Source organism: Streptomyces sp. S.PNR 29 (assembly GCF_030386795.1).
GTDB lineage: Bacteria > Actinomycetota > Actinomycetes > Streptomycetales > Streptomycetaceae > Streptomyces.
The window spans coordinates 626320-683990 of sequence record NZ_JANUQM010000003.1 but is presented as its reverse complement, the minus strand read 5'-3'; the positions used below and the strand labels follow the sequence as shown (position 1 = coordinate 683990).

At 71.3% G+C, this 57671-nt stretch carries 53 protein-coding genes, 1 tRNA gene and 1 pseudogene (2 of these 55 only partly in view); 25 read left to right on the top strand and 30 right to left on the bottom strand.

Annotation, left to right across the window (positions count from 1 at the left end; all coding sequences use genetic code 11):
* The 15 genes from glyA to NW895_RS11895 all read right to left on the bottom strand — a co-directional run.
* Window positions 1-313 carry the beginning of a serine hydroxymethyltransferase gene (glyA, locus tag NW895_RS11965; RefSeq protein ID WP_289935403.1) on the bottom strand. 926 nt of this gene lie to the left of the window's left edge, so the window shows 313 of its 1239 coding nt (coding positions 1-313); the start codon lies at window positions 311-313; the stop codon falls past the left edge of the window.
* Window positions 314-714: 401 nt separating this feature from the next.
* Complete coding sequence (locus tag NW895_RS11960; RefSeq protein WP_289935402.1) at window positions 715-1395, bottom strand: protein-tyrosine-phosphatase; 681 nt, start codon at window positions 1393-1395, stop codon at window positions 715-717.
* Window positions 1392-2039 carry an L-threonylcarbamoyladenylate synthase gene (locus NW895_RS11955; protein ID WP_289935401.1) on the bottom strand — a complete coding sequence of 216 codons (648 nt, stop codon included), beginning with the start codon at window positions 2037-2039 and terminating at the stop codon, window positions 1392-1394. The genes NW895_RS11960 and NW895_RS11955 overlap by 4 nt, the downstream gene beginning before the upstream one ends.
* 79 nt (window positions 2040-2118) lie before the next feature.
* A complete protein-coding gene (prmC, locus tag NW895_RS11950) occupies window positions 2119-2964 on the bottom strand; it encodes a peptide chain release factor N(5)-glutamine methyltransferase (protein ID WP_289935400.1) in 846 nt (281 codons plus the stop codon).
* 37 nt (window positions 2965-3001) lie between these two features.
* The gene (gene prfA / locus NW895_RS11945) at window positions 3002-4081 is read right to left on the bottom strand and encodes a peptide chain release factor 1 (RefSeq protein WP_289935399.1); all 1080 of its coding nucleotides are present in this window, start codon (window positions 4079-4081) and stop codon (window positions 3002-3004) included.
* A 112-nt stretch (window positions 4082-4193) separates the two neighbouring features.
* Window positions 4194-4418, bottom strand: coding sequence for a 50S ribosomal protein L31 (gene rpmE, locus NW895_RS11940; protein ID WP_014675000.1), 225 nt, complete (start codon window positions 4416-4418; stop codon window positions 4194-4196).
* Window positions 4419-4600: 182 nt separating this feature from the next.
* Window positions 4601-5740, bottom strand: coding sequence for an LCP family protein (locus NW895_RS11935; RefSeq protein ID WP_289935398.1), 1140 nt, complete (start codon window positions 5738-5740; stop codon window positions 4601-4603).
* A 208-nt stretch (window positions 5741-5948) separates the two neighbouring features.
* Complete coding sequence (locus NW895_RS11930) at window positions 5949-7754, bottom strand: trypsin-like serine protease (RefSeq protein WP_289935525.1); 1806 nt, start codon at window positions 7752-7754, stop codon at window positions 5949-5951.
* Between the two features lie 158 nt (window positions 7755-7912).
* Window positions 7913-9913: a transcription termination factor Rho gene (gene rho / locus NW895_RS11925; protein ID WP_289935397.1), complete on the bottom strand. Its 2001-nt coding sequence runs from the start codon at window positions 9911-9913 to the stop codon at window positions 7913-7915.
* 408 nt (window positions 9914-10321) lie between these two features.
* Window positions 10322-11239, bottom strand: a complete 918-nt coding sequence (thrB, locus tag NW895_RS11920) for a homoserine kinase (protein ID WP_289935396.1) — start codon at window positions 11237-11239, stop codon at window positions 10322-10324.
* A 317-nt stretch (window positions 11240-11556) separates the two neighbouring features.
* A complete protein-coding gene (gene thrC, locus NW895_RS11915) occupies window positions 11557-12615 on the bottom strand; it encodes a threonine synthase (RefSeq protein WP_289935395.1) in 1059 nt (352 codons plus the stop codon).
* Between the two features lie 6 nt (window positions 12616-12621).
* Window positions 12622-13920 carry a homoserine dehydrogenase gene (locus NW895_RS11910; protein WP_289935524.1) on the bottom strand — a complete coding sequence of 433 codons (1299 nt, stop codon included), beginning with the start codon at window positions 13918-13920 and terminating at the stop codon, window positions 12622-12624.
* Window positions 13921-14079: 159 nt separating this feature from the next.
* Complete coding sequence (gene lysA / locus NW895_RS11905; RefSeq protein ID WP_289935394.1) at window positions 14080-15471, bottom strand: diaminopimelate decarboxylase; 1392 nt, start codon at window positions 15469-15471, stop codon at window positions 14080-14082.
* 30 nt (window positions 15472-15501) lie between these two features.
* Window positions 15502-16575: an ArgS-related anticodon-binding protein NrtL gene (nrtL, locus tag NW895_RS11900; RefSeq protein WP_289935393.1), complete on the bottom strand. Its 1074-nt coding sequence runs from the start codon at window positions 16573-16575 to the stop codon at window positions 15502-15504.
* A 141-nt stretch (window positions 16576-16716) separates the two neighbouring features.
* A complete protein-coding gene (locus NW895_RS11895; protein WP_289935392.1) occupies window positions 16717-17241 on the bottom strand; it encodes a response regulator in 525 nt (174 codons plus the stop codon).
* A gap of 148 nt (window positions 17242-17389) precedes the next feature.
* On the opposite strand from NW895_RS11895, the gene NW895_RS11890 reads away from it, so the two are divergent.
* The 3 genes from NW895_RS11890 (at window position 17390) to NW895_RS11880 (ending at window position 18421) form a co-directional block, all read left to right on the top strand.
* Window positions 17390-17461, top strand: a tRNA-Arg gene (locus tag NW895_RS11890).
* Window positions 17462-17747: 286 nt separating this feature from the next.
* Entirely contained in the window at window positions 17748-18011 is a 264-nt protein-coding gene (locus NW895_RS11885) for a CopG family transcriptional regulator (RefSeq protein WP_289935391.1), read from the top strand.
* Window positions 18008-18421, top strand: coding sequence for a PIN domain-containing protein (locus NW895_RS11880; protein WP_289935390.1), 414 nt, complete (start codon window positions 18008-18010; stop codon window positions 18419-18421). The genes NW895_RS11885 and NW895_RS11880 overlap by 4 nt, the downstream gene beginning before the upstream one ends.
* Window positions 18422-18647: 226 nt before the next feature.
* On the opposite strand, the gene NW895_RS11875 is transcribed toward NW895_RS11880, so the two are convergent.
* Window positions 18648-19061: a helix-turn-helix domain-containing protein gene (locus tag NW895_RS11875; RefSeq protein WP_289935389.1), complete on the bottom strand. Its 414-nt coding sequence runs from the start codon at window positions 19059-19061 to the stop codon at window positions 18648-18650.
* A 63-nt stretch (window positions 19062-19124) separates the two neighbouring features.
* Here NW895_RS11875 and NW895_RS11870 point away from each other — a divergent pair, with 63 nt between their 5' ends.
* Window positions 19125-19508, top strand: a complete 384-nt coding sequence (locus tag NW895_RS11870) for a DUF4440 domain-containing protein (protein ID WP_289935388.1) — start codon at window positions 19125-19127, stop codon at window positions 19506-19508.
* Between the two features lie 155 nt (window positions 19509-19663).
* Here the strand turns inward: NW895_RS11870 and NW895_RS11865 are convergent, their stop codons facing one another.
* On the bottom strand, window positions 19664-20032 hold the full coding sequence (locus NW895_RS11865) for an FMN-binding protein (RefSeq protein WP_289935387.1): 369 nt from the start codon (window positions 20030-20032) through the stop codon (window positions 19664-19666).
* Between NW895_RS11865 and NW895_RS11860 the strand changes: the two genes are divergently transcribed.
* The gene (locus NW895_RS11860; protein ID WP_354670085.1) at window positions 19961-20260 is read left to right on the top strand and encodes a HAMP domain-containing sensor histidine kinase; all 300 of its coding nucleotides are present in this window, start codon (window positions 19961-19963) and stop codon (window positions 20258-20260) included. The two genes, NW895_RS11865 and NW895_RS11860, sit on opposite strands and share 72 nt — an antisense overlap.
* Before the next feature lie 191 nt (window positions 20261-20451).
* Here NW895_RS11860 and NW895_RS11855 read toward each other — a convergent pair whose 3' ends face one another.
* Complete coding sequence (locus NW895_RS11855) at window positions 20452-22281, bottom strand: hypothetical protein (protein WP_289935385.1); 1830 nt, start codon at window positions 22279-22281, stop codon at window positions 20452-20454.
* Window positions 22282-22459: 178 nt separating this feature from the next.
* Window positions 22460-23524: a Ku protein gene (locus tag NW895_RS11850; RefSeq protein WP_289935384.1), complete on the bottom strand. Its 1065-nt coding sequence runs from the start codon at window positions 23522-23524 to the stop codon at window positions 22460-22462.
* 57 nt (window positions 23525-23581) lie between these two features.
* Here NW895_RS11850 and ligD point away from each other — a divergent pair, with 57 nt between their 5' ends.
* Window positions 23582-24463 (top strand): non-homologous end-joining DNA ligase, encoded by an 882-nt coding sequence (gene ligD, locus NW895_RS11845; protein ID WP_289935383.1) that lies wholly within the window; start codon window positions 23582-23584, stop codon window positions 24461-24463.
* A gap of 721 nt (window positions 24464-25184) precedes the next feature.
* Here ligD and NW895_RS11840 read toward each other — a convergent pair.
* Window positions 25185-25988, bottom strand: a complete 804-nt coding sequence (locus NW895_RS11840) for a nuclease-related domain-containing protein (protein WP_289935382.1) — start codon at window positions 25986-25988, stop codon at window positions 25185-25187.
* Window positions 25989-26088: 100 nt separating this feature from the next.
* Here NW895_RS11840 and NW895_RS11835 point away from each other — a divergent pair, with 100 nt between their 5' ends.
* From NW895_RS11835 to NW895_RS11805, 7 genes are all read left to right on the top strand, one after another.
* On the top strand, window positions 26089-26595 hold the full coding sequence (locus NW895_RS11835) for a dual specificity protein phosphatase family protein (RefSeq protein WP_289935381.1): 507 nt from the start codon (window positions 26089-26091) through the stop codon (window positions 26593-26595).
* A gap of 64 nt (window positions 26596-26659) precedes the next feature.
* Window positions 26660-27385, top strand: coding sequence for a hypothetical protein (locus NW895_RS11830; protein ID WP_289935380.1), 726 nt, complete (start codon window positions 26660-26662; stop codon window positions 27383-27385).
* A complete protein-coding gene (locus NW895_RS11825) occupies window positions 27382-28671 on the top strand; it encodes a HAMP domain-containing sensor histidine kinase (protein WP_289935379.1) in 1290 nt (429 codons plus the stop codon). Before NW895_RS11830 ends, NW895_RS11825 begins: the two co-directional genes overlap by 4 nt.
* A 76-nt stretch (window positions 28672-28747) precedes the next feature.
* Window positions 28748-29491: an SH3 domain-containing protein gene (locus tag NW895_RS11820; protein ID WP_289935378.1), complete on the top strand. Its 744-nt coding sequence runs from the start codon at window positions 28748-28750 to the stop codon at window positions 29489-29491.
* 47 nt (window positions 29492-29538) lie between these two features.
* A complete protein-coding gene (locus tag NW895_RS11815) occupies window positions 29539-30906 on the top strand; it encodes an FtsW/RodA/SpoVE family cell cycle protein (protein ID WP_289935377.1) in 1368 nt (455 codons plus the stop codon).
* The gene (locus NW895_RS11810; protein WP_289935376.1) at window positions 30903-32378 is read left to right on the top strand and encodes a penicillin-binding transpeptidase domain-containing protein; all 1476 of its coding nucleotides are present in this window, start codon (window positions 30903-30905) and stop codon (window positions 32376-32378) included. The genes NW895_RS11815 and NW895_RS11810 overlap by 4 nt, the downstream gene beginning before the upstream one ends.
* Window positions 32379-32444: 66 nt before the next feature.
* Window positions 32445-32975 (top strand): DUF3291 domain-containing protein, encoded by a 531-nt coding sequence (locus tag NW895_RS11805; protein ID WP_289935375.1) that lies wholly within the window; start codon window positions 32445-32447, stop codon window positions 32973-32975.
* Window positions 32976-32997: 22 nt separating this feature from the next.
* On the opposite strand, the gene NW895_RS11800 is transcribed toward NW895_RS11805, so the two are convergent.
* Window positions 32998-34101 (bottom strand): ferritin-like domain-containing protein, encoded by a 1104-nt coding sequence (locus NW895_RS11800; protein WP_289935374.1) that lies wholly within the window; start codon window positions 34099-34101, stop codon window positions 32998-33000.
* Window positions 34102-34193: 92 nt separating this feature from the next.
* On the opposite strand from NW895_RS11800, the gene NW895_RS11795 reads away from it, so the two are divergent.
* The 4 genes from NW895_RS11795 to NW895_RS11780 all read left to right on the top strand — a co-directional run bounded on the left by NW895_RS11795 (window position 34194) and on the right by NW895_RS11780 (window position 37572).
* On the top strand, window positions 34194-35132 hold the full coding sequence (locus NW895_RS11795) for a diiron oxygenase (RefSeq protein ID WP_289935373.1): 939 nt from the start codon (window positions 34194-34196) through the stop codon (window positions 35130-35132).
* Window positions 35133-35318: 186 nt separating this feature from the next.
* Window positions 35319-35972: a TetR/AcrR family transcriptional regulator gene (locus NW895_RS11790; protein WP_289935372.1), complete on the top strand. Its 654-nt coding sequence runs from the start codon at window positions 35319-35321 to the stop codon at window positions 35970-35972.
* A gap of 30 nt (window positions 35973-36002) precedes the next feature.
* Window positions 36003-36311, top strand: coding sequence for a hypothetical protein (locus NW895_RS11785; RefSeq protein WP_289935371.1), 309 nt, complete (start codon window positions 36003-36005; stop codon window positions 36309-36311).
* Window positions 36312-36423: 112 nt separating this feature from the next.
* Window positions 36424-37572 (top strand): NlpC/P60 family protein, encoded by a 1149-nt coding sequence (locus NW895_RS11780; RefSeq protein WP_289935370.1) that lies wholly within the window; start codon window positions 36424-36426, stop codon window positions 37570-37572.
* Here the strand turns inward: NW895_RS11780 and NW895_RS11775 are convergent.
* The 5 genes from NW895_RS11775 to NW895_RS11755 form a co-directional block, all read right to left on the bottom strand.
* Window positions 37536-38798 (bottom strand): styrene monooxygenase/indole monooxygenase family protein, encoded by a 1263-nt coding sequence (locus tag NW895_RS11775; protein WP_289935369.1) that lies wholly within the window; start codon window positions 38796-38798, stop codon window positions 37536-37538. The genes NW895_RS11780 and NW895_RS11775 overlap by 37 nt on opposite strands.
* An 82-nt stretch (window positions 38799-38880) precedes the next feature.
* Window positions 38881-39528 carry an ATP/GTP-binding protein gene (locus NW895_RS11770; RefSeq protein WP_289935368.1) on the bottom strand — a complete coding sequence of 216 codons (648 nt, stop codon included), beginning with the start codon at window positions 39526-39528 and terminating at the stop codon, window positions 38881-38883.
* Window positions 39509-39931, bottom strand: coding sequence for a DUF742 domain-containing protein (locus NW895_RS11765; protein WP_289935367.1), 423 nt, complete (start codon window positions 39929-39931; stop codon window positions 39509-39511). The genes NW895_RS11770 and NW895_RS11765 overlap by 20 nt, the downstream gene beginning before the upstream one ends.
* Window positions 39928-40431: a roadblock/LC7 domain-containing protein gene (locus tag NW895_RS11760; protein WP_289935366.1), complete on the bottom strand. Its 504-nt coding sequence runs from the start codon at window positions 40429-40431 to the stop codon at window positions 39928-39930. Before NW895_RS11760 ends, NW895_RS11765 begins: the two co-directional genes overlap by 4 nt.
* The gene (locus NW895_RS11755; protein ID WP_289935365.1) at window positions 40428-43268 is read right to left on the bottom strand and encodes a nitrate- and nitrite sensing domain-containing protein; all 2841 of its coding nucleotides are present in this window, start codon (window positions 43266-43268) and stop codon (window positions 40428-40430) included. The genes NW895_RS11760 and NW895_RS11755 overlap by 4 nt, the downstream gene beginning before the upstream one ends.
* A gap of 386 nt (window positions 43269-43654) precedes the next feature.
* Between NW895_RS11755 and NW895_RS11750 the strand changes: the two genes are divergently transcribed.
* Window positions 43655-44440 (top strand): protein phosphatase 2C domain-containing protein, encoded by a 786-nt coding sequence (locus NW895_RS11750; RefSeq protein ID WP_289935364.1) that lies wholly within the window; start codon window positions 43655-43657, stop codon window positions 44438-44440.
* Between the two features lie 104 nt (window positions 44441-44544).
* Here NW895_RS11750 and NW895_RS11745 read toward each other — a convergent pair whose 3' ends face one another.
* On the bottom strand, window positions 44545-45039 hold the full coding sequence (locus NW895_RS11745; RefSeq protein ID WP_289935363.1) for a MarR family transcriptional regulator: 495 nt from the start codon (window positions 45037-45039) through the stop codon (window positions 44545-44547).
* A gap of 209 nt (window positions 45040-45248) precedes the next feature.
* Window positions 45249-47663, bottom strand: coding sequence for an endopeptidase La (lon, locus tag NW895_RS11740; protein ID WP_289935362.1), 2415 nt, complete (start codon window positions 47661-47663; stop codon window positions 45249-45251).
* Window positions 47664-48175: 512 nt separating this feature from the next.
* Here lon and NW895_RS11735 point away from each other — a divergent pair.
* From NW895_RS11735 to NW895_RS11705, 7 genes and pseudogenes are all read left to right on the top strand, one after another.
* Window positions 48176-48292, top strand: a pseudogene (locus NW895_RS11735) (spermidine synthase); the annotation flags it as partial.
* Window positions 48293-48416: 124 nt separating this feature from the next.
* Window positions 48417-49157, top strand: a complete 741-nt coding sequence (locus NW895_RS11730; protein ID WP_289935361.1) for a response regulator transcription factor — start codon at window positions 48417-48419, stop codon at window positions 49155-49157.
* On the top strand, window positions 49154-50260 hold the full coding sequence (locus tag NW895_RS11725; RefSeq protein WP_289935360.1) for an ATP-binding protein: 1107 nt from the start codon (window positions 49154-49156) through the stop codon (window positions 50258-50260). The genes NW895_RS11730 and NW895_RS11725 overlap by 4 nt, the downstream gene beginning before the upstream one ends.
* 281 nt (window positions 50261-50541) lie before the next feature.
* Window positions 50542-54327, top strand: a complete 3786-nt coding sequence (locus tag NW895_RS11720; protein WP_289935359.1) for a multifunctional oxoglutarate decarboxylase/oxoglutarate dehydrogenase thiamine pyrophosphate-binding subunit/dihydrolipoyllysine-residue succinyltransferase subunit — start codon at window positions 50542-50544, stop codon at window positions 54325-54327.
* Between the two features lie 252 nt (window positions 54328-54579).
* Window positions 54580-54759, top strand: a complete 180-nt coding sequence (locus tag NW895_RS11715; protein WP_028420339.1) for a DUF6104 family protein — start codon at window positions 54580-54582, stop codon at window positions 54757-54759.
* 143 nt (window positions 54760-54902) lie between these two features.
* On the top strand, window positions 54903-55871 hold the full coding sequence (locus tag NW895_RS11710) for a DUF4097 family beta strand repeat-containing protein (RefSeq protein WP_289935358.1): 969 nt from the start codon (window positions 54903-54905) through the stop codon (window positions 55869-55871).
* A 1-nt stretch (window position 55872) separates the two neighbouring features.
* Window positions 55873-56925 carry a PadR family transcriptional regulator gene (locus NW895_RS11705; protein WP_289935357.1) on the top strand — a complete coding sequence of 351 codons (1053 nt, stop codon included), beginning with the start codon at window positions 55873-55875 and terminating at the stop codon, window positions 56923-56925.
* A gap of 98 nt (window positions 56926-57023) precedes the next feature.
* Here NW895_RS11705 and NW895_RS11700 read toward each other — a convergent pair whose 3' ends face one another.
* Both NW895_RS11700 and NW895_RS11695 read right to left on the bottom strand, forming a co-directional pair.
* Window positions 57024-57590: a Clp protease N-terminal domain-containing protein gene (locus tag NW895_RS11700; protein WP_289935356.1), complete on the bottom strand. Its 567-nt coding sequence runs from the start codon at window positions 57588-57590 to the stop codon at window positions 57024-57026.
* Window positions 57590-57671: the 3' end of a helix-turn-helix domain-containing protein gene (locus tag NW895_RS11695; protein WP_289935355.1), read on the bottom strand. It continues 128 nt past the right edge of the window; the window shows 82 of its 210 coding nt (coding positions 129-210); its start codon lies beyond the right edge, outside the window; its stop codon occupies window positions 57590-57592. Before NW895_RS11695 ends, NW895_RS11700 begins: the two co-directional genes overlap by 1 nt.

Below are 57671 nucleotides of genomic sequence, written 5' to 3'. Positions count from 1 at the left end.
CCGACGATCCCGAGTGCGGCTGCACATTGGCGTGTACGGCCCCGAACAGCGTCCTGGCCCGCTCCACGGCGATGCTCTCGGCGACGTCGACGAGCTCACAGCCACCGTGGTGCCGCGCCCCCGGGTAGCCCTCGGCGTACTTGTTGGCGAGGGGTGAGCCGAGCGCGGCCAGCACCGCCGGCGACGTGAAGTTCTCGGCGGCGATCAACTGCAGCGTCGTCGACTGCCGGTCGAGCTCCCCGAGCAGGATCTCGGCCAGCTCGGGGTCCTGCCGCCGCAGGACATCGGCCGTGGGGGCATGGGTGACCGACATGGTGCGCTCCGGGGCGTCGACGGTGACGTACGTCCAATGTAGGCCGGGGACGCCTGGGGTGCCCGGTGTTACCACCCATTCCTGCGACCGGCCCCGACCCCCGGGCACCGCTCCGGCACGCACACCCCGACAGGCACGAACCCCGCCGCACACCGCGCGGGCCTCCCCCAGCCCACCACCCCACGGCACACGACCACACGCCCCGAGCCCCCGGCCCGCACCAGGCCACCCATCGCCACACACCACCTCAGCCGCCCACCCACCACCGGCCACGGCGCTGCCGCCAGGCCGACCCGACCACACCGCACCACCCGACCGGCCCACGCCCCCCACAGGGCGCCCGAGCGACCACCCACCGTCCCGCGCAAACCCTCCGTACCGCGCCCCCTCCGCGATGCCGCCTACGTACGCGCGGGAACCCCCGTCAGCGCCGTGACCACCGGATCCAGCGCCTGGTGTATCTCCTCGCCGATGGACCGGAAGAACGTCAGCGGGGCCCCGTACGGGTCGTACACCTCGTCCGCCTCGGCCGTGGGCGCGAGCAGCCAGCCGCGGAGCGCGGCGGCGGCGCGGACCAGGGCGCGGGCGCGGGCGACCACGCCCTCCTCCAGGGGCGGCAGGGTGGCCGGGTCGATCGCCTTCACCAGGCGGGTGAACTCCTTCAGCGTGAAGGTGCGCAGGCCCGCCGAGTGACCCATGGAGATGACCTGGGCGCGGTGATCGCGGGTCGCCGTCAGCACCAGGTCGGCACGGATCACGTGCTCGTCCAGCAGCTCCCGGCCGACGAAGCCGGAGGCATCCGCGCCGAAGTCGGCCAGCACGGTCTCCGCGTGGGCCTCCATGGGCGCACCCTCGTGCCCCCAGGTGCCCGCGCTCTCCACGATCAGCCCGCCGCCCAGGATGCCGAGCCGCTCCTGGACGAAATGACGGGTCAGCCGCTCGGTGATGGGCGAGCGGCACACGTTGCCGGTGCTGACGTGGAGGATGCGGAAGCTGTCGCGGGGAAGCCCCACGAACGTCGTCGTGATCTCCGCCGCGCTTTCCCCGTTGCCTATGCCACGCCCCGCGTCAGGGGCCGTCAATTCGCCACCTCGAGGTCGGGTACGACCTTGCGCAGCTCGTCCGCCGACAACGCGCCCTCACGCAGCAGCAGCGGCACCTCACGGGTGACGTCGACGATCGAGGAGGGGACGTTGCCGGGCGTCGGGCCGCCGTCCAGGTAGACGGAGACGGAGTCGCCGAGCATCTCCTGCGCGGCGTCACAGTCCTCCGGCGCCGGGTGCCCGGTGAGATTGGCGGACGAGACGGCCATGGGGCCGACCTCCGTCAGCAGCTCGATGGCGACCGGGTGCAGCGGCATGCGCACGGCGACCGTGCCCCGGGTGTCCCCGAGGTCCCACTGCAGGGACGGCTGGTGCCGCGCCACGAGCGTCAGCGCGCCCGGCCAGAACGCGTCCACCAGCTCCCAGGCCAGCTCGGAGAAGTCGGTGACGAGACCGTGAAGCGTGTTCGGGGAGCCGATCAGGACGGGGGTGGGCATGTTGCGGCCCCGCCCCTTGGCCTCCAGCAGGTCCGCGACGGCCTCCGCGGAGAACGCGTCGGCGCCGATGCCGTACACCGTGTCCGTCGGCAGCACCACGAGCTCGCCACGGCGGACGGCGGACGCGGCCTCACGCAGACCGGTCGCGCGGTCGGTCGCGTCATTGGTGTCGTATCGCCGTGCCATCTTTAGCTGGCCTCCTCGTACACGTGCTGCTGGGGTGAAGTCTTCGAAGACTGCGGGGACTGCGAGGACTGCGGGGTGCTCACGGCAGCGCCTTGCGGGCCGTGGCGAAACGGGGACGGTTGTTGAGGTCGGGATGATCCGCGGCGTCGGTCCAGCCCCGGTCCTCGGCGAAGATCCACGGCACCTGGCCGCCCTGGGTGTCGGCGTGCTCGACGACGACGACCCCGCCGGGGCGCAGCAGCCGGTGCGCGGTGCGTTCCAGGCCGCGGATGAGGTCGAGGCCGTCCTCGCCGGAGAACAGGGCCAGCTGCGGGTCGTAGTCCCGTGCCTCGGGCGCGACGTACTCCCACTCGGTGAGCGGGATGTACGGCGGGTTGGAGATCACCAGGTCGACCTGGCCGTCGAGGTCCGGGAAGGCCGTCAGCGCGTCTCCCTGGCGCAGTTCGACCCTGGACCCCTCCACGTTCTTACGGGTCCACACCAGGGCGTCCTCGGACAGCTCCACGGCGTGCACGCGGGAGCGCGGGACCTCCTGGGCGAGGGCGAGCGCGATGGCGCCGGAGCCGGTGCACAGGTCCACGATGCACGGCTCGACGACGTCCATGGCCCGTACGGCGTCTATGGCCCACCCGACCACGGACTCGGTCTCGGGCCGCGGCACGAACACGCCGGGCCCGACCTGGAGTTCCAGGTACCGGAAGTAGGCCCGCCCGGTGATGTGCTGGAGCGGTTCGCGCGCCTCGCGGCGGGCGACGACCTCCCAGTACCGGGCGTCGAAGTCCGAGTCCTTCACGGAGTGCAGCTCGCCGCGCTTGACGCCGTGCACGAACGCGGCGAGCTCCTCCGCGTCGGTGCGCGGCGAGGGCACGCCGGCGTCGGCGAGCCGCTGGGTGGCCTGGGCCACCTCCGCGAGCAGCAGGTTCACGCAAGTCCTCCGTGTCGTACTCGTCCGTGCGTAGTCCTTACGCGGCTGCCAGCTTCGCCGCCGAGTCCGCGTCGACGCAGGCCTGGATCACCGCGTCGAGGTCGCCGTCCAGGACCTGGTCCAGGTTGTACGCCTTGAAGCCGACGCGGTGGTCCGAGATGCGGTTCTCCGGGAAGTTGTAGGTGCGGATCTTCTCGGAGCGGTCGACGGTACGGACCTGGCTGCGGCGGGCGTCGGCGGCCTCCCTCTCCGCCTCCTCCTGCGCCATGGCGAGCAGCCTGGAGCGCAGGATACGCAGTGCCTGCTCCTTGTTCTGCAACTGGCTCTTCTCGTTCTGGCAGGAGGCGACGACTCCGGTCGGGATGTGCGTGATGCGCACGGCGGAGTCGGTGGTGTTGACGGACTGTCCGCCGGGTCCGGAGGACCGGTAGACGTCGATGCGCAGGTCGTTGGGGTTGATCTCGACGTCGACCTCCTCGGCCTCCGGCGTGACCAGCACACCGGCCGCGGAGGTGTGGATACGGCCCTGGGACTCGGTCGCCGGCACGCGCTGCACGCGGTGCACCCCGCCCTCGTACTTCAGGCGGGCCCAGACGCCCTGCCCGGGCTCGATCTGACCACGGGCCTTCACCGCGACCTGGACGTCCTTGTAGCCGCCCAGTTCGGACTCGGTGGCGTCGATGATCTCGGTCTTCCAGCCGACCCGCTCGGCGTACCGCAGATACATGCGCAGCAGGTCGCCCGCGAACAGGGCGGACTCGTCGCCGCCCGCGCCCGCCTTGATCTCAAGGATGACGTCCTTGTCGTCACTGGGGTCGCGCGGGACGAGCAGGAGACGGAGCTTCTCCGTCAGTTCCTCGCGCTGCTGCTCCAGGTCCTTGACTTCGGAGGCGAACTCGGCAGCGTAGTCGGGGTCGTCGGCGGCCAGTTCGCGCGCGGTCTCGATGTCGTCGCCGGCCTGCTTCCAGGAGCGGTACGTGGCGACGATCGGGGTGAGCTCGGCGTAACGCTTGTTCAGCTTGCGCGCGTTGGCCTGGTCGGCGTGGACCGACGGGTCGGCGAGCTTCTTCTCCAGGTCGGCGTGCTCGGCGACGAGTTCCTCGACGGCCTCGAACATTCTTGGCTCCTGCTACTGCTTGGGAAGGGAAGGGCGGGCGACCAAAAACGCCGGCCCCGGCGCACGCCTGTAAGGGGGGCGCGCGGCCGTGGACCGGCGAAAGAGGGGCTCGCTACTTCTTGGAGCCGGCGGCAGCCTTGCCGAAGCGGGCCTCGAAGCGGGCCACACGGCCACCGGTGTCGAGGATCTTCTGCTTGCCCGTGTAGAACGGGTGGCACTCGGAGCAGACCTCGGCCCGGATGGTGCCGGACTCGATGGTGCTGCGGGTGGTGAACGACGCGCCGCAGGTGCAGCTGACCTGCGTCTCGACGTACGCGGGGTGGATGTCGCGCTTCAAGGTGTCTCCTAGGTTTCGGGAGGGCGCCGGGTCGCTGCCGCGGGGTGCGGAGCGTGAACCGGAGCCGACGTACCAGTCTGCCAGGACTGGCGCCATCTCCCAAAACCGGGGGTCGCCGTCGAGTATTCCCGGGGGTGAGGGGTGCACGCGGCGGAGCCGCACATCGACACCGTCCCGCGCCCCTACCCGGCGCTCACCACGCCCTTGGCCTCGCCGGTGGCCGTGCCCTTCGTCGCCGACTTCGGGATCGGCCGGTCGTTCTTCAGGGCCTCCCAGATCGACTTGGCCTTGGCCTTCTGCAGGAGGACGCGGTTGGGGTCGTCCGGGTCGTACTCGACCGGCATCGTGACCATGTGCATGTTCGACGGGCTGATGCCCTTCAGGCCGTTGGCGAAGGAGATCAGGGAGTTCACCGAGCCGAGGTCGGAGTCGGTCGTCACGGTCTTGGTGGCCGTGTCGGCGAGGTCGTAGAGCTTTGTCGGGTCGGTGAAGATGCCGACGTTCTTGACCTGGGTGACCAGGGCCTTGATGAAGGCCTGCTGGAGCTGGATGCGGCCGAGGTCGGAGCCGTCGCCGACGCCGTGGCGGGTGCGGACCAGGCCGAGGGCCTGCTCGCCGTCCAGCATGTGGGTGCCGGCCTTGAGGTTCAGGTGACTGTCGGGGTCGTCGATGTCCTTGGTGGTGGTGATCTCGACACCGCCGAGCTCGTCGATGAGCTTCTGGAAGCCGGAGAAGTCGACCTCCAGGTAGTGGTCCATACGGAGGTCGGTGATGGACTCGACGGTCTTCACGGTGCAGGCGGCGCCGCCGGTGGAGTAGGCGGAGTTGAACATCACTCCGTCCTCCGCGGGATGTTTCCTGCCGTCGGTGTCGGTGCACTCGGGGCGGTCGATGAGGGTGTCGCGCGGGATGGAGACCACGCTGGCCTTCTTGTGGCCCTTGTAGACGTGCACGATCATCGCCGTGTCGGAGCGGGCGCTGCCGTCGTCGGTGCCGCCGCCCAGCTTCTTGTTGCTGCCGGCGCGGGTGTCGGAGCCGAGGACGAGGATGTTCTCCGACCCGTTGTCGGCCGCCTCCGGGCGGTCGGTGCCGAGGGCCTGGTCGATGTCGACGCTGTCGATGTTGCCGTTGAGCTTGAAGTACAGGTACCCGGCGCCGGTACCGCCCAGGACGACGATTCCGGCGGCCGTCCATGCCATGACCAGCAGCGCTTTGTGGCGTTTGCCGCGGGGTTTGCGGCGTCGGCCCTTGGCGCGGCGGCGTGGCCCGGTGGTGCCGGGCTCTCCCGGTATCCCGGGCACTGGCGTGCTCTCGGCGGACATGGGCTCCTCAGCTCTCGTCGGTCGGTTACCCCCTGAGGTCAGTGCCAGGCCTGGTCTCTTGCCGAGACCCTGTACCGCACCTCGTCGCTCCGCCCTGCAAGACGGAGAATCTCGGCCAAGGGTTGCACAACGCTCTGTGCCCACCGCCTCGGACGGTGGGCACAGAGCGTGTTCGTTCAACCGGGGGGTACCTCGTTCACCTGCGAGTTCAGCCCCAGATGTCGTACTGCTGGAAGCCGGTGCCCTGCGAGATCCTTGTGGCGAAGATCTCGCTGGACGCCTTGCCTGTGCCGGGGTAAAGGTACAGCGTGCCGCCGGGCGTACGGGCCAGGAAGTCGGCCTTGCCGTCGCCGGTGATGTCGCCGACCGCGTCGAAGGCGTTGTAGCCGCTCCAGGTGCGGACCTTGATCCGGCTGGAGAACGCGGCGGAGCCGGACTTGCCGGTGCCCTTGTACAGGTACACGTAGCTGCCCGTCTTGCTGCGGGCGATCAGGTCGGTCTTGCCGTCGCCGGTGAAGTCGCCGTGGCCGCGCAGAGAGTTGTACTGGTTCCAGCCGGAGCCGACCTTCACGCGGGTGGCGAAGGTGCCGTCGCCCTTGCCCGGGTAGATCCACAGGACGCCGGAGGAGTCGACGGAGAGCACGTCGGGCAGGTAGTCGCCGGTGACGTCACCGGGGACGACGATGCGGGTGCGGGTCTTCCAGTTGTCGAAGATCTGCTTGGTCGCCCAGGAGCCGCTCGACTGGACGTAGTGCATCCAGTAGACGTCGCCCGTGGCGCTCTCGCGGACCACGAGGTCCTGGTAGCCGTCCCGGTCGAGGTCGGTCTGCAGGACGACGTTGACGCCGTCCCAGTTGCCCCAGGACTCGCGCGCGGCGAACGAGGTGCCCTTGGAGTCCTTGGAGTAGCCGGTCTTGGTGGAGGCGTTGCGGACCCACAGGTCGGCCTTGTGGTCGCCGCTGAGGTTGGTGTCGTCGACGCGCGGGTAGGCGGCGCCGACGTACGTGCTGACCTTCGAGAAGACGCTGTACGCGCCCTTGGCGACGCAGTCCTCCACGCCCCAGGACACGACCCCCACGATGCGGTTGTTGACGACCAGCGGGCCGCCGGAGTCGCCGTTGCAGGCGGAGGTGGTGCCGGTGTCGCTGCCGGTGGCGGGGTTGCCCGCGCAGACCATGTGGCCCTTGACGAAGTCGCTGCCGTAGGCGCCGGTGCAGGTGCTGTCCGACTGGATGGGCAGCGTGGCCGTCTTCAGCGTGTCGGAGATGTCGTCGCTGGTGGAGCTGGTGCGGCCCCAGCCGTAGACCTTGGCGCTGGTGCCGGCCTGGTACGAGGCGGTGTCGCCGGACGTCGTCATGCGGATCGGCGTGGCCTTGACGGGGTTGGCCAGCGTGATGACCGCGATGTCGTTGTCGATGGTCGTCGCGTTGTACGACGGGTGGTTCCACTGCCGCCACGGCAGGGTGACCGTGCCGCCGTGCAGGTCGGTGTTGCCGGAGCTGTCGGTGGTCGGCAGCTGGGCGGTGCCGGTGACGACGGCACCGTACGCCTTCCAGTTGTAGCCCTTGACGCAGTGCGCGGCCGTGAGGATCTTCGTCGGCGCGACGACGGCGCCGCCGCAGAAGAAGCCCAGGTCGTCGCTCTCGTCGGCGGTGCCCTGGTCGTCGTAGTACCAGAGCTGGGCCATCCAGGGCGCCGAGGTGATGGTGGTGGTCGAACCGCCGATGATCTTCGGGTCGACGGTGCCGGTGCTGGTGGTGGTGCTCGCGCTCAGGGAGGACTTCTTGGTCGTCTCCCCCGCGGTGTCGTCACCGGCGACCGCGCCCGCGACGCGCTTCTCCAGCTCGGCGAGCGACACCGAGCCGGTGGCCGGCTTGACCGTCGGCTGCGGCAGGGCGGTGGCGGCGCCGGCGGACGTGGTCAGCAGTGCGGCGGCGACGGCGGCGGCCACGCCGGCCGCGGCGACGGGCAGGCCGATGCGTATCCGGCGTCTGTGCCGGCCACCCCCGGACATGGATGTACCCACGGATGTCCCCCCTCAGGGTCAGAAGTTCGGGCATGGGCATGAAAAACGGCCCGAAGCAGCGTGATCGTACACCTGTCCTATGACGCGTAAAGGGCCGCCCCCGTCACAGGGGCGGCCCTTTACGAGACCTCTATGAAGGCGTGACCTCAGTCGCCGTTCCCCGGCGTCGGGGTCGTCTTCTGGATCTGCATCAGGAACTCGACGTTCGACTTGGTCTGCTTCATCTTGTCGAGGAGCAGCTCGATCGCCTGCTGCTGGTCGAGCGCGTGCAGCACCCTGCGCAGCTTCCAGACGATGTTGAGCTCCTCGGCGCCCAGCAGGATCTCTTCCTTGCGCGTACCGGACGCGTCGACGTCGACGGCCGGGAAGATGCGCTTGTCGGCGAGCTTCCGGTCGAGCTTGAGCTCCATGTTGCCGGTGCCCTTGAACTCCTCGAAGATCACCTCGTCCATGCGGGACCCGGTGTCCACCAGGGCGGTGGCGAGGATGGTCAGCGAGCCGCCGTCCTCGATGTTGCGGGCCGCACCGAAGAAGCGCTTCGGCGGGTACAGGGCGGTCGAGTCGACACCACCGGACAGGATGCGGCCGGAGGCCGGGGCGGCGAGGTTGTACGCACGGCCCAGACGCGTGATCGAGTCGAGCAGCACGACGACGTCGTGGCCCAGCTCCACCAGGCGCTTGGCGCGCTCGATGGCGAGCTCGGCGACCGTGGTGTGGTCCTCGGCCGGGCGGTCGAAGGTCGAGGAGATGACCTCGCCCTTGACCGACCGCTGCATGTCGGTGACCTCTTCAGGACGCTCGTCGACGAGGACGACCATCAGGTGGCACTCGGGGTTGTTGTGGGTGATCGCGTTGGCGATCGCCTGCATGATCATGGTCTTACCGGTCTTCGGCGGGGCCACGATCAGACCACGCTGGCCCTTGCCGATGGGCGAGACCAGGTCGATGATCCGGGTGGTCAGCACGCCCGGGTCCGTCTCCAGCCGGAGGCGGTCCTGCGGGTACAGCGGGGTGAGCTTGTTGAACTCCGGGCGGCCACGGCCGTGTTCGGGCGCCATGCCGTTGACGGAGTCCAGACGCACCAGCGCGTTGAACTTCTCGCGGCGCTCGCCTTCCTTCGGCTGGCGCACGGCACCGGTGATGTGGTCGCCCTTGCGCAGGCCGTTCTTGCGGACCTGGGCGAGGGAGACGTACACGTCGTTCGGACCGGGCAGGTAGCCGGACGTGCGGATGAAGGCGTAGTTGTCGAGGATGTCCAGGATGCCCGCGACCGGGATCAGGACGTCGTCCTCGGCGATCTGCGGCTCCTGCACGTCGTCGCGGCCACGACGGCCACGGCGGTCGCGGTAGCGCCCGCGACGGCCCCTGCGGCCGCCCTCGAAGTCGTCGTCGTCCTGCTGACGGTCCTGACGACCGCCGCCCTGCTGGCCCTGCTGCTGGCGCTGCTGACCGCCGCCGCCCTGGCCCTGCTGGTCGTCGCCCTTGCCCCGGCGGTCGCGGTCGCGGTCCCGGCCGCGCTCGCGGCGGTCGCGCCGGCGGCCCTCGCCGCCGTCTCCGGCGTCGGACTTGCCCTCGCCCTGCTGCGGCTGCTGCTGCGCGGGCGTCTCGGCCTTCGGCTCACTCTTCGCCTCGGCGGCGACCGTCTCGGGCGCCGCGGCCGGGGCGCCCGCCTCGGCGGTGGCCCGGCGGCGGCGGCGCTCGGTGGGAGCATCCTCACTGGCGGGCTGGCCGGGGATCTCGATCTGCTGCTGGGCCACGGCCTTCTCGGCGGGAGCCTCGGCGGGGGCCTCGGCGGCCTTCTTCGCGGCCTTCTCGGCGGCGGGGGCCTCGTCGCCCGTACGGGACCTGGAGGTGGCGCGACGCTTCGGCTTGGTCTCGGTGGCGGCCTCGGCCTTGGCGGCCGGGGCGGCCCCCCCGGCCTGCGCCTCCTTGATGACCTCGATCAGCTGGCTCTTGCGCATGCGCGCGGTGCCCCTGATGCCGAGGCCGGATGCGACCTGCTGCAGCTCGGCCAGCACCATGCCCTCAAGGCCGGTACCGCGGCGCCGCCGGGAGCCGGCACCAGTGGCAGGCGCGGAGGCGTCCGTGGCGGGCGCGGCAGCGGTCTCCTCGACACGTGCGCCCATCAGATCGGTGGTGTCGCTCACGAAGGGTCCTTCCCTGGAGCGGACGTCGGCCTGTCTGGCTCGGCGACCGGTTGTGCTGTCCGGCTTCGGTCCTTGCTGTGTGAACCGTGCCGGGGCGGTGGTCCGCCTAAGCGGCGGAGGAAATATCTGGTGATGGCGCTTCCTTGAGCCGTGGCACCCAGTGTCAGTGTCACGCGGCGCGGTCGCACCGGTTCCGGAGCGTGCCCTGCCGACCGCTCAGTGTCCGTGTACGGCGTACTGCCCACGTGCGACGTACGGAACACAGTGCGGCTTGGGGGGCTCCCGGAAGAATGTCTGTCCCGGACGGGGACACGAGGCACCTCGCCATGGTGGGGTCGGGTGCAGACTTGAGATTAACACTACCGGATCCAACAAACATTCCCCCTCTCCAAATCCGGCAACCGTGTGTCAGGTCGCGAGCGGCAGCACACTCGCGCCCTGCAGGTCGAGGCTCAGCCGGTTCGCGGCCCAGTCCGCGCCTGCCAGCGCTTCCACCTTGTCGGCCGTGCCCGCGTCGGCCAGCGCCATGACCGTGGGCCCGGCGCCGGAGATCACCGCGGGGATGCCGTCGTGTCGCAGCCGCTCCACCAGTGCCGCGCTCTCGGGCATGGCGGGGGCGCGGTACTCCTGGTGGAGGCGGTCCTCGGTGGCCGGCAGCAGCAGCTCCGGGCGCCTGCTCAGGGCCTCGACGAGCAGAGCGGCACGGCCGGCGTTGGCGGCTGCGTCGACGTGCGGCACGGTACGCGGGAGCAGACCGCGCGCGGTCTCGGTGAGTACCGGCTTTCCGGGCACGAAAACCACCGGAACGATGGAATCGGAGGGCTCCATCCTGATCGCCCGGGCGGCCCCGGCCTCCATCCAGGACAGGGTGAAGCCGCCCAGCAGACAGGCCGCCACGTTGTCGGGGTGACCCTCGATCTCGGTGGCCAGCTCAAGCAGCGCGGTGTCGTCGAGCTTGGCCTCGGCGCCTATGGTCACGGCGCGTGCGGCGACGATCCCGGCGCAGATGGCGGCGGAGGAGGAGCCCAGGCCCCGGCCGTGCGGAATGCGGTTCGCGCAGACGATCTCCAGGCCGCGGGGCTGTCCGCCCAGCAGATCGAAGGCGGTGCGCAGGGAGCGTACGAGAAGGTGGCTCTCATCGCGCGGGAGCGTCTCGCTGCCCTCACCCGCGATGTCGATGTGCAGCCCGGAGTCGGCCACCCGGACGACCACGTCGTCGTACAAGCCCAGCGCGAGACCGAGGGCGTCGAAGCCCGGGCCGAGGTTGGCGCTGGTGGCGGGGACGCGCACCCGGACGGCGGCGGCGCGGAACGCTGGACCGGCCATCGCTCGATGACTCTCCTTGAACTGCGTGGTGATCGAATGTCATTCGATGACGTACGAGGACCCCGGACCGCTGCCGGCCGCGAGGCCGGCCCGCGTGCCCGTCGCTGCGGACCGCGGAATCGGCGCGGCACCGTGCCCTGTGGAGGGGCATATGCGACGGGCGGGTTCAGTACAGCCTATCGAAGGAAGGTTCAGTGGCGACATAGGGCGCACAGGAGGCGCACGATGCGTGTCGCAAGCCCCCTGTGCACCCGCCGTAGGGAACATCCCCGGGCAAGCGTCCTCTTACGCCCGTATACGCCGGACTGAGGCGCGCGTTACACCAGGCCGAGGCGCTCGGCCGCCGTCGCGGCGTCGACGGGGACGGTGACCGGCTGCGGGGCGCCGGCGACGGCCCAGTCAGGGTCCTTCAGGCCGTTGCCGGTGACGGTGCAGACGATGCGCTGGCCCGGGTCGACCTTGCCCTGCTCGGCGGCCTTCAGCAGACCGGCCACGGACGCCGCGGACGCCGGCTCGACGAAGACGCCTTCCTGCGAGGCCAACAGGCGGTAGGCGCGCAGGATTTCACGGTCCGTCACCTCGTCGATGAGGCCGCCGGACTCGTCCCGCGCCGCAAGCGCGTACTGCCAGGACGCCGGGTTGCCGATGCGGATGGCGGTGGCGATGGTCGACGGGTCCTTGACCACCTCGCCGCGCACGATGGGGGCACTGCCGGAGGCCTGGAAGCCCCACATGCGGGGGGCCTTGGTGGCGACGCCGTCGGCGGCGTACTCCTTGTAGCCCTTCCAGTAGGCCGTGATGTTGCCCGCGTTGCCGACCGGCAGGACATGGATGTCGGGCGCGTCGCCGAGCATGTCGACGATCTCGAACGACGCCGTCTTCTGGCCCTCGATACGCACCGGATTGACCGAATTGACCAGCGCCACGGGGTAGTTGTCGCTCAGTCCGCGCGCGAGCGTGAGGCAGTCGTCGAAGTTGCCGTCGACCTGCAGGATCTTCGCGCCGTGCACGAGGGCCTGGCCCATCTTGCCGAGCGCGATCTTCCCCTGCGGGACGAGGACGGCCGACACCATCCCGGCGCGCACGGCATACGCGGCGGCGGAGGCGGACGTGTTGCCGGTGGAGGCGCAGATGACGGCCTTCGCCCCCTCCTCCTTGGCCTTGCTGATGGCCATGGTCATGCCGCGGTCCTTGAAGGACCCGGTCGGGTTGGCCCCCTCCACCTTGAGGTGGACCTCGCAGCCCGTGCGCTCGGAGAGCACCTGCGCGGGCACGAGGGGCGTGCCGCCCTCGCGGAGCGTCACGACCGGCGTGGTGTCGGACACCGGCAGACGGTCCCGGTACTCCTCGATGATTCCGCGCCATTGGTGGGTCATTGCTGGTTACTCTCCTTCAACCCGCATGATGCTGGCGACACCCCGCACGGTGTCGAGCTTGCGCAACGCCTCGACGGTCCCGCCGAGGGCCGCGTCGGACGCACGGTGAGTGACGACGACGAGGGAGGCCTCGCCGCCTCCGTCTTGTCGTCCTTGCTGTCGAACGGTATCGATCGACACGCCGTGCTCGGCGAACACGGTCGCCACCTGGGCGAGAACGCCCGGTTTGTCGGCGACGTCCAGGCTGATGTGATACCGCGTGACGACGTCGCCCATGCCCGACACGGGCAGGGCCGCGTACGCCGACTCGCCCGGCCCGGTCGCGCCGCTCAGCCGGTTGCGGCAGACGGCGACGAGGTCGCCGAGCACGGCGGAGGCGGTCGGGGAGCCACCGGCGCCGGGCCCGTAGAACATGAGCTGCCCGGCGGCGTCGGACTCGACGAAGACGGCGTTGTAGGCGCCGCGCACGGAGGCGAGCGGGTGGCTGAGCGGAATCATGGCGGGGTGCACGCGCGCGGTGACCGATCCGCCGTCCTCGGCCCGCTCGCAGATGGCGAGCAGTTTGATGGTGCAGCCCATCTCCTTGGCGGAGGCGAAGTCGGCGGCGGTGACCTCGGTCATGCCCTCGCGGTAGACGTCGTCGAGGCGCACGCGCGTGTGGAAGGCGATGCCGGCCAGGATGGCGGCCTTGGCGGCGGCGTCGAAGCCCTCGACGTCGGCGGTCGGGTCGGCCTCGGCGTACCCGAGGGCGGTGGCCTCGTCGAGCGCCTCCTGGTACCCGGCCCCCGTGGAGTCCATCTTGTCGAGGATGAAGTTGGTGGTCCCGTTGACGATCCCGAGCACCCGGTTCACCTTGTCACCGGCGAGGGACTCGCGCAGCGGCCGGATCAGCGGGATGGCACCGGCGACGGCGGCCTCGTAGTACAGGTCGACGTCGTACTGCTCGGCGGCGGCGTGCAGGGCGGCACCGTCCTGGGAGAGCAGCGCCTTGTTGGCGGAGACGACGGACGCGCCGTGCTCGAAGGCGGTGGTGATCAGCGTACGGGCGGGCTCGATGCCGCCGATGACCTCGACGACCACGTCGATGTCGCCGCGTTTGACGAGGGCGGTGGCGTCGGTGGTGATGAGGGCCGGGTCGATGCCCTCGCGGACCTTGGAGGGCCGCCGGACGGCGACCCCCGCCAGTTCCACGGGGGCCCCGATCCGGGCGGCGAGGTCGTCGGCGTGCGTCGTCATGATGCGCGTGACCTCAGAGCCGACCACTCCACAGCCCAGCAGCGCCACCTTCAGCGGACGCGTACGCATCATCCGACCTCGTTTCCTCATGCCTACGGTTGGACCAGTCTCACTCACCGGACGGGACTTTCTATGCCATGTCCGGATCGTGAGACGTTTATTTCATTTCGGCGGCCGGGGAAGACCGGAGATCTTCCGCCACCGGCGGCGTCCGGCCGCTGGGATCCGTCATCCGACGTCGAGACGCAGAAGGTCCTCCTCCGTCTCACGCCGGACGATCACCCGGGCCTCACCGTCCTTGACCGCGACCACCGGCGGACGCAGCACGTGGTTGTAGTTGCTGGCCATGGAACGGCAGTACGCGCCGGTGGCCGGGACCGCGATCAGGTCACCGGGTGCCAGGTCGGCCGGCAGGAACGCGTCCTTCACCACGATGTCGCCGCTCTCGCAGTGCTTGCCGACGACGCGCACCAGCATCGGCTCGGCGTCGGAGACACGGGAGACCAGGGCGACGCTGTACTCGGCGTCGTACAGCGCGGTCCGGATGTTGTCCGACATGCCGCCGTCGACGGAGACGTAGGTGCGCAGCCCGTCGAGGGGCTTGATGGTGCCGACCTCGTAGAGCGTGAAGGCGGTCGGCCCGACGATGGCCCGTCCCGGCTCCACGGAGATACGGGGGGTGCGCAGCTTGGCGGCCTCGCACTCCCGGGTGACGATCTCGGTCAGCGCCTTGGCGATCTCGTGCGGCTCGCGGGGATCGTCGTCACTCGTGTACGCGATCCCGAGCCCGCCACCGAGGTCGATCTCGGGCAGCTCCACGCCGTGCTCGTCGCGGACGTCCCTGAGCAGCCCGACGACCCGGTGGGCTGCGACCTCGAACCCCGACATGTCGAAGATCTGCGACCCGATGTGGCTGTGGATCCCGATGAGCTCGAGCCCGTCGAGCTGAAGCGCCCGCCGCACGGCTTCCGCGGCCTGCCCGCCGGCCAGCGGAATCCCGAACTTCTGGTCTTCGTGCGCGGTGGCGATGAACTCGTGCGTGTGGGCCTCGACGCCGACGGTGATACGGATCTGGACCCGCTGCCGCTTGCCCAGGGACGAGGCGATGTGCGCCACCCGCGCGATCTCCTGGAAGGAGTCGAGAACGATCCGCCCGACGCCGCTCTCCACGGCCTTGGTGATCTCCTCGGCGGACTTGTTGTTGCCGTGGAAGGCGATGCGGTCGGCGGGCATGCCGGCCGAGAGGGCGGTGGCGAGCTCCACGCCGGAGCAGACGTCGAGGTTCAGCCCCTCCTCGTGCAGCCACCGCACGACGGCCCGGGACAGGAACGCCTTGCCGGCGTAGAACACGTCCGCGTCGGCCCCGAAGGCGGTGCGCCACGCGCGGGCGCGGGCCCGGAAGTCGGCCTCGTCGAGGACGTAGGCGGGGGTGCCGAACTCCTCGGCGAGCCGCGTGACGGGGATGCCTCCGACGGTGACGACGCCGTCGGCGGCACGGTCGACGGTCTCGGCCCACACCTTCGGGTCGAGGGCGTTGAGGTCGGCGGGGGGCGCGGAGTAGTGCCCCTCGGGAAGGACATCGGCGTGACGGGGCCCGGCGGGGTGTGCGGAACGGCTCATGGTTCTTCCGGTGCTCTCTGTGTCTCTTCTTCAGAGGTGGTCGGGGGCGTCGATACCGAGCAGGGACAGGCCGCCGGCCAGCACCGTCCCGGCTGCTTCGGCAAGGGCGAGCCGGGCGCGGTGGGCGGCCGAGGGTTTCTCCTCCCCGCGCGGGAGGACGGCGGGCAGGAGCGGCAGGACGGCATCGGCGACGGTGACGAGGTGCCGGGCGAGACGGTCGGGCGTGCGGTGGGTGGCGGCGGCGCTGAGGACGCGGGGGTGGTCGGCGAGGGCGGTGAGCAGTGCCTCAGCTTCGCTCACGGGGCCGGGCTCCGGGTGGAACCCGAGGTCGGCGGCGTTGCGCAGGAGGGCCCGGGTACGGGCGTGGGCGTAACGGACGCGGAAGAGGGGGTTGGTCTCCCGCTGGACCAGGTGTTCGCCGGTGATCCGGGGCCGGTCGTGCGGGGCGGGATGGAGCAGCGCCCAGCGGGCGGCGTCACGGCCGAGGGGGAGCGGGTCGGCGGGTGCGGGGACGGGACGCACGTCGAGTCCGACATCGAACTCGACGTCGATGTCGGTGTCGATGTCGGTGTCGAGGGGGGCGTCGTGGGTGTCGACGCCCACGCCCAGGAGCTCGACCCACTCCGGCTCGGGAGGGGCCGTGCAGCTGGTGCGGACGAGGGCGCCCTGGGAGCGGAGGATGCGGGCGGTGGCGTTCATCACGACGAGGGCCCGGACCTCGTGGGGGCAGTGCAGCCGCACGGTCCGGCCGGTGGGGGCGTCGGCGTGTCCGTATCCCTCGCCTTGCCGGAGGATCTGCGCCACGAGGGCCGCGGGCGCCGTGTCGCGCAGGCTGATGTTGATGAACCCCGGCCCGGTGACGACGACATCGGCGATGCCGTCGAGGCCGACGAGGCGCGGCCGGAGGATCTCGGCGACCCGCTGGGGCGGCTGCCCGGCCGGGCGGGCGAGCTGCAGGGCGATGTTGGTGGCGTAGTCACCGCACCCCCCGGGCCCGGGAGGCGTGACCACCGCCCGTGCGGGAACGGCCACGCTCAGCTCCCCCTCGTCGACAGCGCGACGTACCGCGCGCAGCACGGTGCCGGAGAGTTCGACGGGGGTCACGGGACAAGCGTATGGGAGGAGGGGGTCGGGTAAGCGAACGGGTTTGGGTGGAAGTCCGGGATGTGGACGGCGGGTGGGCACCGTCCCCAGGCACTCCGCAGGCAGGTGACCTCGGCAACCGTGGGGCACCCGGGTGCGGACTCACCCCCCGGCCTGCCCGGCCCGCTCGATCTGCCCTGCCACCTCACCGCTCCCCTGCCTCTGCCCCTCCCCGCCCCGTCTCCGCTCGGCCAGCCGCCGTACGAGGCGTACGAGCTCGGCGGGCTCGAAGGGCTTGGCCAGGAAGGCGTCGACGCCGAGGTCCAGGCCGGTCTCGACCTCGTACTGCGTACAGGCGCTGACGATGGCGAGGGGAAGGTCACGGGTCCGCGGATCCGCACGCAGCCGGGCCGCGGCTCTGAGCCCGTCCAGCCTGGGCATGACGACATCCATGGTGACCACATCGGGCCGCACCTGATGAACGACATCCAGACACTCGGCACCATCGGCCGCGGTCACGACCTCGAAGCCCTCCAGCTCAAGGTTGACCCTGATCAACTGCCGGATGACCTTGTTGTCGTCCACAACAAGCACCCGACCCGACGCGCCTGGCACAACTCGAGAGTAGGTCGAGCCCGGCCACCGCGTCCGGGTTTTCCCCACTTCCACCCCCTGCGGGCGACCCATGCCCCCGCGCCCGACGCCGGACCACGCCCCATGACCAACCCGACCTGCAACGGCCCATGGCCAACCCGACCTGCTGGAAACCCGTTGATGACCATGCCGCAGAAGCTGGTAGTGTTCTACCCGTCGCCGCGAACACCGCGACCGACACGCCCCCGTAGCTCAGGGGATAGAGCAACGGCCTCCGGAGCCGTGTGCGCAGGTTCGAATCCTGCCGGGGGCACCTTGCATGAGGTGCCCAAAGACCCCGCCATCAGCGTTTTCGCTGAGACGGGGTCTTCGCGTATGTGCAGGCGTGTGCCGTTCGGAGCGGCTGTATGTCGAGGTCTGTGGACGAGGCGTGGACGGGATCTTGGGGCATTGCCGCAGGTGAGGTCCGGGAAAGGGCGCGGGCCCGCCTGGCGATGGCGAGCGACGCTGTACACCTGCTCGACCTCGGCTGTCAGCGCCCCGGAGAGCGGACAGTCGCCTCGCCGCACGGCGGTAGCATCCGCAGTAGCATAAAGGGCATGAGTGAGCCTACCCAGAAGTACTCGATCACGATGCCCCGGGACATCGCCGAAGCCGCCCGGGCTCGCAGCGGCCCCTCCGGCTTGTCCGCCTACGTCGCCGCCGCCGTCGCCCGCCAGATCGAGCGTGACAATCTCAACGATCTCATCCAGGTCGCCGAGGCAGAACACGGTCCCATCACCGAGGACGAGGTCCAGGCCCTGCGCGACCAGCTCCACGAGGCACGCGCACAGCAGACCGGCGATGAGGCGAGCGCGGCTTGACACGCTCCCCTGCCGCCCCGGGCGGCACGCTGGTACTCGACAGCGAGGGGCTGGCCAAGGCCGTGCTGCGCGACCGCGCAGTCACCGCTTGGCTCGCCCTGGCACGCGCCGATGACCTGCGTGTGATCACGTCGGCGGCCACTCTGGTGGAAGTCGTCCACCCGCGCATCAACCGCCCGGCCCTGGAGTGGACACTCTCCCGCCTCGTCGTGGAGCCGGTCACCGACGCAGTCGCGCGCCATGCCGCCGCCCTGCTCACCGATGCCGGCCTGCACGGGCACAAGTACGCCATCGACGCCATGCTCAGCGCGACCGCCCTCACCGCCCCGGGGCCCGTCACCGTGCTCACCTCGGACCCGGAAGACCTCGCGGCTCTATGCGGAACACGCGCCACTGTCATCAAGGTCTGACGCCCAAAGTTGGAATGAACGGCGCATTCCACCATCGCGGGACATACCCGGGATCGCACTCACGAAGCATCAGATGATGCTCTGACCTGCGAGAACGACGGGGAATGGTTCGGCCTCCGGAGCCGTGTGCGCAGGTTTGAATCCTGCCGGTGCACCTTGTATGAGGTGCCCAAGGACCCGTGTGCAGATGGCATCGCCGCAAAGTGAGATGGCCGGGCCCGACCGGTCAGCGAAGGGGGCTCGTCGCACGGCTGTTCTCAGCCCCGCTGTTCTGTGCCGAGGCCTCCGCCCCCCAGTCCCATAGGGCCTGGAGGACGGGGCCGAGGCGGTGTCCGCTCGGGGTGAGCGTGTAGCGAACTCGCGGTGGCCAGCCCGGTCGGCGGTCGCGGTCGACGACGCCGGCCTCGCCGAGCTGTGCCAACCGGTCGGACAGAACCTTGTCCGACACCATGGGCAGGGCCGTGCGCAGCTCGCTGTAGGAGCGGTCGCCGCGCAGCAGTTCGCGCATCACCAGCGTCGTCCAGCGGCCGTGCAGGGCGGCCAGCGTTATCTCCACGGGGCACTCCTGGGTGGGCTCGGTGACATTCGCGCGCGGGTCGTCGGGGAGCCCTGCCGGGTGACCAACCGTTCGGTGAGTCACGAGATCGTCTCCTAACGTGTCGGGCGATTCGATTCTCCCGGCGCGGAAGGACGTCTGTCGATCATGCGAGAACTGGCCGATCGGCCCGAAGAGGTGCCCGCGGTGTTCGCCGAGCGGTTCAACAGCGGCGACGCCGCCGCGCTGGCGCAGGTCTACGAGGACTCGGCGGTGCTGGTCCCGCAGCCGGGAACGCCGGCGACCGGCCCGGATCTGCACGCCGCCAACGGCCGCCTCCAGAAGCTCGGAGTCCCCATCTCGGTCCGTCCGCGGCACGTGTACCGCAACGGAGACCTGGCGCTGCTGATAGTCGACTGGGTCATCGAGGGGACCGACCGGGAAGGACAGGCGGTGCACGTCGAAGGCACTGCCACCGACGTCGCCCGGCGGGGTTCGGACGGCCGTTGGCGGTACGCCATCGACAACCCCTTCGGCACCGTTCTCCCCTGAGCAGCCCTCCAGGCCGCGGCGAGCCCGGCCGAGGGTGTGGCCGGCGCGCGCAGGGCCAGTCCGGCGTCGGTGTCGGCCTCCGTGCGGTCCCCCGCCGTCGTGCACGGGTACGCGCGGCCCCGACGACTCCGGCCGCACGGGCGACGCCGGTGTGTTCAGCCGCCCGACGCGTCCAGGGCGGACTGGAGTGACCGGCGGTAGCCCTCACTCGTACAGGTCGCGCCGGAGACCGTGTCGATGTCGGCGCTCTGCACCTGAAGGGCCTCGGCCCTCAGCCGGGGAACCGCGTAGCTGTCGATCTGCTGGTCCCGCGGGTTCTCCGTGGGGTGGACGACGGCGGTCACATCGGTGAGCTTGCCGTCCTCGACGGTGATCCGCACCTGGACGGGGCCCCAGCGGGTCTGGACCGAGTCGCCGGTGACGGTCCTCGTACCCGTGGTCGCCCCATCCTTGTGCACGGACTCGACGCGCAGCCGGTGCCGCAGGTTCAGCCGGACCGGGGTGAGGATGCGGAACCACAGCACCAGGGCCGAGCCCCCCCAGGTACATCCCGCGTCCCCGAGGGCATCCGGCCAGGCGTCTTCGAACCGTTCACCCGTGCCGACCGCCACACGAAGGACGTGGGAGGTGGCGCGGGCCTCGGCCTGTCGATCGTCGCCGCGGTGGCCCAGGCACACGGTGGGAGCGTGAGCCTGCGGAGCGCGCCGGGGTCGACGACGTTCGCGGTGCGGCTTCCGCGGGCCGTCGAGTAAGCGACCGGGGCCGAGCAGCGGCGTCTCTCAGCGTCGGACGACCATCGACGCCGTGCTCAGCGCCACCGCCCTCGTCGCGCCCGGCCGCGTCACGATCCTCACATCGCCCCGGAGGACCTCACCGTGCTGTGCGGCGGACGCGCGCAAGGGTGGTGCGGCCGGAGCCACACCACCCGTGTCCCGCAGGTCCGTCAGTCGTGCGACCGGAAGGCCGACCGCAGCCTCGGGGCGAACCGGATCGCTCCGATTCCCAGCGCGGCCATGGCGGCGGCCGCCGCCAGCAGGGCGCCGAGGCTGCCGCCCACGCCGGTGGCGGCCAGGGCTCCGCCGTTCGTGGAGGTGCCGGAGTCGTCGCTGGTGGCGCCGGTGCCCGAGCTCGGTGTCGCCGAAGGTGAGGGCGAGGGTGAGGTCTTGGCGGTGACGACCTCGACCGTGAAGGTGGCCTCGACGCCCGCGGAGGCCGCCACGACGGTGTACGTGCCCTTCGCCTGTCCGGCGACGAGCGTCGGTGCCGTGGCCTTGCCGTCGCCGTCGGTCGTCACGTGGACGATCCGGTCCTCGCCGTCGAAGCGGGGGGCGTCCTTGTCGTCGTCCTCGACGCGGAACTCCACCTCCGCGTCGGCGACCGGCTCACCCGACTCGGTCACCAGGACCTGGAGCGCGTCGGCGAAGGACTCGCCCTTCCGGGCCTGCTGCCCGTCGCCCTCGGCGGCGGTGACGTCGTACCCGAGCTTCTTCACCCGCGCGGTGAAGACCGTCGACGCGCCCTCTACGGTCGCCCGGACGGTGAACTCGCCCTCGGTGCCGGTGGCGAGGATGTACGGCGACTCGGCGCGGCCCCGGGCGTCGGTCGCGACGGCGACCTGCCGCTCGTGGCCGGGCTCGTCGAAGGTCACGCCGAGCTTGTCCGGGTCGTCGATCGTGAAGGTCACGCTGATGTCCTTCAGCGGGTTGCCGTCCTTGTCGCGGACCGCCACGGCGACCGGCTCGAACGCGCCGTGCGGCTCGACGGTCTGGTCGGCACCCGACACCTGGCTCAGGTCCGCGACCGCCGGAGTGCCCCACTGAAGCACGATGCGGCCGTTGCCGCCAGCGGCGTGGACACCGCCCTCGGCCACGCCGGAGGGGACCGTGGCGTCGGCTCCGGACCAGAACGGGTCGGTCCTCTCGGGCGCCAGGCGCCCGCTGCCGCCCACGAGACGGGCGTCGGTCACCCGGCCCGGGTGGGCGTAGCTGCTGCCGCCGGCGCCGCTGCCGGTGGCTCCCTTGGCGTCGGAGGCGTCCGCGCCGGTGCCCCCGCCGCCGCCCGCATAGCCGGCACCGCCGCCGCCACCGCCGTAGCGGCCGGTACCGCCGGCGCCGCCACCGCCGCCCTTGGAGTGGTCGGCGCCCGCCTTGCCGGTGCCGGTGCCGGCACCGCCGGTGCCACCGGTCGCGCCCTTGCCGCCGCGGCCCGTGTCGGAGGCGTCCTGGCCGTTCCGGGCGCCGCCGGCGCCCGCCTGGCTGGTGACGGACGTGTCACCGCCCACGCCGCCACCGCCGGCGGCGACGAGGAGCGCCTCGCCGGTGCTGGTGCGGATGCCGCTGCTGTTGCCGCCCGCCGTGGCGGCACCGCCGCCCGCGGCACCGCCGAGCGCGTCGCCGAAGCCCTGTCCGGCGACCGCCAGGGACAGCGTCTCGCCGGGGGTGACCTCCAGTACTCCGGCGGCATAGGCCCCCGCGCCCCCGAAGGCCTTGGCGTGGCCGGCGCCGCCCTGCCCCCATGCCCGTACGTCGAGCTTGGTCACGCCCGACGGAACGGTGAACCGCTGTACGGTCTTCGTCGGGTCGAAGAGCCGGCAGCTCTCGAAGCCCGCCGTCGGCGTGCACGCCTCCCCCGCGGCCGACGCCGCGCTGCCGGCGGCCACCGCGGACGGAATGCCGACCAGGCCTAAGCCCGCGGCGCCCAGCGTGGCGACGGCAAGGACGGCGGCGCGGTGCCGCCGGCCATGGCGGCGCGGCCTGGCAGAACCCTGATGCATCGTGTGATCCCCCACCTGAGTCAGGCTCGCCCCTGTGAGCCTGTGAAGAATGTGACCGGAGAGTCTGATCGTATGCACATCATCCTTACACGTCAGTGGATTTGCTGTGCGGCGAGGGACGTGCGCGGCCCGCACTGACGGCGGTCAGACGCTGAGGCCGGTCAGACGCTGAGGCCGGTCAGGCGCTGCGCTTGCGGGGCGTCGTCTTCTTCGCCGTCTTCTTCGCCGGTGTCTTCTTCGCGTCCTGGGCCGACTTCGCCGTCGACTTGGCCGTGGATTTGGCCGTGGATTTGGCTGGGGACTTGGCTGTCGACTTCTTCGCCGCCGTCGTCGCCTTCTTGGCCGCGGTCTTCTTCGCCGTGGAGGTCGACTTCTTCCCGGCCGTCTCCTTGGGGGTCGCGCGAGTCGTCTTCCGTTGCGGCATGCGCTGGACCTCGGCCTCCTCCGCCGGTTCCTCGCCTCGCGACTCCTTCGCCGCCCGCACGCTGTTCTCCAGCGCCGCCATCAGGTCGAGGACCTTGCCGCCCGCCACCGGTTCGGGGGCTTCCGGCAGGGCCTCGCCGGAGGCCTTCGCCGCGATGACCTCCTCCAGGGCCTCGCGGTACTCGTCGTGGAGGTCGTCGAGGTCGATCTCGCCGAGGGTGTCCATCAGGGCGTCGGCGAGGTCCAGTTCCTTGTCGCGGACGGTGACGTTGGCGTCCGGGGCGACGCCCTCGGGTGCGCGGACCTCGTCCGGCCACAGGAGCCCGTGCATGGCGATGGCGTCGCCGACCACGCGGAGCATGCCGAGGCGTTCCCTCCCCCTCAGCGCGAACTTGGCGATCGCGACCTTCTGGCTGCGCTTGAGGGCTTCCCGCAGCAGGGTGTACGGCTTGGCCGCCGGTGCCCCGCCGGCCGCGAGGTAGTACGCCGCGTCCATCTGGAGCGGGTCGATCCGGTCCCCCGGGACGAACGCCACGATCTCGATCGTCTTGGCCGTGGGGATGGGCAGGTGGGACAGGTCCTCGTCGGTGATGGGGATGATCGTGCCGTCCGCGTCCTCGTAGCCCTTGCCGATCTCCGCCTGGGTGACCTCGCGTTCCTCCAGTTCGCAGACCTTGCGGTAGCGGATGCGGCCGCCGTCCTCCGTATGGATCTGGCGGAAGGCGATCGAGTGGCTCTCGGTGGCGTTCACCAGCTTGATCGGGATGCTGACCAGGCCGAACGAGATGGCGCCGTTCCAGATGGATCTCACGTGCAGCACCCTTTCCACTGGATCCGGTTCGAGCGTTTTCTCCAATTTTCGTGAGATTCTCATCGTATGGCGCCGATCACAGAGGTGGAGGGGCGAAGAGTCGCGCTCAGCAATCTGGAGAAGGTGCTGTATCCCGCGACCGGGTTCACCAAGGGAGAGATGCTGCACTACTACGCGACCATCGCCGACGTACTGCTTCCGCATCTGCACGGTCGGTCCGTGTCCTTCCTGCGGTATCCGGACGGGTACGACGGGCAGGTGTTCTTCACCAAGAACGTGCCTCCCGGTACGCCCGACTGGGTCACCACCGCCGAGGTGCCCCGGTCGGAGGGGCCGGCGCGGATGGTGCTGGTGCAGGATCTGGCCAGCCTGATGTGGGCGGCGAACCTCGTCGCCGAGTTCCACACGCACCAGTGGCTGGTCGACACACCGGGCGAGGCCGACCGGCTCGTCTTCGACCTCGACCCGGGGCCGCCCGCCAGTGTCGTGCAGTGCTGTGAGGTCGCCCTCTGGCTGCGGGAGCGGCTCTCGGCGGACGGGATCGAGGCGTACGCCAAGACCTCCGGGTCCAAGGGGCTGCATCTGCTGGCGGCGGTGCGGGGGGCGTCGTCCGAGCAGGTGTCGGAGTACGCGAAGGGGCTCGCCGTGGAGGCGGAGCGGGCCATGCCGCGGCTCGTGCTGCACCGGATGACGCGGAGCCTGAGGCCCGGGAAGGTGTTCGTCGACTGGAGCCAGAACGCCGCGCGGAAGACCACGGCGACGCCCTACACCCTGCGGGCCCGGCCCGAGCCTGCCGTGTCGGCGCCGGTGACGTGGAAGGAGGTCGAGGACTGCGGCTCCCCCGGGCAGCTGGCGTTCCTCGCCCCCGACCTCGCCCCGCGCCTGCAGGACTACGGCGATCTGCTGGCGCCGCTGCTCGACGTGGACCGTGCCGCCCCGCTGCCGTGAGGGGCAGCAGCGAGGCGGCAGGGCCTCGGGCCCCGGGCCCTCAGCGCCCTCCCCGACCGGGTTCAGGCGGTTGGCCCCGCCGTGGCCGCGCCGTCCGCCGACCAGCACGGGGCCGACGTCCGGCACGGCGCCGCCGAGGCTGCACGCCGTTCCGGGCGGCGCAGCGGACGCCGAGCAGCCGCTCTGGGCGCTGCAGCGGACACCGAGCAGCCGCTCTGGGCGGCGCCGCCGGGGTCACGCATCCTTCAGGGCGTCGCCGCCAAGGCCTCACCCCGCCCCAGGGCGCCACCGCCGCCCCGAGCCGCAACACCCTTCCGGACGGCCACCGCCGAAGACGCGCACCCTTCTGGACGCCACCGCCGAAGACGCGCACCCTTCAGGACGCCACCGCCGAAGACGCACACCACTCCAGGCACCGCAACGAAGCCCCGCGCCGCTCCAAGCCGCACCCCCGGACGCCCCCCCACCGCCCCGAGCCGCACCGCCACACGCCCCGCCCCGCCCCGAGCCGCACCCCGGACGCCCCGTGCCGTTCTCGTCAGCGCAGCCAAGGCTGCCGCCCCCGGAAGGAGTCCGGATCCGGCCGTGTGCGCGAGCCCGAGTGATCACCGACGGGTCGAGGCCGCCGACCCACGTCGCCGGCCACCCATGTCACCGGCCGTGATCAACCGCGGCGCGATCGACGCCCGAGCGTGCAGCAGGCGTCACCCCGGCCCAGCCGTCAGACCCGCATCCACGTGTTCCGGTCCCTGGCCATCGCGTGCAGTGCCTCCACGTCCGCCGGTTTCAGGATGCCCCCGAGCCGTGCCAGGTCCGTCAGCTCGGTGTCCGTCAGGACGCGGACGTCGGGTGCCGGCACGGGGGCCGACACGTCGGCCGGGCCGACCAGGGCCAGCACCGGGCGCACCTCGGCCGTCAGGGCGTAGGAGGCGCGGTCGGCGTCTGCGCGGACGCGGCGCAGGAGGGGGTCGGGGTCGCGGCGGCCCAGGGTGACCTGGGGGTCGGCGACCCGCACCCGCTGCTTGCGGGCGTACAGGGTGTGGACGGCGAACAGTCCTCCGGGGCCGATCACCAGGTGGTGGATGCGGTCGCCGCCGGGAAGCGGGACGGAGTGCAGGGCGTGCCAGCCCGCGCCGTCCAGGCGGTCCAGGGCCTCCCCCACCGTCTGCTCCGCCGCCAGCGCCCGGCGGCGCGGGTCGGGGCGGAGGCGCCGGGTGGGGCCGGGGTCGCGGTCGAGGGCGATGAGCAGGGCCTCGCCGGGGCGGTTGGGGGCCAGGTCGTCGTCCGGGTGCAGACTCAGCCGGGCGAGTTCGGCGGGGGTCGGGACGGGGGGCGGCCCCACCGTCACCGAACCGGTGATGAAGGGCCCCAGGGCCTCCAGGACGTCGTCTCTGTGGCCCTCACTGAGCAGGTTGACCCGGGCCGACTCCCGGTCGTACCAGGCGATGTTCCTGCCGTCCGTGAGGCAGACGTACAGCCGTTCCCGGCCGTGCCGCCAGGTCGGTATGACGCGCAATCCACTCATGCACCATCACCCCATGACCATGGGAACAGGCGGGGTGCTCCAGGGGCAAGAACCCGGCTACCTTTGAGAGGAGTTGGGAGCAATTGGTGGGGAGGCGCCGTTGCGTACCCGCAGGAGGCAACCCGATGTCCCCGCTCCGGACAGCCCGTGGAACGAGATCGTGCCCGGTCTGTGGATGGGCGGGCACGAGTTCCAGGCGCACTCCGGGCAACTGGAGTTCGCCGTCGTGCGGGACGAGTTCGATCTTGTGCAGACCCTGCTGCGCCTGCCCGGACACGGACCCGAGCCCGGCGTGGAGCACCATGTGTGGCCGATTCCCGACGGGCCGCTGGACGGGACGCAGCTGGCGGGCGTGATGCGGCTGGCGGAGGCCGTGTGCGAGGCGCTGAGCGCGGGCCGCAGGGTCCTCGTCCGCTGTTACCACGGGTACAACCGTTCCGGCCTCGTCATCGCCCACGCGCTCGTCCGGCAGGGGAGCACCGCCGAGGAGGCCATACGGCTGATCCGGGCCCGTCGCTCGCCGTGGGCGCTGCACAATGAGCTGTTCGTCGAGTATCTGCGGGCGGGGCTGTCCACGGCCCGGTTGCTGGAGGAACTCGCCGAGTAGCCGCCCCTAGGGTGTAGGGGCCGGCAGTCACTCTCCGTCGACCGTGTCCGACCCCAGGAGCACCGTGCCCGTTCCCCGCGCCCGCACCGCCGCCGTCGTCGCCGTGCTCCTGGCCACCGCCGCGGGCTGCGGGGACGCGGGAGAGCTGCGGGGCGCCGGCGCGACGCCGACCGCGGTCAGCCCGGCCCGGCTCTGGCCGGACCTCACGCCCGCGTCGAGTCCGGCGTTCGACATCGGCGAGGTGGACACCGAGGCCGTGAAGGGCGTCGCCGTGCCCGGCGACGACATCCGCGAGGTCGACCCGGTCGCGGTGGTGCGGGCCGAGATCGCCGGGGATCCGGGCGACTACCACGGCTCCGACGCGCCGTACCGCGAGACGACCCGCCGGATGGCCTACTGCGCCAAGGGGCCGGACCACGGCCCGTGCCCCGTCCTGAGGCCGTACTACCGGGATCTGACCGGCGACGGGCGCGACGAGCTGACGCTGGGCTTCCGGCAGCTGCCCGGCAACCTGACGGCCGTACGCGTCTACACCGTGGACAAGCACAGGCTCATACAGGTGATGGCATACGAGGACGCGGTGAGCGCGGTCGAGCTGGCCGGGCGCTCGGTGATCGTCCGCTCGCCGTCCGAGGTCGCGGGCTACGAGTACCGGCTGCAGTGGACCTGGGACCAGCATCAGCGGGCGATGCTCCTCACGCACGACGAGATGCGGCGCGCCGGAGGCAGGAAGCACCCGGAGCACCCGTCCGTGTCCCCCTCCGCGCCCCCTTCCGCGAGCGCCCGATGAAGGTCCGGCCGGTTTTCGCCCTCCCCCAGTGGGCCGACACGCTCGCCGTGAAGGCCGCCGTCTTCATCACCGTGATGTGCTGTGCGCTCGCCGCGCTGCTCGGCGCCCTCGTGCACGTCTCGGTGACGAACCAGACCGTCGGCCGGGCCCGCGACCTCGCGCTGCAGCGGCTGGCGGAGGCGACGGACGCGTTCGAGGCCGGGGACACCCTGGGGCCGGGCGCGGACCTGGATCCCCCGGGGCTGCCCGAGCCGCTGCGGGAGCTGGCGCTGACCGGGGACCGCGGCACGATGGTCGCCGAGGTCGACGGGCGCCCCACGATGTGGGCGGCCGGCCCCGCCGACGGCGGCCGGGCCCTCGCCGTGGAGGTCGACTACGCGCAGGGCAAGCGCACCATCGACGGGCTGGACCGGGCCATCGTGTGGTCGTCGGCACTGGCGATCGGGGCGACGCTGCTCGTGGGCACCTTCGCGGTGACGCGGGTGACGCGGCGGCTGCACGCCACGGCCCGGGTGGCCCGGCGGATCAGCGCGGGCGATCTGGACGCGCGCGTCGGCGACCCGCGGACGAAGGACCCGACGGGTCCGCAGGACGAGGTGGCCGCGGTGGCCGCCGCGCTGGACTCCATGGCGTCCTCGCTGCAGAGCAAGCTGCTCGCCGAGCAGCGTTTCACCGCGGATGTGGCGCACGAGCTGCGCACCCCGCTGACCGGGCTGCACGCGGCCGCCGAACTGCTGCCGCCGGGCCGGCCGACCGAGCTGGTGCGGGACCGGGTGGCCGCGCTGCGCACCCTGACGGAGGACCTGCTGGAGATCTCCCGGCTCGACACCGGGCGGGAGCGGATGGAGGTGGACACCGAGCGGCTGGGGCCGCTGGCCGAGCGGGTGGTCCGGGCGTCGGGGGCCGACACGCAGATCAGGGTCGTACGGGACGTCCGTGTCGAGACGGACCGACGGCGGCTGGAGCGGGTGCTCGGCAATCTGGTGGCGAACGCGCACCGGCACGGGCGGGCGCCGGTGGTGCTGAGCGTCGACGGGCCGGTCGTCACCGTGCGGGACCACGGGGACGGCTATCCGGAGTACCTCGTCGCGCACGGGCCGCAGCGGTTCCGTACCGAGGGCGGGGCGAAGGGGCACGGGCTCGGGCTGACCATCGCGGTGGGGCAGGCCGAGGTGCTGGGCGCCCGGCTGGAGTTCGCGAACGCGCCGGACGGCGGGGCGGTGGCGAAGCTGACGTTGCCTCAGACCCCGCTCTCCCCGGCGGCTGTCTCCGATGGCGCAGTGTGAGGGGCGCGGCCCGGACCCCGCTCCTAATGTGGCGATTAGTCATCTTTGACACGTTCGCCCTCATGGAGGAACCGTCATGTCCCTGCGCTCCCCTCTCGCCCGTCGCCTGGCCATAGCAGCCGCCGCCGGGGCTCTCGCCACCATGGCCGCCGTCACCCCCGCCGCCGCGGGCGACGGCCGGGGAAACGACCCCGGCCCGGGCGGCTGGAACAACGGGGGCGGCGGAAACGGCCAGGGCAACTGGAACAACGGCGGAGGCGTGGGCGGAACCGGTCAAGGCAACGGGAACAACTGGGGCGGAAACGGCCAGAACAACGGAAACAACTGGAACAACTGGAACAACGGGGGCGGTGGGAACGGCCAGGGCAACGGGAACAACGGCGGGGGCGTCGGCGGAACCGGCCAAGGCAACGGCAACAACTGGGGCGGAAACGGCCAGAACAACTGGAACAACTGGAACAACGGCGGGGGCGTAGGCGGGACCGGCCAAGGCAACGGGAACAACGGCGGAGGCGTCGGCGGAACCGGCCAGAACAACGGGAACAACGGCCGTGACGACTTCCACGACCACGACCACGACGCCGACCCCCGCTTCACCAGAGGCGTCGTCAGGGTGGACACGCTGGCCCTGCGCAGCGCCCCCACCCGCCGCTCCGAGGTCCTCCGGATCGTCCACCGGGGCGATGTCGTCAACATCTTCTGCCAGATCGCCGGCGAGAACGTTCAGGGCAACAACATCTGGTACCTCCTCGCGGACGGCACCTGGGCCTGGGGCCCGGCCCGCTTCATCGAAACCCGCCGCACGCCACGCGAGTGCTGAGCGGCACGCTGGCCCCACAAGGCGTGCCATTTGGGTAAGTTCCGGACATGAGCAAGGCCGGAACCACCGTGGCACGGGAGGGCACCCCCGCCCCCGCCTCCGCCGTACGCCTCCCCCGCCGCCGCGGCATCGAACTCGCCCTCATCGTCCTGGCGGTCCTGCTGTCCGTGTACGGCTACTGCGCCGTCGGGCTCGCCCGATACGGCACCGTCCCACCCGGCGCCGCCGGTTACGGCGCCGGGCTCGGCGTGCTCGCGCTCGTCGCGCACGGCGCGGTGCGCCTCAGGGCCCCGAACGCCGATCCGCTGCTGCTGCCGATCGGGGTGCTGCTCAACGGCCTCGGCCTGGTGCTGATCTACCGGCTCGACCTTCAGACGCCGGGCGACCGGGCGGCACCCACCCAGCTCGTGTGGTCCACACTGGGCGTGACGCTGTTCATCGTCGTCGTCCTGATGCTGCGTGACCACCGGCTGCTGCAGCGCTACACATACGTCTGGGTCGCCGCCGCGCTGGCCCTGCTCACGCTGCCGATCCTCTTCCCGGCCGTGAACGGCGCCCGTATCTGGATCCGGATCGCCGGATTCTCCATCCAGCCCGGCGAGTTCGCGAAGGTGCTGCTGGCGGTGTTCTTCGCCGCGTACCTGGCCGCGAACCGCAGCGCGCTGGCGTACGCGGGCCGCCGCATCTGGCGGCTGCAGCTGCCGACCGGCCGCGTGCTCGGCCCGATCCTCACCGTCTGGCTGGTGAGCGTCGGCGTGCTGGTCCTGGAGCGGGACCTCGGCACCTCGCTGCTCTTCTTCGGCCTGTTCGTGGTCATGCTGTACGTCGCCACCGGCCGCACCGGCTGGATCGCCGTCGGCCTGCTGCTGGCCGCGCTCGGCGCCACGGCCGTCGGCCGGCTGGAGCCGCATGTGCACGGGCGGATCGAGGACTGGCTGCACCCGTTCGCGTCGATCGACGCCGGGCAGGGGCCGAACCAGCTCGCGCAGTCCCTGTTCGCGTTCGCGGCGGGCGGGATGCTCGGCACCGGACTCGGGCTCGGCCACTCCTTCCTCATCGGCTTCGCCGTCAAGTCGGACTTCATCCTGGCCACGGCCGGGGAGGAGCTGGGCCTGGCCGGGCTGTCGGCGATCTTCCTGCTGTACGCCCTGCTCGTGGAGCGCGGCTACCGGGCGGGCCTCGCCCTGCGCGACCCCTTCGGCCGGCTGCTCGCGGTGGGGCTCGCCTCGATCGTGGCGCTCCAGGTGTTCGTGATCGCGGGCGGGGTGACCGGCCTGATCCCGCTGACCGGCATGGCGATGCCCTTCCTGGCGCAGGGCGGTTCGTCGGTCGTCACCAACTGGGCGATCGTGGCCCTGCTGATCCGGGTGAGCGACTCGGCCCGGCGGAGTTACGACGGGCGGCTGGCACCGTGACGCGGCACATCCGGTACGCCGCCGTCTTCTGCGCCCTGCTGCTGGTCGCGCTGCTCGTGAACACCGCCCGCGTGCAGATCGTGCAGGCCCCGGCGTACGACGGCAACCCGGCCAACCGCCGCTCGGACATCGCCCGTTACCAGCAGCCGCGCGGCGACATCCTGGTGGGCGGCGAGCCGGTCACCGGATCCCGGGACACCGGCGAGCACCTCCGCTACGAACGGACGTACACGGACGGCCCGTTGTACGCGCCCGTCACCGGCTTCTCCTCGCAGGTGTACGGCACGACGTTCCTGGAGCACGCCGAGGACGGCATCCTGTCCGGCACCGACCCGCTGCTCGCACCGCTCCCGCTGTGGAGGGACCTCAGCCGCGCCCGGAAACCGGGCGGGAATGTCGTGACGACGGTCAACCGGGCCGCACAGCGGGCGGCGTACGAGGGGCTCGGCTCCCGCAAGGGTGCCGTGGCCGCGGTCGAGCCGTCGACCGGGCGGATCCTGGCGCTGGTGTCCACCCCGTCGTACGACCCCCAGGTGCTGTCCGGGAACAGCAGGTCCGTCACCCGGTCGTGGCAGGGGCTGAACGCCGACGAGGACAAGCCGATGCTCAACCGGGCGGTCCGGCAGACCTATCCGCCGGGCTCCACGTTCAAGGTGGTCACCGCGGCGGCGGCGCTGGACGCGGGCCTGGTCGGGGGGCTCGACACGCGGACCCGCTCGCCCGACCCGTACACCCTGCCGGGGACCTCGAAGCGGCTGCGGAACGCGTCCGGGGGCTGCCGGAACGCCTCGCTGCGGGAGGCCTTCCGGCGGTCCTGCAACACGGTGTTCGCGAAACTCGGCGTGCGGGTCGGTCCGGCGGACATGGCGGCCACCGCGGAGGCCTTCGGCTTCAACGACGACGGGCTGCGGATCCCGTTCTCGGTGGCGCGCAGCACCTTCGACACCTCGGTGGACCGGGCGCAGCTCGCGCTGTCGTCGATCGGGCAGTACAACACGCGCGCCACGCCGCTGCAGATGGCGATGGTGGCGGCGGCCGTGGCCAACGGCGGGCAGCTGCGGTCGCCGTACCTGGTGGAGCGGACCACCCGGGCCGGTGGCGGCACCCTGTCGACGGCCGGTTCACGTCCCGTCCGGCAGGCGATGCTCCCGTCGACCGCCAGTCGCCTCAAGCAGCTGATGACGGCGGTGGTGGAGCACGGCAGCGGCGCTCGGGCCGCAATTGCCGGCGCGACCGTCGGCGGCAAGACCGGCACCGCTCAGCACGGCGTCGGCAACTCCGGTACGCCGTACGCCTGGTTCGTCTCCTGGGCGAAGGCCGACCGGGACCTGGAACCGAAGGTCGCCGTCGCGGTGGTGGTGGAGGACGCCTCGGCGCGGCGCGGGGACATCACGGGCGGCGGTGTGGCGGCGCCGATCGCCCGGGCCGTGATGGAGGCGGTGCTGAACTCACCTCCGGAGGGCACCCGCTGACGGCCGCTGCTCATGGGATGAGACGGGGGGTACCGCACCGTCCGGATCCCGAACTACCGTTCGGTCATGACACATCCCGCCACGACTCCCGCCCAGAACTCCGCCGCGTACGAACTCGCCCAGGTCAACATCGCCCGTCTCAAGGCACCGCTGGACTCCCCGCAGTTGAAGGACTTCGTCGACAACCTCGACCCCGTGAACGCGGACGCCGACGCCGCCGACGGGTTCGTGTGGCGGCTGCAGAGCGACTCCGGCAACGCGACGGACGTCGCGGTCTTCGGCGACGAGTGGCTGATCGTCAACATGTCGGTGTGGCGGGACACGGGCGCCCTGACGGCGTACATGTACCAGGGGCGGCATCGGGAGATGCTGGCCCGCCGCCGCGAGTGGTTCGAGAAGGTGCAGGAGGCGGTGACGGCCCTTTGGTGGGTCCCTGCGGGCCACCGCCCGACGGTCGCGGAGGCGGAGGCCCGGCTGCTGCACCTGCGCACCCACGGTCCGACGCCGTACGCCTTCACCCTGCGCACGTCGTTCCCGCCCGGGGCGGCGGAGCCGGTGACGGTGGAGATCCCGGAGGGGCTGGGCTGCTCGGTCTGAGGGACCGCCGTGAGCGGGTGGGTCAGGAGGTCCCGGCGTCGATCGCCGCCCGCACCTCCGCCACCCGCTCCCGCTCCTCCGCCGCGAAGCGCTCGGCGTCCAGCTGCTCCGCGAGCTCCTCGTCCTGGGTCATGAGCAGGTCGAGGTCGGAGTCGCCCATCTCCAGGACGCCCATGTCGACGTAGGCCTGCTGCAGGCGCTTGCCCCACAGGCCGATGTCCTTGACGCAGGGGACGATGCGGCTGAAGAGCAGCCTGCGGAAGAGGGCGAGGAACTCTGACCGCTCGCTGTACTCCTCGGCCTCGGCCTTGGGGATGCCGAAGTTCTCAAGGACCTCGGTGCCCCGCAGCCGGTCCCGCATCAGGTAGCAGCCCTCGATGACGAACTCCTCCCGCTCGCGGAGCTCGGCATCGCCGAGCTGCCTGTAGTAGTCCCGCAGCGCCATGCGGCCGAAGGCCACGTGGCGGGCCTCGTCCTGCATCACGTACGCCAGGATCTGCTTCGGCAGCGGCTTGTCCGTGGTGTCCCTGATCATGCCGAAGGCGGCCAGGGCCAGGCCCTCGATCAGCACCTGCATGCCCAGGTACGGCATGTCCCAGCGGCTGTCGCGGAGCGTGTCGTCGAGGAGGGCCCGGAGGTTGTCGTTGACCGGGTAGAGCAGCCCGATCTTCTCGTGCAGGAAGCGGCCGTAGATCTCGGCGTGGCGGGCCTCGTCCATCGTCTGGGTCGCCGAGTAGAACTTGGCGTCCAGGTCGGGGACGGACTCGACGATGCGGGCGGCGCAGATCATGGCGCCCTGCTCGCCGTGCAGGAACTGGCTGAACTGCCAGGAGGCGTAGTGCCGGCGCAGCTCGCCCCTGTCCTTGTCGGTGAGCTTCGCCCAGTACTTGGTGCCGTACAGGGACATCGCCTCGTCGGGGGTGCCGAGCGGGTCGTACGGATCGACCTCCAGCTCCCAGTCGATCCGCTTCTGGCCGTCCCACTGCTTGTCCTTGCCCTTCTGGTACAGGGCCAGCAGGCGGTCACGGCCGTCGTCGTACTCCCAGCTGAAACGGGCCGCGCCGGTCGCGGGCACCTGCCAGCGGGGGTCCGGCGGGTCCGTGGCGTACAGGTCGAAGGTCGGCATGTTCCGCAGGCTCACATGCGGTAGACGCCGGGTCAACAAGGTGACGTCCAGGGGATTGACGGGCTTGCTGACAAGCAGTCTCATAAAGAGCCATGACGACCCTCACGGAAGCCGACGCACTCGACGGGCTGCGCGACGCGCTCGGCCTGCTCAAGGACCGGGAGCAGGTGGCCGAGCGGCTGCTCGACGCGTCCGCCAGGCACTCCTTCGACCCGGACAAGGAGCTGGACTGGGACGCGCCCTTCGAGGAGGGCAAATGGTTCTGGCCGCCGGAGCTGGTGTCGCTGTACGACACGCCCCTGTGGCGGCGGATGGGTGAGGAGCAGCGGATCCTGCTGTCCCGGCACGAGGCTGCCGCGCTCGCCTCTCTGGGCATCTGGTTCGAGATCATCCTCATGCAGCTGCTCGTGCGGCACATCTACGACAAGGCGGCGACGAGCGCGCATGTGCGGTACGCGCTGACCGAGATCGAGGACGAGTGCCGGCACTCGAAGATGTTCGCCCGGCTGATCGCGCGGGGTGAGACGCCGTGGTACCCGGTCAGCCGGGTGCACCAGCAGCTGGGGCGGCTGTTCAAGACGATCTCCACCACACCCGGGTCCTTCACGGCGACACTGCTCGGTGAGGAGGTCCTGGACTGGATGCAGCGGCTGACCTTCCCCGACGAGCGGGTGCAGCCGCTGATACGGGGCGTGACGCGGATCCACGTGGTGGAGGAGGCGCGGCATGTGCGCTACGCGCGCGAGGAGCTGCGGCGGCAGATGGTGACGGCACCGAAGTGGTCGCAGGAGTTCACCCGGGTCACCTCCGGCGAGTTCGCACGGGTCTTCTCGGTCGCCTTCGTCAATCCCGAGGTCTACACCAACGTCGGGCTGGACAAGCGGCAGGCCATGGCGCAGGTGAGAGCGAGCGGTCACCGGCGGGAGGTCATGCAGACGGGCGCGAAGCGGCTCACCGACTTCCTGGACGACATCGGGGTGCTGCGGGGCGTGGGACGACGGCTGTGGCGGTCGTCGGGACTGCTGGCCTAGAGGGTCTGACAGACAGACCCTAGGCACCGCCCGGCTGCGACTGCACCGCGGCGGAGCGCCATCGTGTGGGTGCCGGCGGGGCCGTTGTGCAACGCCGTGCCAGCGGGGGCTGGTGCGGCTGCCGTGCCGGAGCCGTGCCACGACCGCGCCCGGCCGGGCGGGCTGTGACCGATTACGCTGCACGTCATGACGCCCTCGGCCCCCACCCCCGCCTACCGCCGGCTCAGCGTCGAGGAACGGCGGAGCCAGTTGCTCGACGCCGCGCTCTCGCTGTTCGCGCACCGGGCGCCGGAGGACGTCTCCCTGGACGATGTGGCGGAGCAGGCCGGGGTTTCGCGGCCGCTGGTGTACCGGTACTTCCCGGGCGGCAAGCAGCAGCTGTACGAGGCCGCTCTGCGGTCCGCCGCCGAGGAACTGCGGCAGTGCTTCGACGAGCCCCGCGAGGGCCCGCTCCTCCCCCGCCTGTCCCGCGCCCTCGACCGCTACCTCGCCTTCGTCGACCAGCACGACGCCGGCTTCAGCGCCCTGCTCCAGGGTGGGAGCGTCGTCGAGACGTCCCGGACGACGGCCATCGTGGACGGGGTCCGGCGGGACGCGGCCGAGCACATCCACAGCCATCTGGGAGTCACCGACCCGGGCCCCAGGCTGCGCATGACCATCCGCATGTGGATCACCGCGGTCGAGGCGGCCTCGCTGATCTGGCTCGACGAGGACAAGCAGCCCCCCGCCGCGGAACTGCGGGACTGGCTCGTCGAGCAGTTCGTGGCCGTCCTGTCGGTGACCGCGCGGCGCGACCAGCAGACCTCCGCGCTGGTCGAGGCCCTGGCGGCGGATGTCTGACACCGCTGCCGCACGGCGCACACTGGTGCCGTGAAGAGCGAAGACACCCCCTTCGAGGGCGGGCCCATGGACGGGCGCGTCCTGCCCGTGCTGCTCGGGCCCACCGGACATCCCCCGAAGACCTACCGCATCCCCGTCCCGGCCCCTGACGGCGGACCGCCCACCGTGCTCGTCTACCGCCGCGTGCCCCGAGGGCAGAGCAGGATCGGCCCCGCCCGGTGGAAGTACGAGTACGACCCCGAAGGCAAGACGAGCGTCCGCTTGAAGTGGCCCTGGTCCAAGCCCGGCCCCGGGCCAGACGCCACGCCGGGCGGCAAGCCGGACGACGCGGACGGGTGACCCCCTTGCGCCGAACCGCGCACACCCGGCGCGCGGCCCTCGCGTACACGCCTGATGCTCGCGATGCGGAAAAGAGCGGACCGGCCGCCTGCCCCGCACCGGAGGTGATGACGTGTCAGGAAGGCTTCTGCGTCTGGTCGGTACGGCCTGCGCGGCGACGGTGGCGGCCCAGGCCGTCCTCGCACCCGTGCCCGCGACGGCCGTTCCGGAACCCGGCGCGCGCTCGGTCGCCGGACTGCTGACGGACCTTCAGCGGCTGTACCGCGAGGCGGAGCGGGCCACCGAGGCCTACAACGCCACCGCGGAGAAGCTGACCAGACAGCGCGCCGAGGCCGAGCGGCTGGACGCCGAACTGGCCCGGGCCCGGCTGTCCCTGCACGACAGCCGTGGCGCGGCCGGGCGGCTGGCCCGGCAGCAGTACCAGAACAGCAGCGACCTCTCCCCCTACCTGCGGCTGCTGATGGCACGCGATCCGCAGCACGCGCTCGAACAGGGCCATGTGATCGGGCGCTTGGCGCAGAAGCGGGCCGAGACGGTGGGCCGGCTGGCCGGGCACGAGAAGAGGGCCGACGAGCTGGCGCGCCGCGCCCGCGAGGCCCTCGACCGGCAACTCGCCCTCGCCGAGCGGCAGCAGCGGGAGCGGAACGACGTACGGGAGCGGCTCGACGAGGTCGAGGAGCTGCTGGCCTCGCTCACCACGGAGCAGCTGACCGAGCTCTCCTCGATCGAGAAGAACGGGATCGCGAAGGCGCAGGAGAGGTTCATGGCGTCCGGGGCGCTCCGCAGCGACCAAAAGCCGTCGCGGGAGGGCGAGCGTGCGGTGCGCTTCGCCCTGGAGCAGCTCGGGAAGCCGTACCGGTGGGGAGCGGAAGGACCGGCGTCGTACGACTGCTCCGGGCTGACGTCACAGGCCTGGGGGCACGCCGGGACGCGCATCCCCCGGACCAGCCAGGAGCAGTGGGACCGGCTGGAGCGCGTCCCGCTCGGCGAGCTGCGACCCGGGGACCTGGTCGTCTACTTCCCCGAGGCCACGCATGTCGCGCTCTACCTCGGCGACGGAATGGTGGTCCAGGCGCCGCGGCCCGGCTCCGGAGTCAAGGTGTCGCCGATCGCGGCCAACCCGGTGCTGGGCGCCGTACGGCCCGACCCCGGCGGGGAGCCCCTGCGGCAGTACACGCCGCCGGAGCTCCCCGAGGGTGCCATGGAGGGGTCCGACGAGGCCTACTACGCGCCCGCGGCCCCGGAGACCTCCATCAGGTAGGCCTCGGTCTTCTTCGGGTCGTAGAAGAAGTTCTCAAAGTCGGCGGGGTCGTTGAAGCCGTTGGCGAAACGGTCCGCCACCGGCTGGAGCTGGCCCGCGGCGCCGATGAGGTTCAGGATGTGCTCCGGCGGCGGGGCGAGCATGGCGTTGGTCCACTTGGTGACGTGCTGGGCCGTGGCCCAGTAGCGGTCGAAGGTCCCCCGCATCCATTCCTCGTCGAACGGCTTGTCGCCGTGTTCGAGGATCGAGGCGAGGTACGCGGCGGCGCACTTGGACGCCGAGTTGGAGCCCTGGCCGGTGATCGGGTCGTTCGCCACGACCACGTCGGCGACGCCGAGGACCAGGCCGCCGCCGGGGAGGCGGCCGATCGGGTTGCGGACGGTGGGGGCGTAACGGCCGGCGAGGGTGCCCCCCGCGTCGGTCAGCTCGACCTTGGTGGCCCGCGCGTGCTCCCAGGGGAGGAACTTCTCCATGAGTTCCAGGGTCAGGGAGAGGTGCTCCGCCGGGTCCTTGACGCCGTTGAAGACGTCGAGCGGGCCGCCGGGTATGCCCTCCCAGAACAGGATGTCGGCGCGGCCGGAGGTGGTCAGGCACGGCATGACGAACAGCTCGCCGACGCCGGGCACGAGGTTGCAGCGGACCGCCTCCGTGTCCGGGTGCTCCGGGCGGGGGCCCAGACCGTGCACGTACGACACGGCCAGCGCGCGCTGCGGCTCGCTGTACGGGGAGCGCTCGGGGTCCCGGGCGAACATCTGCACGAGCTCGCCCTTGCCCGCCGAGACCAGCACCAGATCGTACGTACGGGAGAAGTAGTCCAGGTCGCCGACCGCCGCGCCGTGGATGACCAGCTGGCCGCCGCGCTGGGCGAAGGTCTCCATCCAGCCGGCCATCTTCACCCGCTGGTCGACGGACTGCGCGTACCCGTCGAGCCTGCCGAGCCAGTCGATCGCACGCTGGGTCGGGCCCGGGTCGTGCGAGCCGGGGGCCGCGACCGAGACGCCGAGTCCTTCGATCTTCGGGGCCTGGGACTCCCAGAAGTTCAGCTTCAGATCGCGCTCGTGCTGCAGGGCGGTGTGGAACATGCACTGCGTCGACATGACCCGGCCGGAGCGGATCTCGTCCGCGGTCCGGTTGGACATCAGGGTGACCTCGTACCCGTGCGACTGGAGGCCGAGGGCGAGCTGGAGACCGGACTGGCCGGCTCCGACGACGAGTATCTTCCGCATGCGGGGGTGTCTCCTAGGTGGACTACGGGGGCCTGCTCGTGGGGGGTGGCGGCCCGGGGTCCCGTTCGGGGAGTGCCTCGGGCTACTCGGGCGTTTCCTCGAGCGCGTGGGCCACGAGGGCCAGGAGGGTCTCGATCACCGAGATCCGGCGCCGCGCGTCCATGATCATGACAGGTATGTGCCGCGGGATGGTCAGCGCCTCCCGCACGTCCTCCGCCTCGAACAGCTCGCTGCCGTCGAAGTGGTTGACCGCGACGACGTACGGCAGCCCGGAGGACTCGAAGTAGTCGAGCACCGGGAAGCAGTCCTTCAGGCGGCGGGTGTCGGCCATGACGACGGCACCGATCGCCCCGCGGACGATGTCGTCCCACATGAACCAGAACCGCTGCTGGCCCGGCGTGCCGAAGAGGTACAGCACCAGGTCGTCGTCGAGCGTGATGCGGCCGAAGTCCATGGCCACGGTGGTGGTGGTCTTGCCCGGCGTCGCGGTGAGGTCGTCGTGCTCCTCGCTGGCCTCGGTCATCAGCGCCTCGGTCTGCAGAGGCGTGATCTCCGAGACCGAGGTGACCAGCGTGGTCTTGCCGACGCCGAAGCCGCCGGCCACCACTATCTTCGTCGCGATGGGGGCGCGGGTGCGGTCCGTCTGCCAGGGCCGCAGGGTCTCGTCGGGCTCGACGAGCGGGGATACAGCAGAGACACCGTGAGCGGCGTCAGAGACGACGGAGTCCACTCAGCACCCTTTCCAGCAGAGCGCGGTCCGGCCGGCCCGTACCGTGACCGGTCCCGGTTCCGTACACACGGATCTTTCCCTGGTCCGCGAGGTCGCTGAGGAGGACGCGGACCACGCCGAGCGGCATCTTCAGCAGCGCGGCGATCTCGGCCACCGTACGCATGCGGCGGCACAGTTCGACGATGGCCCGCATCTCCGGCATCACGCGGGAGGAGAGCGGCGCACTCGTCAGTTCCTTGCGCTCCTCGGGGGCTTCGAGCGCCGCGGTGCTTGCCACGAACGTCTCGACGAGCAGGACGTGACCGAAGCGCGTGCGGCCGCCGGTGAGCGAGTAGGGGCGTACGCGGGCGGGTTTGCGGTCGGCCCCGCGGACCGGTAGATGCTGCTTGGGGCTGCTGCTCATCGGGCGCTCCCCGTCGACTCGGACTCCAGGGATTCCCTCAGCTCCTGGCGGAGTTCGGGGGTGAGGACATGGCCGGCGCGGCCTACGAAGAGCGCCATGTGGTACGCCACGACGCTCATGTCGCAGTCCGCGGAGCCGTGCACGCCGAGCAGGGAGCCGTCGCTGATCGACATCACGAACAGGCTGCCCTCGTCCATCGCGACCATCGTGTGCCTGACCCCGCCGAAGTCCATCAGCTTGGCGGCCCCGATGGTCAGGCTGCCGATGCCGGAGACGATGGTGGCGAGATCGGCGGAGGAGCCGCGCGGGCCGGTGGGCCGGGCTCCGCCTGTCCGGCGTGCCTCACGATTGCGGCCCGGGTCGGAGGAGAGCAGCAGCAGTCCGTCGGAGGAGACCACCGCGACGGAGAGGATGCCGGGCACCTCCTCCACGAGGTTGGTCAGCAGCCAGTGCAGGTTGCGGGCTTCACTGCTCAGTCCGAAGGTACTGGGCGCGGTCAACTGCTTGCCTCCTCGACTGTGCCCCCCGTGGCTTCTTCGGATTCAGCTGTTCCTGTGGTCGGCCTCTGGTTCTGGGCCGTCTGTTCGGCGATCTCCGCCTCTACGTCGCGGTAGCCCGCCTGTGCCCCCTGGCGGAAGCCGCCCAGGCGGCGACGTAGGGCTTCCGCGTCCACGGACCCGCTGCGTTGCCGCTGCGCCGGGGCCTGAGCGGTGATCTTGGGAGTGCGCTTGGGGAGGCCCTTGTCGGTGACGCGTTCTTCCTCGTCCTCGGCGCGCTGGTGTTCCGCTTCGGCTTCTCCGCCGCTCTCGGCTTCGCTCGATCGGGAGGTGTCCCCACCGGCGGGATCGTTCCCACCGGCACCACCCGTGCGGGACGCGTCGCCGGGTGCGGCCGGCCCCGCGTGCGGGGCGGTCTCGCCGTCGGCGGGCGCGGGACGCGTTCCCGTCCCCGCCGCCTGCTCCGGGTCGGATGCCTGGGACGGGATCAGCAGGGCCATCGTGGTCTCGGCGGGGGTCTCCGGGATCTCCCCGGGGGCCTCCGGCCGGGGCCTTGCGGCCTCCGGCTCCGGGGCGGGCTCGTCGGCTTCCGCCTCCTGCGAGCGCTGCACCGCCCTCTCCGCCAGCTCCACCAGCGGGTCGCCGTCCTTCGCGCGGGCGTGCAGGACGTTGGAGTTGGCCTCGGCGTCGGCGCCCGGGAGGGAGAAGCCGCGGGTGCTGTCGGAGACGGGCGAGGAGGAGGGGACGGCGGCGGACGGGGCCGGGGCGAGCAGCGTCCTGGGCAGGACGACGACGGCCGTGATGCCGCCCTGCTTCTGCTCGCGCAGCTGCACCCGGGCGCCGTGCCGGTGGGCGAGGCGGGCGACGACGTACAGACCGAGGCCGAGGCCCTCCTCGCCCTCCTGGTCGTAGGGGGACGCCGGATCGAACTCGGCGAGGCGGGAGTTGAGGCGGTCCAGCCGGTCGGCGGTCATGCCGATGCCCTCGTCCTGGACGGAGAGCATGACCTCGCCGTTCTCCATCAGCCAGCCGGAGACCTCGACGGGCATCTCGGGCGGGGAGAACGAGGTGGCGTTCTCCATCAGTTCGGCCAACAAGTGGGAGAGGTCGTCGGCGGCGAACCCGGCGATGTGTGCGTGCGGGGGCAGCGCGGCGATACGGACCCGCTCGTACCGCTCGATCTCGCTGACGGCGGCGCGGACGACGTCGATGAGGGGCACCGGCCCGGCGGTGTGCTGGACGTGCTCGGTTCCGGCGAGGACGAGGAGGTTCTCGCTGTGCCGGCGCATGACCGTGGCGAAGTGGTCGAGCTTGAAGAGGGTGGCGAGGCGGTCCGGGTCGTCCTCGCGCTCCTCCAGGCCCTCGATGACGGAGAGCTGACGCTCCACCAGGCCGAGCGTGCGCAGCGCGAGGTTGACGAAGGTGCCGCCGATGCTCGTACGCAGGCGCTCCAGCTGGGCGGCGGAGTCGGCCAGTTCGGCGCGCAGCTCCTCACGGGCGTCGGCCATCTTCTGGCGCTGGCCCACGAGGTGCTTGCGGTCGGCCTCCAGGGTGGTGACCCGCTCGGCGAGGGCTGCGGCGTGCGCGTGCAGGGCGTTGACGGAGCGGACGACCTGGGCGAACTCGTCGTTGCGGCCGGTGAAGGCGACGGGTTCCTCGGCGGCCGGGTTCTCCGCCTCGGCCAGGCGGGCGGAACCGCGGCGCAGGACGGAGAGCGGGCGGGTGAGGGTGCGGGCCATGGCCGTGGCGACACCGACGGCGACCAGCATGAGGACACCGAGGACCGCGACCCGGATCTCCAGCGCCGTGACGTCGTCGTCGCGCAGCGCCTCCAGGTCCTTGGTGCGGCGGTCGTAGAGGGCGGACTCCACGCCGCGCATCAGGTCCACGCGGGCGGAGAGCGCGGCGTCCACCTTCTTGGTGCCGGCGTCGAGGTCGCTGCCGGTGAGCGTGGGCTGGTCGGTGAGGGTGGCGAGGTACTTCTCGGCGGAGTTGACCTCGGGGCCGGTGACCGTGGAGTCGTAGCTGGTACGCGCCGGCTTGGGGGCGTTGTCGCGGAAGTCGGCGAGGGCGGCGTCGGAGCGCAGCCGGGCCTGCTGGGCGGCGGCGCTGAGCGCGTCGCGCTGCTTGGTGTCGGCGTCCGAGGAGGTGGTGCTCGTGGTCGGCAGACCGGTGGCGGGGTCGATGACGGTCCGGGTGGAGCGCGGCACGCTGAGGGCCGCGAGGAGCAGACCGCGGGCGGCGGCGGCCTGCTGGACGGCGGAGTCCAGTTCGGCCAGCGCGTACGCGCCGGAGCCGGCCCGTGGCGGCATCTGCTCGGCCAGCTGTTCGGCGAGCCGGTGGAGGTCGGTGATGGTGGCGGAGTAGGCCTGGTGGCTCTCCAGGGCACTGCTCTTGCCGGTGAGCGCCGACCTGCGTACGGCCGCGATGCCGTCGAGCTGGGATCGCAGTGCGGCGGGCGTGTCGGTGTCGGCGCGCAGTTCCTCGACCTGCCGGTCCACACGGGCGCTGCGCTGCTCGGAGGGCGCCTTGGACTTGGGGCGTCCGGCCGCGATGTAGGAGGTCACCTCGTCCCGCTCGTCGGCGAGCGAGTGGGCGAGCGTGAGGGCGTCCTGGGTCTGCTCGGCGAGCGTCACCAGGTCCTGCGCGTCATGGAGTTGCCCGGAGGCCGCGATGACGGACGGGGCGCCGGCTCCGGCGATCGCGGCGGCCACCACCGCCACGGCGACGATGAGGCGGTTGCGTACGTGCGTCGGGCGGCCCTTGCCGACGGGGGTGCGCTCGGCGTCCCCCACGGGGGCCGTCTGCTTGGCTGTGCGACGAGGCCGCGTCTTCTGCACCGGTGCTCGCATTCCTGACTCGTGTACCCGTGGGCCCGGGTGTTGCTCCGTCAACTGGCCGGCCGGCGCGTACACCCGGTGCGGATCCGTACGGATCCCGACCCTCCCAGTGCCGGTGGGCAGGGGACGCTCATCACCCGACCCGCCACCCGAAGGAGTGAACCCTGGAGGCGAGTTGAGGGGCAAGTTCCGCTGGCGTGTGCAGCCGCCTTGGGCAGGGGGCCGGTTGGACGTCCGCGACGGGCGGTGGCAGTATTCGCCGCCACGCCTTCCCGGAGCGAATCATTCCATCCCAAACCCGGCGCCTGACCTGCGCTGGTGCGCCGATCGGGCAACCGTTGCCAGCCTTTTGCGAACCTTGTGAAGGCCTCGTGCAGACTGGCCGGATGCGTACTGAGCTCGTGTCGGAACCAGGCTCCCCCGACCGCCCCAACGAGGACTTCGCAAGCGTCGCCCTTCCCGCTTCGGGACAGGGCGGAGCACTCGTCGTCCTGGACGGTGTGACGCCGCCGCCGGGCGAGACGGGCTGTCTGCATTCCGTTCCCTGGTTCACGGCGCGCCTCGGTGGGGCGCTGATCGAAATGACCGTTTCACTCCTGGATGTTCCCCTCACCGAAGCCCTGTCCCGCGCCATCGCGCATACCGCCGGGGCACACGCGGAAACCTGTGACCTTTCTCACCCCCGCACACCCCAGGCGACGGTGGTCCTGGCGCGCTGGTCCCCGGCCATGGTCGAGTACCTGGTCCTGTCGGACTCCGCACTGCTGGTGGAGTCGCCGGCCGGCACGGTCACGGCCCTGCTGGACGACCGCCTGTCCCGTCTCCCCCGCGCGTCCCTCGCCACGGACGCGCTGACAGACGCCACCCTCCGCAACAAGGAGGGCGGTTTCTTCACGGCGGCCGCGGATCCGGCCGTGGCGGCCCGGGCGGTGACCGGGGTGCTGCGGCGCGAGGACGTCCGGGCGCTGGCCGCGCTGACGGACGGGGCGACGCGATGGGTGGAGAAGTTCCGGGAGGGCGGCTGGGAGGACTGCTTCACCCTCGTACGCAAGGAGGGGCCGCGGGCTCTGGTGGACCGGGTGCGGGCACTGGAACGCGCGGACGTGGACCGGGCGCACCTGGGGCGGAGCAAGAGGCACGACGACGCGACGGTGGTGTACGCCGAGCTGTGACGACCGCACGAGCGAAGCCGGCAGTGGGGGAGTCGGCGAGTGACGGCGACGCGGCAGAGGTGCGTGCCACCCCCGCGACGCCGGCATGATCCGAACGACAGGGCCTACTTCTCCATCCCCCGGTTCAGCTGGTGCAGCAACCGCGCCAGCTCCACCACCTCCCGCGGATCCCAGTCGGCCAGCCGCCGGGCGTACCGCGCGCGCCGGGCCTCCCGCACCCTGCTGACGCGGTCGTGCCCCTCCTGGGTGAGGGCGACCAGCCAGGCGCGGCCGTCGGCCGGGTCGGGTTCGCGGGCGATCAGGCCGAGCTCCTCCAGGGCACGCAGCTGACGGGACATGGTGGCCTTGCCGACGCCGATGTAGGCGGCGAGCTCGGTGGCCCGCTGCCGGCCGCACTCGTCCAGCCGTACGAGAAGGCCGTACGCCGACGACTCCAGGTCGGGGTGGACCTCGCGGGCCATCTCGCCCTGGTTGGCCCGGGCGCGCCGCAGCAGCACCGTCAGCTCGCGTTCCAGCGCCAGGAACTCCGGCTGGTCCGTACCGCTTCCGGACACCCCGGATGCGACCTCACGTCCGCCGCCGTTTCCGCCTTCGTGCACGTCAGCCCCTGCCTCGGTTCTCTTTCCCGGTACTGAGATTTTGCGCCGGATGCCGCCATCGCCGCAGCTGGGCAAGTATTCCGCAGGCGTGGACCAGGGGTGGCGTCCGGCCCTCTTCCCGGGGTCGTCGCCGCGCTCGGCTCCCGAACAGGGAGAAGGCCCGGGTCTCCCTCACGGAACCCGGGCCTCCCCTCATCCGGCAGCGCCCGTCACGCCGCCGCCGGAACCTTCGGCGCCGCGCCGTTGGTGGCCGGCGACAGCGCCAGCTCCAGGACCTGGCGGACGTCCGTGACGGTGTGGACGTCGAGCTTGTCCAGCACCTCCGCCGGGACGTCGTCCAGGTCGGGCTCGTTGCGCTTGGGGATGACCACGGTGGTGATGCCGGCGCGGTGCGCCGCGAGCAGCTTCTGCTTGACCCCGCCGATCGGCAGCACGCGGCCGGTCAGCGAGACCTCGCCGGTCATCGCCACGTCGGTGCGGACCAGGCGGCCGGAGAGCAGCGAGGCGAGGGCCGTGGTCATCGTGATGCCGGCGCTGGGACCGTCCTTCGGGACCGCGCCCGCCGGGAAGTGGATGTGCACGCCCCGGTCCTTCAGGTCACCCACCGGCAGTTCGAGCTCGGCACCGTGGGAGCGCAGGAAGCTGAGCGCGATCTGGGCAGACTCCTTCATGACGTCCCCCAGCTGACCGGTCAGCGTCAGCCCTGCCGCGCCGGTCTCGGGGTCGGCCAGCGACGCCTCGACGTACAGCACGTCGCCGCCCGCGCCGGTGACCGCCAGTCCGGTCGCGACACCCGGCACCGACGTCCGCCGCTCGGCCGGGTCCTGCGCGGACTCGGGCACATGGTGCGGACGGCCGATCAGGCCGCGCAGATCGCCCTCGCCGACGGTGAACGGCAACTCGCGCTCACCCAGTTCGTGCTGGGCCGCGACCTTGCGCAGCAGCCGGGCGATGGACCGCTCCAGGTTGCGCACGCCCGCCTCGCGCGTGTACTCACCGGCGAGCTTGCGCAGCGCGCCCTCGTCGATGGTCACCTCGTCCCCGTCCAGCCCGGCGCGCTCCAGCTGGCGCGGGAGCAGGTGGTCACGGGCGATGACGATCTTCTCGTCCTCGGTGTAGCCGTCGAGCCGGACCAGCTCCATACGGTCGAGCAGGGCCTCCGGGATGGCTTCGAGGACGTTGGCGGTGGCGAGGAAGACGACATCGCTGAGATCCAGCTCCACCTCCAGGTAGTGGTCCCGGAAGGTGTGGTTCTGCGCCGGGTCGAGCACTTCGAGCAGGGCGGCGGCGGGGTCGCCCCGGAAGTCGGAGCCCACCTTGTCGATCTCGTCGAGCAGGACGACGGGGTTCATCGACCCGGCCTCCTTGATCGCCCGGACGATACGGCCGGGCAGTGCGCCCACGTACGTCCGCCGGTGCCCGCGGATCTCGGCCTCGTCCCGGACGCCGCCGAGGGCGACCCGGACGAACTTCCGGCCCATGGCGTGGGCGACGGACTCGCCGAGGCTGGTCTTGCCGACACCGGGCGGCCCGACGAGCGCGAGCACGGCGCCACCGCGCCGCCCGCCGACGACACCCAGCCCCCGGTCGGCACGCCGCTTGCGCACCGCCAGGTACTCGGTGATCCGCTCCTTCACGTCCTCCAGACCGGCGTGCTCGGCGTCGAGGACCTGCTTGGCGCCCTGGATGTCGTACGCGTCCTCGGTCCGTTCGTTCCACGGCAGTTCCAGGACGGTGTCGAGCCAGGTGCGGATCCACGAGCCCTCGGGCGACTGGTCGGAGGCGCGCTCCAGCTTGTCGACCTCCTTGAGCGCGGCCTCGCGGACCTTCTCGGGCAGGTCGGCGGCCTCGACGCGGGCGCGGTAGTCGTCGGACTCCTCACCCTCCTGCTCGCCGTTCAGCTCGCGCAGTTCCTTGCGCACGGCCTCCAGCTGCCGCCGCAGCAGGAACTCCCGCTGCTGCTTGTCGACGCCCTCCTGGACGTCCTTGGCGATGGACTCGGCGACGTCCTGCTCGGCGAGGTGGTCGCGCAGCTGCTGGGTGGCGAGCTTGAGGCGGGCGACCGGGTCGGCGGTCTCCAGCAGCTCCACCTTCTGATCGGTCGTCAGGAAGGGGGAGTATCCGGAGTTGTCGGCGAGCGCGGAGACGTCGTCGATGGCCTGGACACGGTCGACGACCTGCCAGGCGCCGCGCTTGCGCAGCCAGGCGGTGGCGAGGGCCTTGTACTCCTTGACCAGCTCGGCGACCTGGCCGGGCAGCGGATCCGGCACGCTCTCGTCGAGGCGGGTGCCTTCGACCCAGAGGGCGGCGCCCGGGCCGGTGGTTCCCGCCCCGATCCGCACCCTCCCCCGGCCCCGGATCAGGGCGCCCGGGTCACCGTCGGCCAGCCGGCCGACCTGCTCGACGGTGCCCAGCACGCCGGTGTTCGCGTACGTGCCGTCGATACGTGGCACCAGGAGCACCCTGGGCTTCCCGGGCTCGGACTTGGCGGCGGCCTGCGCGGCCTCCACGGCGGCGCGCACCTCGGAGTCGCTCAGGTCCAGCGGGACCACCATCCCGGGCAGCACGACCTCGTCATCGAGCGGCAGCACGGGCAGGGTGAGCGGTGTGGACGTCGAAGCCATGATCTCCCCTTAGGCAGTCAAGTTGAGCTATGCCGACTCAATGCTCGGGAGTCCCTGATTGTTCCCCCACACGTGTTCGCTGTGAGCGATCAATTCCCGTCGCCTGTGAAGGGGCTGCTTGCAACCAGCCGAGGCACCTCCGCATTCCGTCGCCACGCAGCGCGGGACGGCCGCGCAGGCAACACGGACGACGCGCCCGGCGACGTCTCACCCGTGCACGGCGCCGAGTTGACCCTTGAGGCGACGCAACTGCGCGCGTACGCACGGCAGATGTGCACGGCCGGGCCGAGCCGGCTTCTCGCTCGCACACATCCGGGACCCGGCGAAACCGCCGGAGAACGATCCACGCGCGTACGTCAATGAGAGATGCGCCACGTCCGGCGCGCCGTGCCGTACCCTCGGCGCGCGCACCGGCCGGCCCCCGCCCAGAGGATGCCTCCGGCCTGCACTCGTCGGCCCGACTCGCAAGCTCAGCAGGGGAGTTGGAGTCGACCGAGCGCCCGGCACCGACCTCTCCGGATTTCGAGGGAACCTTGCGGAATGCCGGGTTCCCGCAGGTGCGTACCGAAGACGTCCCCGTTGCCCGGGGCGTTCCGCACCGTGTTCACATTGGCGTCCGACCTGGATAGCAAAGCCGTGGTGACTCCCCGTACTCTGCTTCCCTGACGCGGATCATTCAAGCGTCAATCGCAACCATGCGCAGACCGCGGAATCACCCCACTGGTTCCGGAAAGCACACCCCAGGGGCGGGCGATGGAGCAGACACACACCTCCCACAACGGCACGGCGGCGGCTACCCCGGGCGCACAGCGCCGGGTTCTCGTGGTCGAGGACGACCAGACGATCGTGGACGCCATCGCGACCCGCCTTCGCGCCGAAGGGTTCCTGGTGCAAACGGCGGGCGACGGACCGGCCGCCGTCGACACGGCCGAGGCCTGGCAGCCCGATCTGCTGATCCTCGACATCATGCTGCCCGGCTTCGACGGTCTGGAGGTCTGCCGTCGTGTGCAGGCCGCGCGGCCGGTGCCGGTGCTGATGCTCACCGCGCGCGACGACGAGACCGACATGCTGGTCGGGCTGGGCGTCGGCGCCGACGACTACATGACGAAGCCTTTCTCCATGCGCGAGCTGGCCGCGCGCGTGCATGTGCTGCTGCGCCGCGTGGAGCGGGCCGCGCTGGCCGCGACGACGCCGCGCAGCGGCATCCTGCGGCTCGGCGAACTGGAGATCGACCACGCACAGCGCCGGGTGCGCGTGCGCAGCGAGGACGTCCACCTCACCCCCACCGAGTTCGACCTCCTGGTGTGCCTGGCGAACACCCCGCGCGCGGTGCTCTCCCGTGAGCAGTTGCTCGCCGAGGTGTGGGACTGGGCCGACGCCTCCGGCACCCGCACCGTCGACAGCCACATCAAGGCGCTGCGCCGGAAGATCGGTGCGGAGCGGATCCGCACGGTGCACGGCGTGGGCTACGCGCTGGAGACGCCGACGCCATGAGCGACGGGCCGACAGCTCGGAGAAGCGCCCAGGAGCCGTGGGGCGGCGTCAGCCCCTTCTCGATCAAGACCAAGCTGGGTGCGCTGGTCGTCACATCCGTGCTGATCACCACCGGGCTGTCGGTGATCGCCGTGCACACCAAGACGGAGCTGCGCTTCATCACGGTCTTCTCGATGATCGCCACGCTGCTGATCACGCAGTTCGTGGCGCATTCGCTCACCGCGCCGCTGGACGAGATGAACGCCGTGGCCCGGTCCATCTCGCACGGCGACTACACCCGGCGGGTGAGCGAGAACCGCCGCGACGAGCTGGGGGACCTGGCCCAGACCATCAACCGCATGGCGGACGACCTGGAGGCCCAGGAGCGGCAGCGCAAGGAGCTGGTCGCGAACGTCTCGCACGAGCTGCGCACCCCGATCGCGGGACTGCGCGCGGTGCTGGAGAACATCGTCGACGGCGTCACCGAGGCCGATCCGGAGACCATGCGGACGGCCCTGAAGCAGACCGAGCGCCTCGGCCGGCTGGTGGAGACGCTGCTGGACCTCTCCCGCCTCGACAACGGCGTCGTACCGCTGCGCAAACGGCGGTTCGAGGTGTGGCCGTACCTGTCCGGCGTACTGAAGGAGGCCAACATGGTCGCCTCCGTGCGCGCGGGCATCTCGACGGGCTCCGGCAGCCACACCCGTACGGACGTCCATCTGCACCTCGACGTCTCCCCGCCGGAGCTGACGGCGCACGCGGACCCGGAGCGCATCCACCAGGTCGTCGCCAACCTGATCGACAACGCGGTCAAGCACAGCCCGCCGCACGGCCGCGTGACCGTCAAGGCACGGCGTGGGCCGCAGCCCGAGTCGCTGGAGCTGGAGGTGCTGGACGAGGGCCCCGGCATCCCGCGGTCGGACTGGCACCGGGTCTTCGAACGGTTCAACCGGGGGGCCGTCACGCGTCCGCACGGTCCCGGCAGCGACGGAGGCACCGGGCTCGGCCTGGCCATCGCCCGCTGGGCGGTGGATCTGCACGGCGGGCGGATCGGAGTGGCTGAATCCGAGCGGGGTTGCCGGATTCTTGTCACCCTTCCGGGCCTGTCATCCACGCCAAGTTGACGTAAAGTTCGGACCGGAACCACAAGATCCATGTGCGTCCGCGCTGGCGGACACGTGTGATCTGGTGCGGGCCCGTGCTTAGTGAGCGCCGGGTCGCACTCTCGCCTTCCCTTCTGAAGTGAAACCACGCTTGTTTCCCGCCATTTCCAGCCCCGAAACACGCTGCGAGATGTGACTTACACGACGATGAACGGGCCCGACCTGACCTTCACGGTCTTGGAGGCGTAGCCTTTATTCCCGCTGTCCATCACCTTGTGAAGCGGAAGAGGGCGGTTGCCGCCGTGTCGCCACAGTCCCCCAGTAACTCGAGCATCTCGACCGACGCCGATCGGGCGGGCAAGAACCCCGCTGCCGCGTTCGGTCCGAACGAGTGGCTCGTCGACGAGATCTATCAGCAGTACCTCCAGGACCCGAACTCCGTGGACCGAGCCTGGTGGGACTTCTTCGCCGACTACAAGCCGGGGGCGGCCGCCGCCCAGGCTGCGTCGGGTACTGCGGCCACGGGGGCCGCAGAGACCCCCACCACGGCTCAGCCCGCCCCCGCGCCGGCCGCGCCGGCCCAGGCCCAGGCTCCCGCCCAGGCGGCTCCGGCTCCCGCTCCGGCGAAGCCCGCCGCGGCCCCGAAGCCCGCGGCCGCCGCCCCCGCGAAGCCGGCCGCCAAGCCCGCCGCGAAGGCCGAGCCCGCCAAGGCGGCCGGCGAGGGCCCCGAGCAGGTCGTGCTGCGCGGCCCCGCCGCCGCGGTCGCGAAGAACATGGACGCCTCCCTGGAGCTGCCCACGGCCACGTCCGTGCGCGCGGTCCCGGTGAAGCTGCTGTTCGACAACCGCATCGTCATCAACAACCACCTCAAGCGCGCCCGCGGCGGGAAGATCTCCTTCACGCACATCATCGGGTACGCGATGGTCCAGGCCATCAAGGCGATGCCGTCGATGAACTGGTCCTTCGCGAAGGTGGACGGCAAGCCCACCCTCGTGAAGCCGCCGCACGTCAACCTCGGCCTCGCCATCGACCTGGTCAAGCCGAACGGCGACCGCCAGCTGGTCGTCGCGGCGATCAAGAAGGCCGAGACGCTGAACTTCTTCGAGTTCTGGCAGGCCTACGAGGACATCGTCCGCCGTGCCCGCGACGGCAAGCTGACGATGGACGACTTCACCGGCGTCACGGTCTCCCTGACCAACCCCGGCGGCCTCGGCACCGTCCACTCGGTCCCGCGCCTGATGCCGGGCCAGTCGGTGATCATGGGCGTCGGCTCGATGGACTACCCGGCCGAGTTCCAGGGCACCTCCCAGGACACCCTGAACAAGCTGGGCGTCTCCAAGGTCATGACGCTGACGTCGACCTACGACCACCGCGTCATCCAGGGCGCCGCCTCCGGCGAGTTCCTGCGCCAGGTCGCCAACCTCCTCCTCGGCGAGAACGGCTTCTACGACGACATCTTCGAGGCGCTGCGCATCCCCTACGAGCCGGTCCGCTGGCTCAAGGACATCGACGCCAGCCACGACGACGACGTCACCAAGGCCGCCCGGGTCTTCGAGCTGATCCACTCCTACCGGGTCCGCGGCCACGTCATGGCCGACACCGACCCGCTGGAGTACCAGCAGCGCAAGCACCCCGACCTGGACATCACCGAGCACGGCCTCACCCTGTGGGACCTGGAGCGCGAGTTCGCCGTCGGCGGCTTCGCCGGCAAGTCGATGATGAAGCTGCGCGACATCCTCGGCGTGCTGCGCGACTCGTACTGCCGCACCACCGGCATCGAGTTCATGCACATCCAGGACCCCAAGCAGCGCAAGTGGATCCAGGACCGGGTGGAGCGCCCGCACTCCAAGCCGGAGCGCGAGGAGCAGCTGCGCATCCTGCGCCGCCTGAACGCCGCCGAGGCCTTCGAGACCTTCCTGCAGACGAAGTACGTCGGCCAGAAGCGCTTCTCCCTGGAGGGCGGCGAGTCCGTCATCCCGCTGCTGGACGCGGTCCTCGACTCGGCGGCCGAGTCCCGCCTGGACGAGGTCGTCATCGGCATGGCCCACCGCGGCCGCCTGAACGTGCTCGCGAACATCGTCGGCAAGTCCTACGCGCAGATCTTCCGCGAGTTCGAGGGCAACCTCGACCCGAAGTCGATGCACGGCTCCGGCGACGTGAAGTACCACCTCGGCGCCGAGGGCACCTTCACGGGCCTCGACGGCGAGCAGATCAAGGTCTCCCTGGTCGCGAACCCCTCGCACCTGGAGGCGGTGGACCCGGTCCTGGAGGGCGTCGCCCGCGCCAAGCAGGACATCATCGGCAAGGGCGGCACGGACTTCACGGTCCTGCCGGTGGCGATCCACGGCGACGCGGCCTTCGCGGGCCAGGGCGTGGTGGCCGAGACCCTGAACATGTCCCAGCTGCGCGGCTACCGCACCGGCGGCACGGTCCACATCGTCATCAACAACCAGGTCGGCTTCACCGCGGCCCCCGAGTCCTCGCGTTCCTCCATGTACGCGACGGACGTGGCCCGCATGATCGAGGCCCCGATCTTCCACGTGAACGGTGACGACCCGGAGGCGGTGGTGCGCGTCGCGCGCCTGGCCTTCGAGTTCCGCCAGGCCTTCAACAAGGACGTGGTGATCGACCTCATCTGCTACCGCCGCCGCGGTCACAACGAGTCGGACAACCCGGCCTTCACCCAGCCGCTGATGTACGACCTGATCGACAAGAAGCGCTCGGTGCGCAAGCTGTACACCGAGTCCCTCATCGGTCGCGGCGACATCACCCTGGAAGAGGCCGAGCAGGCCCTGCAGGACTACCAGGGCCAGCTGGAGAAGGTCTTCACGGAGGTCCGCGAGGCCACCGCGCAGCCGGCGGCGGCGGAGCCCTCCGACCCGCAGGCCGAGTTCCCCGTCACCGTGAACACCGCGGTGACCACGGAGGTCGTCAAGCGGATCGCCGAGTCCCAGGTCAACATCCCCGACCACATCACCGTCCACCCGCGTCTGCTGCCGCAGCTGCAGCGCCGGGCGGCGATGGTCGAGGACGGCACGATCGACTGGGGCATGGGCGAGACCCTCGCGATCGGCTCCCTCCTCCTGGAGGGCGTCCCGGTCCGTCTGGCGGGCCAGGACTCGCAGCGCGGCACCTTCGGCCAGCGCCACGCGGTCATCATCGACCGCAACACGGGCGAGGAGTACACGCCGCTGCAGTACCTCTCGGAGGACCAGTCGCGGCTGAACGTCTACAACTCCCTGCTCTCCGAGTACGCGGCGATGGGCTTCGAGTACGGCTACTCGCTGGCCCGCCCGAACGCGCTGGTGATGTGGGAGGCGCAGTTCGGCGACTTCGTCAACGGCGCCCAGACGGTCGTGGACGAGTTCATCTCGTCGGCGGAGCAGAAGTGGAGCCAGACCTCCGGTGTGGTGCTGCTCCTCCCGCACGGCTACGAGGGCCAGGGCCCGGACCACTCCTCGGCCCGCCCGGAGCGCTTCCTGCAGCTCTGCGCCCAGAACAACATGACGGTCGCGATGCCGACGTCCCCGTCGAACTACTTCCACCTCCTGCGGTGGCAGGTGCACAACCCGCACCACAAGCCGCTGGTCGTCTTCACCCCGAAGTCGATGCTGCGCCTGAAGGCCGCGGCCGCCAAGGCGGAGGAGTTCACCACGGGCCAGTTCCGTCCGGTCATCGGCGACGCCTCGGTCGACCCGGCCGCGGTGAAGAAGGTCGTCTTCTGCGCCGGCAAGGTCTACTACGACCTGGAGGCCGAGCGTCAGAAGCGCGGCGTGACGGACACGGCGATCATCCGCATCGAGCGCCTGTACCCGCTGCCGGGTGCCGAACTCCAGGCGGAGATCAAGAAGTACCCGAACGCCGAGAAGTACCTGTGGGCCCAGGAGGAGCCGGCGAACCAGGGTGCCTGGCCGTTCATCGCGCTCAACCTGATCGACCACCTGGACCTGGCGGTCGGCGCCGACGTCCCGCACGGCGAGCGCCTGCGCCGCATCTCGCGGCCGCACAGCTCGTCCCCGGCCGTGGGTTCCGCCAAGCGGCACCAGGCCGAGCAGGAGCAGCTCGTGCGCGAGGTCTTCGAGGCCTGAGTCTCTGAGCACCGGTAGGTACGTACGCAGGGCCCGCCCCGGGATTCGGGGGCGGGCCCTGCGCCTTCTCTCCGCCGGGCAGCCGGCCTCGTCGGACCGTCGGGGGCGCGGGGTGCGAGCGCGGGTTCCGGAGCCGGAGCGGCCGTCTCGATCGCCGCGCGGCCCGCCGGCGGCGGACGCCGCGGCCTGAGCGCGGCCTACTCTGAGAGGAGCAGGCACCAGGGCTTGTCCCGTCCGGATCAGGAGCGAGAGTTGTATTTCACCGACCGTGGCATCGAGGAACTGGAGAAACGGCGCGGCGAGGAGGAGATCACCTTCGAGTGGCTCGCCGAGCAGCTGCGGACGTTCGTCGACCTGAACCCGGACTTCGAGGTGCCGGTGGAACGGCTGGCCACGTGGCTGGCGCGGCTGGACGACGAGGACGACGAGTAGGTCCGCCGGGCGCCCAGGGGCGCCTTTTCTCAGGGGCGCCTTCGGGGCGCCCCTTTTGCTGGCGTCTTGACTTTCCGTGACCGCGATATATCGTAATCAGCAAGAGACGCGATATGGCGTGATGTCACGGGGAGGTCTGCACCATGTCCAAGTGGTCCGTCGCGGAGCCGAAGAAGCTCACGTTCGACGCGCCCGTGCGCGAACTCCACGTGCGCCTCGTCAGCGGCACGGTGAACGTCGTGGGGACCGACGAGGACTCCGCCCTCCTGGAGGTCTCCGAGATCGAGGGCCCGCCCCTGCTGGTGACCCAGCGGGGCGGCACGCTCACGGTGGCCTACGACGACCTGCCCTGGAAGGGCTTCCTCAAGTGGCTCGACCGCAGAGGCAGGCGCCGCAGCGCGACGGTCTCCCTCGCCGTCCCGGCGAGCACGCACGTGGAGGTGGGCGTCGTCGACGCCGCCGCCGTCGTCTCCGGCGTGCGGGGGCCCTCGGTCGTCAAAGGCGTCACCGGCGACACGACCCTCGTCAGGCTGTCGGGCCCGGTCCGCGCGGACACGGTCTCCGGAAATCTGGAGGCCCAGGCCGTCACCGGCGACCTCCGTTTCAACTCCGTCTCCGGCGATCTGACGGTGGTCGAGGGCTCCGGCCCCTCCGTGCGGGCCGACTCGGTCAGCGGCTCCATGATCGTCGACCTCGACCCGGGCGGCCCGACCGACGTCCGCCTGAACAGCGTCTCGGGCGAGATCGCCATCCGGCTGCCGCACCCCGCGGACGCCGAGGTCCAGGCCAACACGGCGAGCGGGACCATCTCCAACGCCTTCGAGGGCCTCCGGGTCCACGGCCAGTGGGGCGCCCACCAGGTCACCGGCCGGCTCGGCGCGGGCAACGGCAAGCTCCGGGCCACCACGGTCTCCGGCTCGATCGCCCTCCTGCGGCGCCCGCCCGGGGAGGACGAGGACGAGGCATGGGACGGGGGACCCGGCAGCAAGGTCACGGCAGGTGACCCGGCGGGCGGTCACCGGGGCGACTCGGGGGACAATTCCGTTTCCGGCCGGGGCGACGGCGCGACCAGCACCCCGGCCGACGGCACGACCGACAAGAAGGTGCTCTGACATGCCTCCCGTCTTCGCCCACGGACGCCTCCGCCTCTACCTCCTGAAGCTGCTCGACGAAGCCCCGCGCCACGGCTACGAGGTGATCCGCCTCCTCGAAGAACGCTTCCAGGGGCTGTACGCGCCGTCAGCGGGCACGGTGTACCCGCGCCTGGCCAAGCTGGAGGCCGAGGGCCTGGTCACCCACACCACCGAGGGCGGCCGCAAGGTGTACTCCATCACGGACGCAGGCCGCGCCGAACTGGCCGACCGCAGCGGTGAGCTGGCCGACCTGGAGCTGGAGATCCGGGAGTCGGTCGCGGAACTCGCCGCCGAGATCCGGGCCGACGTGCGCGGCGCGGCCGGCGACCTCCGCCGCGAGATGCGGGCGGCGGCCAGCGAGGCCCGCCACGGCACCGGCGCCAAGGGCCACACCACCGAAACGGACGGCGCCTTCGGGGACTACACGGGCTACACCGACAAGGAGGCCTGGCGCGCCGCCAAGGAGGAGATGCGGCGCGCCAAGCAGGAGTGGAAGGAACAGGCCCGGCGCGCCAAGGACGAGAGCCGCCGTGCCCGGGAGGAGGCCCAGCGGGCCCGTCGCCAGGCGAAGGAGGCCCAGGAGCGTGCCCGGGCCCAGGCACAGGAAGAGGTGCAGCGCATCGCCCGGCGGGTCCAGGAACAGGTACAGGACCACTTCGCGCGGGGCGACTGGCCGACCGGCCTGCGTGAGGGCCTGACCGAACTGGCCAAGGAGTTCGGCGAACTGGGCAAGGACTACGCCTTCGGCTGGACGGGCAACGGCACCGGAGCGTCGGCCTCAGGCCCGGAGTACACGCAGACACCCCACGACTTCCCGGCCGACTACGTACCGTCCTGGGCCCACGAAGAGGCCGCCGACTCCACCGGCGACCCGGCCCGCGACCTCGACCGCCTGCTCGACCGCTTCCGGGACGACATCCGCGACGCGGCCCGCGACCACGGCGTCACCCCCGACCAGCTCCGCGAGGCCCGCCGCCACCTCTCGACGGCGGCGGCACACATCGGGGCGATACTGCGAACGCCGAAGGCCTGAGCAGTCGTCAGCGCCGGCGGCACCCATCCTGCTGGGCGGGTGCCGCCGCAAGCGCCCCTCCCTGACGCCCGGTGGCAGTCGTACCCGACCCCGACGGATCAGCCCGCCTTCGCCTGACCACCCGTCCCGTACAGAACCCGAGTCAGCGACTCGTACGTCACCCCGTGATCGGCAAGGACCTCGGCAGGCACACCGGGCCGGACGGTCAGGGCAAGGAGCAGATGCTCGTCACCGATATGCCGATCACGATGGGCTAGGGCGACCCGCAGGGACTTCTCCAGCACCTCCTTGGCGTCACGGCCGAAGGAGCGATGCCCCGACCACCAGCCCTTGACCTTCCGGTCGCCGGACATCGCCCCGACCCCGTGCACCTCCTCCACCCGGGCGACGATCTCGGAGACATCGATCGCCAGTCCGGCGAGGGCGTCGGCTTCGGCCCGCGACAGCCCGGCGCGCCGCCGCGCCTCCTCCAGCGCCCGCCGTACCGACTCCTTCCGCCCACCGACCCCCAAGGCGGCCAGCGCGAAAGAGGCGCGACTGCCCTCACGGTCCATCAGCGCAAGCAGCAGATGCCCGCTGTCGACGGTCCGCGCCCCCGCCCCTTCGGCCTGCTCGGTCGCCCCCTTGACCACGGCACGGGCGTCCTTCGTGAACCGCTCGAACATCAATGCCTCCCGTACTTCTTGTGCACGGCCTGCCTGCTCACTCCGAGCTCCGTGGCGATCTCCTGCCACGACCAGCCCTGC

Coding starts and splice junctions, on each gene's coding strand:
- NW895_RS11840 (WP_289935382.1), bottom strand. CDS start 25,988: ATGAGTGGATTGCGCGTCATACCGACCTGGCGGCACGGCCGGGAACGG.
- NW895_RS11815 (WP_289935377.1), top strand. CDS start 29,539: ATGAGCAAGGCCGGAACCACCGTGGCACGGGAGGGCACCCCCGCCCCC.
- NW895_RS11935 (WP_289935398.1), bottom strand. CDS start 5,740: ATGTCCGCCGAGAGCACGCCAGTGCCCGGGATACCGGGAGAGCCCGGC.
- prfA (WP_289935399.1), bottom strand. CDS start 4,081: ATGTTCGAGGCCGTCGAGGAACTCGTCGCCGAGCACGCCGACCTGGAG.
- NW895_RS11800 (WP_289935374.1), bottom strand. CDS start 34,101: ATGCCGACCTTCGACCTGTACGCCACGGACCCGCCGGACCCCCGCTGG.
- NW895_RS11710 (WP_289935358.1), top strand. CDS start 54,903: ATGTCCAAGTGGTCCGTCGCGGAGCCGAAGAAGCTCACGTTCGACGCG.
- NW895_RS11725 (WP_289935360.1), top strand. CDS start 49,154: ATGAGCGACGGGCCGACAGCTCGGAGAAGCGCCCAGGAGCCGTGGGGC.
- NW895_RS11795 (WP_289935373.1), top strand. CDS start 34,194: ATGACGACCCTCACGGAAGCCGACGCACTCGACGGGCTGCGCGACGCG.
- NW895_RS11825 (WP_289935379.1), top strand. CDS start 27,382: ATGAAGGTCCGGCCGGTTTTCGCCCTCCCCCAGTGGGCCGACACGCTC.
- NW895_RS11775 (WP_289935369.1), bottom strand. CDS start 38,798: ATGCGGAAGATACTCGTCGTCGGAGCCGGCCAGTCCGGTCTCCAGCTC.
- NW895_RS11870 (WP_289935388.1), top strand. CDS start 19,125: ATGCGAGAACTGGCCGATCGGCCCGAAGAGGTGCCCGCGGTGTTCGCC.
- thrC (WP_289935395.1), bottom strand. CDS start 12,615: ATGACCCACCAATGGCGCGGAATCATCGAGGAGTACCGGGACCGTCTG.
- NW895_RS11885 (WP_289935391.1), top strand. CDS start 17,748: ATGAGTGAGCCTACCCAGAAGTACTCGATCACGATGCCCCGGGACATC.
- NW895_RS11700 (WP_289935356.1), bottom strand. CDS start 57,590: ATGTTCGAGCGGTTCACGAAGGACGCCCGTGCCGTGGTCAAGGGGGCG.
- NW895_RS11750 (WP_289935364.1), top strand. CDS start 43,655: ATGCGTACTGAGCTCGTGTCGGAACCAGGCTCCCCCGACCGCCCCAAC.
- NW895_RS11790 (WP_289935372.1), top strand. CDS start 35,319: ATGACGCCCTCGGCCCCCACCCCCGCCTACCGCCGGCTCAGCGTCGAG.
- ligD (WP_289935383.1), top strand. CDS start 23,582: ATGGCGCCGATCACAGAGGTGGAGGGGCGAAGAGTCGCGCTCAGCAAT.
- NW895_RS11705 (WP_289935357.1), top strand. CDS start 55,873: ATGCCTCCCGTCTTCGCCCACGGACGCCTCCGCCTCTACCTCCTGAAG.
- NW895_RS11955 (WP_289935401.1), bottom strand. CDS start 2,039: ATGGCACGGCGATACGACACCAATGACGCGACCGACCGCGCGACCGGT.
- NW895_RS11910 (WP_289935524.1), bottom strand. CDS start 13,920: ATGCGTACGCGTCCGCTGAAGGTGGCGCTGCTGGGCTGTGGAGTGGTC.
- lon (WP_289935362.1), bottom strand. CDS start 47,663: ATGGCTTCGACGTCCACACCGCTCACCCTGCCCGTGCTGCCGCTCGAT.
- NW895_RS11820 (WP_289935378.1), top strand. CDS start 28,748: ATGTCCCTGCGCTCCCCTCTCGCCCGTCGCCTGGCCATAGCAGCCGCC.
- NW895_RS11895 (WP_289935392.1), bottom strand. CDS start 17,241: ATGGGTCGCCCGCAGGGGGTGGAAGTGGGGAAAACCCGGACGCGGTGG.
- NW895_RS11855 (WP_289935385.1), bottom strand. CDS start 22,281: ATGCATCAGGGTTCTGCCAGGCCGCGCCGCCATGGCCGGCGGCACCGC.
- NW895_RS11765 (WP_289935367.1), bottom strand. CDS start 39,931: ATGAGCAGCAGCCCCAAGCAGCATCTACCGGTCCGCGGGGCCGACCGC.
- NW895_RS11930 (WP_289935525.1), bottom strand. CDS start 7,754: ATGTCCGGGGGTGGCCGGCACAGACGCCGGATACGCATCGGCCTGCCC.
- lysA (WP_289935394.1), bottom strand. CDS start 15,471: ATGAGCCGTTCCGCACACCCCGCCGGGCCCCGTCACGCCGATGTCCTT.
- NW895_RS11805 (WP_289935375.1), top strand. CDS start 32,445: ATGACACATCCCGCCACGACTCCCGCCCAGAACTCCGCCGCGTACGAA.
- thrB (WP_289935396.1), bottom strand. CDS start 11,239: ATGGCCGGTCCAGCGTTCCGCGCCGCCGCCGTCCGGGTGCGCGTCCCC.
- NW895_RS11730 (WP_289935361.1), top strand. CDS start 48,417: ATGGAGCAGACACACACCTCCCACAACGGCACGGCGGCGGCTACCCCG.